Source organism: Thiopseudomonas alkaliphila (genome assembly GCF_001267175.1).
GTDB lineage: Bacteria > Pseudomonadota > Gammaproteobacteria > Pseudomonadales > Pseudomonadaceae > Oblitimonas > Oblitimonas alkaliphila.
On record NZ_CP012358.1, the window covers coordinates 2,331,005 to 2,388,675 of the forward strand.

51 protein-coding genes and 2 pseudogenes (1 of these 53 cut by a window edge) are annotated in these 57,671 nt (G+C 46.7%); 46 read left to right on the top strand and 7 right to left on the bottom strand.

Annotated features, from left to right (window positions below):
• Both AKN87_RS11255 and chrA read right to left on the bottom strand, forming a co-directional pair.
• A protein-coding gene (locus tag AKN87_RS11255) for a hypothetical protein (protein ID WP_053103489.1) crosses the window boundary here: on the bottom strand, positions 1-374 show its 5' portion. 19 nt of this gene lie to the left of the window's left edge; only the first 374 of its 393 coding nucleotides appear in the window; the start codon lies at positions 372-374; its stop codon lies off the left edge, out of view.
• Between the two features lie 32 nt (positions 375-406).
• Positions 407-1,660: a chromate efflux transporter gene (gene chrA, locus AKN87_RS11260; RefSeq protein WP_053103490.1), complete on the bottom strand. Its 1,254-nt coding sequence runs from the start codon at positions 1,658-1,660 to the stop codon at positions 407-409.
• A 138-nt stretch (positions 1,661-1,798) separates the two neighbouring features.
• Here chrA and AKN87_RS11265 point away from each other — a divergent pair, with 138 nt between their 5' ends.
• The 18 genes from AKN87_RS11265 to AKN87_RS11350 all read left to right on the top strand — a co-directional run bounded on the left by AKN87_RS11265 (position 1,799) and on the right by AKN87_RS11350 (position 24,492).
• Positions 1,799-2,563 carry a helix-turn-helix transcriptional regulator gene (locus AKN87_RS11265; protein WP_053103491.1) on the top strand — a complete coding sequence of 255 codons (765 nt, stop codon included), beginning with the start codon at positions 1,799-1,801 and terminating at the stop codon, positions 2,561-2,563.
• Positions 2,564-2,699: 136 nt separating this feature from the next.
• Complete coding sequence (gene putA / locus AKN87_RS11270) at positions 2,700-5,855, top strand: bifunctional proline dehydrogenase/L-glutamate gamma-semialdehyde dehydrogenase PutA (RefSeq protein ID WP_053103492.1); 3,156 nt, start codon at positions 2,700-2,702, stop codon at positions 5,853-5,855.
• An 87-nt stretch (positions 5,856-5,942) separates the two neighbouring features.
• Complete coding sequence (gene putP, locus AKN87_RS11275; protein ID WP_053103493.1) at positions 5,943-7,427, top strand: sodium/proline symporter PutP; 1,485 nt, start codon at positions 5,943-5,945, stop codon at positions 7,425-7,427.
• A gap of 134 nt (positions 7,428-7,561) precedes the next feature.
• On the top strand, positions 7,562-9,466 hold the full coding sequence (locus AKN87_RS11280) for a PhoX family protein (protein ID WP_053103494.1): 1,905 nt from the start codon (positions 7,562-7,564) through the stop codon (positions 9,464-9,466).
• Between the two features lie 286 nt (positions 9,467-9,752).
• Positions 9,753-10,799, top strand: a complete 1,047-nt coding sequence (gene waaF / locus AKN87_RS11285) for a lipopolysaccharide heptosyltransferase II (protein WP_053103495.1) — start codon at positions 9,753-9,755, stop codon at positions 10,797-10,799.
• Positions 10,799-11,815 carry a lipopolysaccharide heptosyltransferase I gene (gene waaC, locus AKN87_RS11290; protein WP_053103496.1) on the top strand — a complete coding sequence of 339 codons (1,017 nt, stop codon included), beginning with the start codon at positions 10,799-10,801 and terminating at the stop codon, positions 11,813-11,815. The genes waaF and waaC overlap by 1 nt, the downstream gene beginning before the upstream one ends.
• 3 nt (positions 11,816-11,818) lie before the next feature.
• Positions 11,819-12,940 carry a glycosyltransferase family 4 protein gene (locus tag AKN87_RS11295; protein ID WP_053103497.1) on the top strand — a complete coding sequence of 374 codons (1,122 nt, stop codon included), beginning with the start codon at positions 11,819-11,821 and terminating at the stop codon, positions 12,938-12,940.
• Complete coding sequence (rfaP, locus tag AKN87_RS11300) at positions 12,937-13,743, top strand: lipopolysaccharide core heptose(I) kinase RfaP (protein ID WP_053103498.1); 807 nt, start codon at positions 12,937-12,939, stop codon at positions 13,741-13,743. The genes AKN87_RS11295 and rfaP overlap by 4 nt, the downstream gene beginning before the upstream one ends.
• Entirely contained in the window at positions 13,743-14,474 is a 732-nt protein-coding gene (locus AKN87_RS11305; RefSeq protein ID WP_053103499.1) for a lipopolysaccharide kinase InaA family protein, read from the top strand. The genes rfaP and AKN87_RS11305 overlap by 1 nt, the downstream gene beginning before the upstream one ends.
• Positions 14,471-15,220 carry a lipopolysaccharide kinase InaA family protein gene (locus AKN87_RS11310; RefSeq protein ID WP_053103500.1) on the top strand — a complete coding sequence of 250 codons (750 nt, stop codon included), beginning with the start codon at positions 14,471-14,473 and terminating at the stop codon, positions 15,218-15,220. Before AKN87_RS11305 ends, AKN87_RS11310 begins: the two co-directional genes overlap by 4 nt.
• Entirely contained in the window at positions 15,217-16,686 is a 1,470-nt protein-coding gene (locus AKN87_RS11315; RefSeq protein WP_053103501.1) for a lipopolysaccharide kinase InaA family protein, read from the top strand. Before AKN87_RS11310 ends, AKN87_RS11315 begins: the two co-directional genes overlap by 4 nt.
• An 11-nt stretch (positions 16,687-16,697) precedes the next feature.
• Entirely contained in the window at positions 16,698-18,482 is a 1,785-nt protein-coding gene (locus tag AKN87_RS11320) for a carbamoyltransferase family protein (RefSeq protein ID WP_053103502.1), read from the top strand.
• Positions 18,466-19,563 carry a glycosyltransferase gene (locus tag AKN87_RS11325; RefSeq protein WP_053103503.1) on the top strand — a complete coding sequence of 366 codons (1,098 nt, stop codon included), beginning with the start codon at positions 18,466-18,468 and terminating at the stop codon, positions 19,561-19,563. Before AKN87_RS11320 ends, AKN87_RS11325 begins: the two co-directional genes overlap by 17 nt.
• Positions 19,553-20,323: a glycosyltransferase family 2 protein gene (locus tag AKN87_RS11330; protein ID WP_053103504.1), complete on the top strand. Its 771-nt coding sequence runs from the start codon at positions 19,553-19,555 to the stop codon at positions 20,321-20,323. Before AKN87_RS11325 ends, AKN87_RS11330 begins: the two co-directional genes overlap by 11 nt.
• A 10-nt stretch (positions 20,324-20,333) precedes the next feature.
• Positions 20,334-21,290, top strand: coding sequence for a glycosyltransferase family protein (locus AKN87_RS11335; RefSeq protein ID WP_053103505.1), 957 nt, complete (start codon positions 20,334-20,336; stop codon positions 21,288-21,290).
• Position 21,291: 1 nt separating this feature from the next.
• Positions 21,292-22,155 (top strand): DUF6625 family protein, encoded by an 864-nt coding sequence (locus AKN87_RS11340; RefSeq protein WP_053103506.1) that lies wholly within the window; start codon positions 21,292-21,294, stop codon positions 22,153-22,155.
• A gap of 1 nt (position 22,156) precedes the next feature.
• On the top strand, positions 22,157-23,293 hold the full coding sequence (locus tag AKN87_RS11345; protein WP_053103507.1) for a glycosyltransferase: 1,137 nt from the start codon (positions 22,157-22,159) through the stop codon (positions 23,291-23,293).
• A 125-nt stretch (positions 23,294-23,418) separates the two neighbouring features.
• Positions 23,419-24,492, top strand: a complete 1,074-nt coding sequence (locus AKN87_RS11350; RefSeq protein WP_148561507.1) for an O-antigen ligase family protein — start codon at positions 23,419-23,421, stop codon at positions 24,490-24,492.
• Between the two features lie 65 nt (positions 24,493-24,557).
• Here the strand turns inward: AKN87_RS11350 and AKN87_RS11355 are convergent, their stop codons facing one another.
• Entirely contained in the window at positions 24,558-26,027 is a 1,470-nt protein-coding gene (locus AKN87_RS11355; RefSeq protein WP_080995560.1) for an MBL fold metallo-hydrolase RNA specificity domain-containing protein, read from the bottom strand.
• Positions 26,028-26,261: 234 nt separating this feature from the next.
• Between AKN87_RS11355 and AKN87_RS11360 the strand changes: the two genes are divergently transcribed.
• From AKN87_RS11360 to AKN87_RS12330, 23 genes and pseudogenes are all read left to right on the top strand, one after another.
• Positions 26,262-27,533 carry a Wzz/FepE/Etk N-terminal domain-containing protein gene (locus tag AKN87_RS11360; RefSeq protein ID WP_053103509.1) on the top strand — a complete coding sequence of 424 codons (1,272 nt, stop codon included), beginning with the start codon at positions 26,262-26,264 and terminating at the stop codon, positions 27,531-27,533.
• 8 nt (positions 27,534-27,541) lie between these two features.
• Positions 27,542-27,976: a hypothetical protein gene (locus tag AKN87_RS11365; RefSeq protein WP_053103510.1), complete on the top strand. Its 435-nt coding sequence runs from the start codon at positions 27,542-27,544 to the stop codon at positions 27,974-27,976.
• Entirely contained in the window at positions 27,961-29,247 is a 1,287-nt protein-coding gene (gene tviB / locus AKN87_RS11370; RefSeq protein ID WP_408033267.1) for a Vi polysaccharide biosynthesis UDP-N-acetylglucosamine C-6 dehydrogenase TviB, read from the top strand. The genes AKN87_RS11365 and tviB overlap by 16 nt, the downstream gene beginning before the upstream one ends.
• Before the next feature lie 78 nt (positions 29,248-29,325).
• Positions 29,326-30,372 (top strand): NAD-dependent epimerase/dehydratase family protein, encoded by a 1,047-nt coding sequence (locus AKN87_RS11375; protein WP_053103511.1) that lies wholly within the window; start codon positions 29,326-29,328, stop codon positions 30,370-30,372.
• Complete coding sequence (locus AKN87_RS11380) at positions 30,369-31,631, top strand: flippase (RefSeq protein ID WP_053103512.1); 1,263 nt, start codon at positions 30,369-30,371, stop codon at positions 31,629-31,631. The genes AKN87_RS11375 and AKN87_RS11380 overlap by 4 nt, the downstream gene beginning before the upstream one ends.
• On the top strand, positions 31,628-32,653 hold the full coding sequence (locus AKN87_RS11385; protein ID WP_053103513.1) for an ATP-grasp domain-containing protein: 1,026 nt from the start codon (positions 31,628-31,630) through the stop codon (positions 32,651-32,653). The genes AKN87_RS11380 and AKN87_RS11385 overlap by 4 nt, the downstream gene beginning before the upstream one ends.
• A gap of 72 nt (positions 32,654-32,725) precedes the next feature.
• Positions 32,726-34,042, top strand: coding sequence for an oligosaccharide repeat unit polymerase (locus AKN87_RS11390; protein ID WP_053103514.1), 1,317 nt, complete (start codon positions 32,726-32,728; stop codon positions 34,040-34,042).
• Complete coding sequence (locus AKN87_RS11395) at positions 34,039-35,136, top strand: glycosyltransferase (RefSeq protein WP_053103515.1); 1,098 nt, start codon at positions 34,039-34,041, stop codon at positions 35,134-35,136. Before AKN87_RS11390 ends, AKN87_RS11395 begins: the two co-directional genes overlap by 4 nt.
• On the top strand, positions 35,136-36,272 hold the full coding sequence (locus AKN87_RS11400) for a glycosyltransferase family 4 protein (RefSeq protein ID WP_053103516.1): 1,137 nt from the start codon (positions 35,136-35,138) through the stop codon (positions 36,270-36,272). Before AKN87_RS11395 ends, AKN87_RS11400 begins: the two co-directional genes overlap by 1 nt.
• Positions 36,263-37,405 carry a glycosyltransferase family 4 protein gene (locus tag AKN87_RS11405; protein ID WP_053103517.1) on the top strand — a complete coding sequence of 381 codons (1,143 nt, stop codon included), beginning with the start codon at positions 36,263-36,265 and terminating at the stop codon, positions 37,403-37,405. Before AKN87_RS11400 ends, AKN87_RS11405 begins: the two co-directional genes overlap by 10 nt.
• Before the next feature lie 41 nt (positions 37,406-37,446).
• On the top strand, positions 37,447-37,683 hold the full coding sequence (locus AKN87_RS11410; RefSeq protein ID WP_053103518.1) for a glycosyltransferase: 237 nt from the start codon (positions 37,447-37,449) through the stop codon (positions 37,681-37,683).
• 122 nt (positions 37,684-37,805) lie between these two features.
• On the top strand, positions 37,806-38,792 hold the full coding sequence (locus AKN87_RS11415) for an NAD-dependent epimerase (RefSeq protein ID WP_053103519.1): 987 nt from the start codon (positions 37,806-37,808) through the stop codon (positions 38,790-38,792).
• The gene (locus AKN87_RS11420; RefSeq protein WP_053103520.1) at positions 38,792-39,985 is read left to right on the top strand and encodes a nucleotide sugar dehydrogenase; all 1,194 of its coding nucleotides are present in this window, start codon (positions 38,792-38,794) and stop codon (positions 39,983-39,985) included. Before AKN87_RS11415 ends, AKN87_RS11420 begins: the two co-directional genes overlap by 1 nt.
• A gap of 64 nt (positions 39,986-40,049) precedes the next feature.
• Positions 40,050-40,643, top strand: a pseudogene (locus AKN87_RS12465) (sugar transferase); the annotation flags it as partial.
• Between the two features lie 18 nt (positions 40,644-40,661).
• Positions 40,662-41,264, top strand: a pseudogene (locus AKN87_RS12470) (acetyltransferase); the annotation flags it as partial.
• Between the two features lie 380 nt (positions 41,265-41,644).
• Positions 41,645-42,820 carry a DegT/DnrJ/EryC1/StrS family aminotransferase gene (locus tag AKN87_RS11430; RefSeq protein WP_053103522.1) on the top strand — a complete coding sequence of 392 codons (1,176 nt, stop codon included), beginning with the start codon at positions 41,645-41,647 and terminating at the stop codon, positions 42,818-42,820.
• 69 nt (positions 42,821-42,889) lie between these two features.
• A complete protein-coding gene (locus AKN87_RS11435) occupies positions 42,890-44,884 on the top strand; it encodes a polysaccharide biosynthesis protein (protein WP_408033268.1) in 1,995 nt (664 codons plus the stop codon).
• Between the two features lie 273 nt (positions 44,885-45,157).
• Entirely contained in the window at positions 45,158-45,439 is a 282-nt protein-coding gene (locus tag AKN87_RS11440; protein ID WP_053105144.1) for a hypothetical protein, read from the top strand.
• A 74-nt stretch (positions 45,440-45,513) separates the two neighbouring features.
• Complete coding sequence (locus AKN87_RS11445; RefSeq protein ID WP_053103525.1) at positions 45,514-46,020, top strand: hypothetical protein; 507 nt, start codon at positions 45,514-45,516, stop codon at positions 46,018-46,020.
• Positions 46,021-46,121: 101 nt separating this feature from the next.
• Positions 46,122-46,604 (top strand): hypothetical protein, encoded by a 483-nt coding sequence (locus AKN87_RS11450; protein WP_148561508.1) that lies wholly within the window; start codon positions 46,122-46,124, stop codon positions 46,602-46,604.
• A 52-nt stretch (positions 46,605-46,656) separates the two neighbouring features.
• On the top strand, positions 46,657-47,847 hold the full coding sequence (locus AKN87_RS11455) for an NAD(P)/FAD-dependent oxidoreductase (RefSeq protein WP_053103527.1): 1,191 nt from the start codon (positions 46,657-46,659) through the stop codon (positions 47,845-47,847).
• A gap of 10 nt (positions 47,848-47,857) precedes the next feature.
• Positions 47,858-48,295, top strand: coding sequence for a DUF1641 domain-containing protein (locus AKN87_RS11460; RefSeq protein WP_053103528.1), 438 nt, complete (start codon positions 47,858-47,860; stop codon positions 48,293-48,295).
• A 572-nt stretch (positions 48,296-48,867) separates the two neighbouring features.
• Complete coding sequence (locus AKN87_RS12330; protein ID WP_158487683.1) at positions 48,868-49,026, top strand: hypothetical protein; 159 nt, start codon at positions 48,868-48,870, stop codon at positions 49,024-49,026.
• Between the two features lie 17 nt (positions 49,027-49,043).
• Here the strand turns inward: AKN87_RS12330 and AKN87_RS11470 are convergent, their stop codons facing one another.
• The 4 genes from AKN87_RS11470 to gatC form a co-directional block, all read right to left on the bottom strand.
• Entirely contained in the window at positions 49,044-49,397 is a 354-nt protein-coding gene (locus AKN87_RS11470) for a septal ring lytic transglycosylase RlpA family protein (protein ID WP_064503187.1), read from the bottom strand.
• A 70-nt stretch (positions 49,398-49,467) separates the two neighbouring features.
• Positions 49,468-50,913, bottom strand: coding sequence for an Asp-tRNA(Asn)/Glu-tRNA(Gln) amidotransferase subunit GatB (gene gatB, locus AKN87_RS11475; protein WP_053101312.1), 1,446 nt, complete (start codon positions 50,911-50,913; stop codon positions 49,468-49,470).
• 12 nt (positions 50,914-50,925) lie between these two features.
• Positions 50,926-52,377: an Asp-tRNA(Asn)/Glu-tRNA(Gln) amidotransferase subunit GatA gene (gatA, locus tag AKN87_RS11480; protein WP_053101314.1), complete on the bottom strand. Its 1,452-nt coding sequence runs from the start codon at positions 52,375-52,377 to the stop codon at positions 50,926-50,928.
• A 12-nt stretch (positions 52,378-52,389) separates the two neighbouring features.
• A complete protein-coding gene (gatC, locus tag AKN87_RS11485) occupies positions 52,390-52,677 on the bottom strand; it encodes an Asp-tRNA(Asn)/Glu-tRNA(Gln) amidotransferase subunit GatC (protein ID WP_053103530.1) in 288 nt (95 codons plus the stop codon).
• A gap of 241 nt (positions 52,678-52,918) precedes the next feature.
• Between gatC and AKN87_RS11490 the strand changes: the two genes are divergently transcribed.
• The 5 genes from AKN87_RS11490 (at position 52,919) to rng (ending at position 57,634) form a co-directional block, all read left to right on the top strand.
• The gene (locus AKN87_RS11490; protein ID WP_053101318.1) at positions 52,919-53,962 is read left to right on the top strand and encodes a rod shape-determining protein; all 1,044 of its coding nucleotides are present in this window, start codon (positions 52,919-52,921) and stop codon (positions 53,960-53,962) included.
• 107 nt (positions 53,963-54,069) lie between these two features.
• Positions 54,070-54,981, top strand: coding sequence for a rod shape-determining protein MreC (mreC, locus tag AKN87_RS11495; RefSeq protein WP_053103531.1), 912 nt, complete (start codon positions 54,070-54,072; stop codon positions 54,979-54,981).
• On the top strand, positions 54,971-55,441 hold the full coding sequence (mreD, locus tag AKN87_RS11500) for a rod shape-determining protein MreD (RefSeq protein WP_053103532.1): 471 nt from the start codon (positions 54,971-54,973) through the stop codon (positions 55,439-55,441). Before mreC ends, mreD begins: the two co-directional genes overlap by 11 nt.
• Before the next feature lie 80 nt (positions 55,442-55,521).
• The gene (locus tag AKN87_RS11505) at positions 55,522-56,112 is read left to right on the top strand and encodes a Maf family protein (RefSeq protein ID WP_053103533.1); all 591 of its coding nucleotides are present in this window, start codon (positions 55,522-55,524) and stop codon (positions 56,110-56,112) included.
• A 64-nt stretch (positions 56,113-56,176) separates the two neighbouring features.
• Positions 56,177-57,634 carry a ribonuclease G gene (gene rng, locus AKN87_RS11510; RefSeq protein WP_053103534.1) on the top strand — a complete coding sequence of 486 codons (1,458 nt, stop codon included), beginning with the start codon at positions 56,177-56,179 and terminating at the stop codon, positions 57,632-57,634.
• Positions 57,635-57,671: the final 37 nt, after the last annotated feature.

Below are 57,671 nucleotides of genomic sequence, written 5' to 3' on the forward strand. Positions count from 1 at the left end.
TCCCGGCGATGGGGATGCTCAATCCACTGCAGCTGGAGTTTAGGGCCTAACGCGGCGAATAAATAATCGGCTAAATGGTTAGCGTAATAGTGAATAGAATCAAAGGCATCTTGCCCCGCTGAATGGATATAAAACTGTAATGAATCAGTGGCAGGCCAATGAAACCACGCACCCCCTGCATAGAAAATCGTTGCGGTTTGTTGATCTAACACTTGCTGATCGCGCTGTTTCGAGTGCAACCAGTGCTCAAGCAGTGGGGCTATTTGTGCGGGCGATACACCGCTGAATTGTGCTTCTAGCATGACATCGCGGTCTTCATTCCAGTGTTTAATATCCCACGCGTAGTTCAGTAAATAATGCTCAGTGTTTGACATCAAAGTGGCCTAAATAAGAAAAACAGGCGCCATTATAAAGCTAAGCCCAGCGCCGTAATAGATTGCAACCAGGTATAGCCTAGGCCACACAAGGGGACTAGCAACCAGGCGGGTAATTGCCACACCGCCAATGCTAGCCAAGCGAGCAAGGCCAGCGCTAAGTCAGTGGGTTGATAAATACTGCTCAGCCACAGTGGCTGATAGAGCGCGGCTAACAGTAGGCCGACCACCGCCGCATTGGCTCCGGCTAAGGCGCGGCGAACTGCAGCTTGTTGTTTTAATTGCTGCCAAACGGGTAACACTGCTAACACCAGTAAACCTGAGGGTAGAAAAATCGCCACTAAACAGAGCAGGCCGCTGAGCCAAGGCCAAGGATGCGAGGGTAATAACGTACCCAAGAAAGCCGCAAAGCTAAACAGTGGTCCAGGTAAGACTTGGGCCGCGGCATAACCAGCGAGAAACTGCTCGCTGCTGATTAATCCCGGCGTTACCATCTGGGCCTCTAACATGGGCAACACCACATGACCGCCGCCAAAGACTAAAGCACCGGCCTGATAAAAGCCGGCGATTGCTTGTAGTAATGGCCATTGGCTGAGGTGGGCTAAGAGGGGCAGTAAAAGCAATAACAGTAAAAAAATCGTTAGCCAATACTTGGCCTTGCGCCGCTGGATACGGGTTGTGGTGGGCTGAGGCGTACTCTGAGCTAAGGCGGCGCTAGCTAAGGGTGAGCTTGGGCTAGGCGTGAGCCAGCGCCAACCAATTAGCGCACTGCCGGCAATGACAACTATTTGAGTGCTAGCGCCAGGCCAGCATAACAGGATGCAGCAACTGAGCAGCATCAGACTGAGTTGTGCACGAGTGCGACAGAGCTGTTGACCTAGGCTCCAAACCGCGTGGGCGACAATCGCCAGTACCGCCAGTTTAATCCCAGCTAAAAAATCACTGGGTAGCCGGTTGCGGTAATGACTAAAGCCCAAGGCCAGCATCAACAGCGCAGACGGCAGGGTAAAACCCAGCCAAGCTGCCAGCGCCCCCTTATTGCCGTGGCGCAGCCAACCCAAAGCAAAACCTACTTGGCTGCTGGCTGGCCCGGGTAAAAACTGACACAACGCCACTAAATCACCGTACTCGGCCGCACTGAGCCAGCGCCGCCGCTGGACAAACTCGTGCTGAAAATAAGCCAGATGAGCACTAGGCCCGCCAAAGGAGGTCAGCCCTAAGCGCAGGAAAATCAGAAAAATAGCGTAGGTTTTAGCCCAGCCCTTAGCACTCGAAGCACTATGCATAGTGGTGATTAGTTGCCAATTAAGAGAAAAGTCACACTAATGCACTATAGGGGGGAATTATGACGCTGTGGTGAAATCAATCGGTTATTGCTTGGGTGGTGACGTCTCACCACTTAGATCGACCGCTAGGATATGCCTATGTTAACCGCCCGTTTAACGCCACTTGCTCCCACTAAGCAGCAGCACACCCATGTGCATCATCAATTAGTCTTTGCGCTACAAGGCGTAGCCGAGTTTGAGGTTGCTGGCCAAGGCGGGGTAGTGGCCGCTGAACAAGCCTGTTTAGTGCCCAGTGATGCCAGTCATGAATTTGCTGGGGTAGGTGATAACCGCATGTTGATTCTGGATTTGGCAGCGCTGGCTGATCCGGCGGATCGGCGTAGCTCGTGGCAACGTTTGTTTGATCAACCCCGTTACCTCAGAATCGATCCAAAGCTGCATCAACTGTTGCATTATGTTCAGCTTGAGTTACCCCAAGCCACTGCTAATCCATTGCTGATGCAGGCCTTAGGGCAGGTGGTGGTGCAGGCGTTACATCACCGTGTATTTGCCGATCAAAGCGTGCAGCAGATGTGGCAACGGCTGGATATGCAGCAGTTACAAACCTACGTCGCGCAGCATTTAGAACGGCGGATTGCCGTGGCTGAGTTGGCTGCGTTAATGCATCTGAGTGTTGGCCATTTTTATGCTTTGTTTAAACAGCAAACCGGCATGACCCCCCAGCGTTTTTTATTGCAACAACGCTTAGAAAAAGCCTTATTTTTATTGCGGGAAACCCAGCAACCCTTAGCAGTGGTGGCAGAAAATTGCGGCTTCTCCAGCCAAAGTGCGCTGACTAGTTGGCTGCGCAAGCACTATGGCATTACTCCTAGGGCCTTGCGACTATGCAGTCAGCCTCGGTAACACTTTAGTGGTAAATCAGAGAACCGGAGTAAAAAATCAGAGAATCCTGTAACGGTCGCCGTTAATAAATTGCTTACAGTGAAAATCATTCACGCTTGTCATGGCTTTCTGTGATGACTCACTGTAGGAGATGGATATGTTTCAGGCCCAAAGGCTGCTTAAGGGGTTACCCGAGTTATCAGCCGCTGCTTTTTTTCCGCAAATTAGTGCCAATTATGCCCCCGATGAGACTGCCTATTTAGAACAGCTGATCCAGCTGCTCAATACTCAAGAATCAGAAATCCAAGGGATTCAACAGCACACTCAACAGCTGATAGAGCAGGTGCGTGGGCAACAGCAAAAGGTCTCCTTATTAGATCAGTTGCTGCGGGAATATAGTTTAGATACCCAAGAAGGCTTAATGCTGATGTGCTTAGCTGAAGCACTGTTGCGGGTGCCGGATAAGTACAGCATGGATGCCTTAATCAGTGATCGCTTCAGTGCTGCGCAGTGGCAACAGCAGCTGGGGCAAAGTGACAGTTGGTTGGTTAATTTTGCAGCTTGGAGCTTGCGTCTAACCGGCAAACTGGTGCAGCCAACCCGCGCTTTAAGCGATCCACCCAGCATGATGCATCGGTTGTTAAGTCGCAGCGCCGAGCCGGTGATTCGTCAAGCCCTGCGTAAAGCGATGAAAATTATGGGTGAGCAATTTGTGCTAGGGCAAACCATGGCACAAGCGCTGCATAAGGGTAAACGCTGGGTAGCCAAAGGCTATGATTATTCCTTTGATATGTTGGGTGAGGCGGCGTTAACCGCAGCCGACGCCGCAGCCTACTGGGAAGATTACCGCGCAGCCATTGAGGCGGTGGGTCGCGCACAGTTAGCGACCAGCCATAATTATCCGTCGATTTCGATTAAGTTATCGGCGTTACATCCACGCTATGAAGTGGCGCAACAGCAGCGGGTGCTGAGCGAGCTGTTTACTCAGGTGCGGCGCCTTGCACTACAGGCAAAGCAGCAAGGGGTGGCAATCACCATTGATGCCGAAGAAGCTGATCGGTTAGAGCTGTCGCTGTTGTTATTTGAGCAATTAATTAAAGACCCTGAACTGAGCGGCTGGGGCCAGCTAGGAATAGTGGTGCAAGCTTACTCTAAGCGTTGTTTGCCGGTGTTGGTGTGGCTGACGTTACTGACTAAAGAGCAGGCCACGAGCATTCCTGTACGTTTGGTCAAGGGCGCCTACTGGGACACTGAGATTAAGCATAGTCAGGTCCAAGGTTTGGCTGGCTATCCGGTGTTTACGCGCAAAGAAGGCACCGATGTCTCGTATTTAGCCGCCGCACGCTTTTTGCTATCAGCGGCCACTGAAGGCGCACTCTACCCACAATTTGCTACCCATAATGCCCACACCGTTTGCAGTATTTTGCAGTTTGCCGGTCACCGTGCCTTTGAATTTCAGCGCCTGCATGGCATGGGCGATGCGCTCTATGATCAGCTGTTACAGCAACATCCCGGACAAGCGGTGCGGATTTATGCCCCGGTCGGTGCGCACCAAGAGCTATTGCCATACTTAGTGCGGCGCTTGCTGGAAAACGGCGCCAACTCTTCATTTGTGCATCAGTTGCAAGATCCACGAATTCCGATTGCTCAGCTGACTCAGCATCCGCTAACGCGCTTAAGCGCTTATCCCGCCTTGTATAACGACAAGATTGTATTACCGAGCCAAATTTTTTACGGCTTACGCACTAACTCCCAAGGAATCAATATGAACATTCAAGCACAGTGGTCGGCATTGGAGGCTGAGTTTAAACCGCAGCTCACTCGGCAGTGGCAAGCTGCACCGATGATTAATGGTGAGCCTTTAGTGGGGGAGCCACATACCGTGGTGTGTCCGTTTAATACTCAACAAGTGGTCGGGCAAGTACAGCTTGCTACGGCCAGTCAAGCGGCACAAGCCATGGCCGCTTTAGAGCAGGCTTGGCCGGCTTGGAATGCCACTGCCGTTGAGCAGCGAGCAGCTATTTTGCTGCGCTGCGCAGACTTACTGGAACAGCATCGGGCTGAGTTGATGGCTTTATGTTGTTTAGAAGCGGGTAAAAGTTTGCAAGATGGCATTGATGAAGTGCGCGAAGCCGTGGATTTTTGTCGCTATTACGCGCAACAAGCAGAGCAGCGTTTGCAGTCGAGTGAGTTATTAGGCCCCACCGGAGAGCGTAATACCTTGTTTTATCAGGGACGAGGAGTCTTTGCCTGTATTAGCCCGTGGAACTTTCCTTTGGCGATCTTCTTGGGGCAGATTAGCGCCGCCTTAGTGGCAGGCAATACCGTGTTAGCTAAGCCCGCCGAGCAAACCAGCTTAGTGGCCCAGCGTGCCATAGAGTTATTGTTTGAAGCGGGCTTACCCACTACAGCGCTGGCCTTTTTACCAGGCAGTGGCAATCAGTTGGGGGCAGTGTTTTGCCATGATGCTCGCTTAGCGGGGGTGTGCTTTACCGGTTCGACCCAAACCGCACGGCAAATCAATCAGCGCCTTGCGGATAAGCCTGGAATGATTGCCCGCTTAGTGGCTGAAACCGGTGGGCAAAATGCGATGATTGTTGACTCGACCGCCTTACCTGAACAAGTGGTGCAGGATGTGCTGGCCTCAGCCTTCACCAGTGCAGGGCAGCGTTGTTCAGCGCTACGGGTGCTGTATCTACAAGAAGAGATTGCTGACACAATTTTGCGTTTATTGACCGGGGCCTTACAAGAGTTAAGCCTTGGCCCAAGTTGTTTGCGTGAGACTGATGTCGGTCCGGTGATTGATCGCGCTGCCCAGCAACGCTTACTGCAACATATCGAGTTATTTCAACAGCAAGGTCGCCTGTTAGCTCAAGCCCCCTTGCCCAAAGGACTGCTCGATAGCGGCTATTTTGTCCAGCCGAGTGTGTTGCAGTTGGCGCATCTGTCAGAACTCAGTGAAGAGCACTTTGGCCCCATTTTGCATGTGCGCCGTTATCCCGCCCAGCAGTTAGCCGAAGTGCTGGAAGAGATTAACAGCAGTGGCTTTGGCTTGACCTTAGGCGTGCATAGCCGTAATCAGCAGACCGCTGACTTTATTGAGCAGCGGGCCAAAGTGGGCAATCTGTACGTTAATCGCAACCAAATTGGTGCTGCGGTAGGGGTGCAGCCGTTTGGTGGCCAAGGCCTATCTGGTACTGGGCCCAAAGCCGGTGGCCCAAACTACTTGTTCAGCTTTATTACCGAGCGGGTAACCACCACTAATACTGCCGCCATTGGTGGCAATGCCTCGTTGTTATCGTTACAGGGCTGAGCTTGATACAGCCAGCCCTAGGAGTGCAACCCAGCGACCGCCACCTGTGAGTCGGTCGCTGCATAACAATAAAATAAGGTGATCATAATGAATGTTTCTACACCGACGTTAGTGACCTTTGCCCTCTATATTGGGCTGATGTTATTTATTGGCTTTTGGGCTTGGCGCTCAACTAAAAACTTTTCCGACTACATTTTAGGTGGCCGCAGCTTAGGCAGTTTTGTTACGGCCATGTCGGCTGGCGCCTCGGATATGAGCGGTTGGCTATTGATGGGCTTACCTGGGGCCATCTTTGTGGCTGGCTTATCGCAAAGCTGGATTGCCATCGGCTTGGTCACTGGCGCTTGGCTTAATTGGCTATTTGTTGCCGGACGGTTACGGGTGCACACCGAGTTTAATCACAACGCCTTAACCTTGCCCGACTACTTTACTCACCGTTTTGAAGATCACAGCCATGTGTTGCGGATTCTATCGGCCACCGTAATTTTGCTGTTTTTCACCCTGTACTGCGCCTCAGGCGTGGTGGCCGCAGCCCGCTTATTTGAAAGTACCTTTGGCCTAGATTACAGCGTGGCAATCTGGCTAGGCGCAGCTGCGACGGTAATTTATGTGTTTATTGGCGGTTTTTTAGCCGTTAGTTGGACTGATACGGTACAAGCGATGTTGATGATTTTTGCATTGCTGATTACGCCGATTTTTGTGTTATTAGCCTTGGGCGATTTACCCAGCACCCTGCTCAGTATTGAACAGGTTAATCCCAGCCATTTTGATATGTTCCATGGGCTGAGTGCGGTGGCGATTATTTCATTATTGGGCTGGGGTTTGGGCTACTTTGGCCAGCCGCATATCTTAGTGCGCTTTATGGCCGCCGAATCGGTTAGCACCATTCCTAATGCACGGCGGATTAGTATTAGCTGGATGCTGCTGACCTTAGCGGGTGCGGTGGCCGTAGGCTTTTTTGGCACTGCCTATTTTGCCCAGCATCCCGAGCAAGCAGGACTGGTGAGCGGTAACAGTGAGCGGGTGTTTTTAGAGTTGGCCAAAATTTTATTTAATCCGTGGGTAGCTGGCGTTATTTTAGCTGGGGTATTGGCCGCCGTAATGAGCACCTTAAGCTGCCAGCTGCTGGTGAGTTCCAGTGCCATCACTGAGGACTTTTATAAAGCTTTTTTGCGCAAAAATGCCTCCCAGCGTGAATTAGTTTGGGTGGGACGGTTAATGGTCTTGGGGGTGGCATTACTGGCAATTTATTTGGCGGCTGATCCCAACAGTAAAGTGCTGGATATTGTGTCTTACGCTTGGGCTGGGTTTGGCGCGGCCTTTGGTCCGGTAATTTTACTGTCGGTTACTTGGCCACGGATGACGCGCAATGGTGCGGTGGCCGGTATTTTGGTCGGGGCTTTAACCGTGGTGCTGTGGAAGCAGTTCATTGATCTAGGCCTGTATGAAATTATTCCTGGCTTTGCCTTGGCTAGTGTGGCGATCATTGTTGTCAGCTTGCTCGGTAAGCCGCCGGCTGCCAGTATTCAGCAACGCTTTGCCCAAGCTGATCAGGTGTTTAAGCAAGGCTAAATCAATAGCGCCCAAGCACTCATTGGCTTGGGCGTTGCGGGTTACTGAGTCGGCGCTTGAGTTGTCATATCGCTGTAACTTCAACCACCTAAGCTGTGGCTCATTCCAAGAACCTATTGAGCTAGGAACCCTGTATGAGCCAGTTTGAATTGCAAGATGAGCGTAATCATCCACGTCCCGAAACCCCAGAATTTACCCAGATGGTTGAACGGGGTTTATCCCGTCGCCGCTTTTTAGGTGGGGCAGGTGCTGCTTTAGGTGCTGCGGCCTTTTTTAGTATGACCCCGGTCACCAAAGCGGTTGCGGCAGCCCTAGCGCCTAGCGGCAGCCCGTTATTAGGTTTTAAAGCAGTGGCCGCCAGTACTGCCGATACCGTGACCGTGCCAGAAGGTTACCAAGTGAAACGTTTGATTTCTTGGGGCGATCCACTGTTTTCTAAGGTGGCCGCTTTTAGTGATCAGGTGAAAAATAATACCGCTGCCGATCAAGCAGGCCAGTTTGGTGATAACACCGATGGCATGAGCTTATTTCCGTTAACCGCTGACAGCGCTATTTTGGCGGTGAATAACGAGTACACCAACTATGAGTTGATGTTTGAGCACCAAGGGAAAAATATGAGCGCCGCCGATGTGCGCTATGCTCAAGCGGCCCATGGGGTTTCAGTGCTGACCTTAGTTAAGCAAGCAGGCGGCTGGCGGGTACAGCAAGACGGTAAATACAATCGCCGGATTGATGCCAACACGCCGATGCGCATCAGTGGGCCAGCCAAAGGCCATGCCTTATTGCAAACCCATGCTGACCCTAAAGGCGAGTTAGTTCTAGGCACCTTTAATAACTGCGCCAATGGGCAAACCCCTTGGGGCACTTATCTGACCTGTGAAGAAAACTTTAATGGCTATTTTGGCAGTGATCAGCCGCTAGAACTTTCCGAGAGTTTTAAACGTTATGGAATTGCCGCCGAAGATGCCGGTTACAGCTGGTATAAGTTTGATCAGCGGTTTGATTTAGCTAAAGAACCCAACGAGCCCAATCGTTTTGGCTGGGTAGTGGAGATTGATCCCCATAACCCCGAATCACAGCCGGTTAAGCGCACGGCTTTAGGCCGCTTTAAGCACGAAAATGCTGAGTTAGTTATCGCCGAAGATGGCCATGTGGTGGTTTATCTAGGGGATGACGAGCGTGGTGAGCATATTTACCGCTTTGTTAGCCGCGATAAATACAATCCCCAGGATCAGGCCGCCAACCGTGACTTGTTAGATGCCGGTACTTTATCGGTGGCTAAATTTAACGAAGATGGCAGTGGTCAATGGATTAGCCTAGAGCATGGGCAAAATGGTTTAACCGCAGCTAATGGTTTTGCTAGCCAAGCCGACATCTTAATTAATACCCGTTTAGCCGCTACCCAAGTGGGAGCTACCACCATGGATCGTCCGGAGTGGGTTGCAGCGCACCCCCACGAGCCGATGGTGTTCTGTACTCTGACCAACAATAAAAACCGTGGCCTGAAAGACAATCAGCCAGTGGATGGCCCTAATCCACGTGCCGAAAACCACTACGGGCAAATTGTGCGTTGGGTGCCACGTGCAGGGCAACATACGGCCGAGCAGTTTGACTGGGATTTATTCTTAATTGCGGGTAACCCGACCGTGCATGCGGGCACGCCCTATGCTGGGTCGAGCAATATTACCGCCGACAACATGTTTAACAGCCCCGATGGCATTACCTTTGATGAGGGTGGGCGGCTGTGGATCCAGTCCGATGGGAACTATTCCAACGAAGGCGATTTTGCTGGTCAAGGCAATAACCAAATGCTCTGTGCGGATCCTAAAACCGGAGAGGTGCGCCGTTTCTTAACTGGACCGGTTGCCTGTGAAATTACTGGATTGGCCTTTAGCCCTGATCAAAAAACGATGTTTGTTGGGGTGCAACATCCGGGTGAGGAATTAGCGCCTTCGCATTTCCCCTTCGGCGGCAATAGCGTGCCGCGCTCGAGCATTATGCTGGTGACCCGTAAGGATGGCGGGGTGATTGGTGCTTAATTTGGATTGCATAGGGAATTAAGCGCAGGGAATAAGCATTAGGGAAATAACCTAAGGGTATAGGTAGTGGCATCGGTTAGGGAAGAAGGATGCAAGCGGGCAAGGAAGCCCGCTTTTTTGTGCCTGGGTAAAACTAAATGAGTGTACTTTCCTCCCTTTGGGCTGCTTGAGTCCTGTTGCCCTTGGCTGTGGTTTAGAAACATTGAAAACAAGAAAAAAACCAGATTCAGTGGCATAATCGAGCCTTTCTTTGGATTACTACCCTTTGAGTACAGACAAGCGGCCGATGAATATTCTTATTGTTGGACCAAGCTGGGTTGGCGATATGGTCATGGCGCAAACCCTATTCATAGCCTTAAAACAGCAGCATCCAGACTGTCAGATCGATGTGTTAGCGCCTAATTGGAGCCGTCCGCTGCTAGAGCGGATGCCCGAAGTGCGTCAAGCCCTTAGTTTTCCTTTAGGGCATGGGGTGTTGGACTTGAAAACCCGGCGCCAATTGGGACAGCAGCTGAAAAATCAATACGATCAGGCGATTTTGCTGCCTAACTCGTTAAAGTCTGCGCTGACGCCATTTTTTGCTCGTATTCCTAAGCGCACTGGCTGGAAGGGTGAAATGCGCTACGGTTTATTGAATGACCTGCGCCATCTGGATAAAGACCGCTACCCCTTAATGATTGAGCGCTTTATGGCGCTGGCTTACGCACCAGGTACCGAGCTACCTAAACCTTATCCGCGTCCGAGCTTACATATTGATCCGGCCCAGCGGCAGCAGGCATTAACAGAACTTAACCTAGTACTGGATCGTCCCGTGCTGGCGCTGTGTCCTGGGGCCGAGTTTGGTGAGGCCAAGCGTTGGCCTGCGTCAGCCTATGCGGAAGTGGCCGAGGCTAAAATTCGCCAAGGCTGGCAGGTGTGGATCTTTGGTTCAGAAAAAGATCACCTCAGTGGTGAGCATATTCAACAGCTGTTGATTCCTGGGTTACGTGAAGAAGTGACGAATATTGCCGGTCAAACCTCCCTCGCCCAAGCGATTGATTTAATGTCCTGCGCTGAGGCAGTGGTAAGTAATGACTCGGGATTAATGCACGTGGCCGCGGCCCTGAACCGACCTTTGGTGGCGGTATACGGCTCAACTTCACCGGACTTTACTCCGCCCTTAGCCGATCAAGTCGAAATTGTTCGTTTAGGCTTAGATTGCAGTCCTTGTTTTCAGCGTACCTGTCGCTTTGGTCATTATGACTGCTTGAAAAATCTACCAGCGAGTTTGGTGATTGCTGCTTTAGAGCGTTTAACAGTGACGCCGATTCAATTGCAAGAGAGCGAACTGTAGTGCGTGTGTTATTAATTAAAACCTCGTCGTTGGGCGATGTAATTCATACCTTGCCTGCATTAACCGATGCCCAGCGAGCCATACCTGGCATTCAGTTTGATTGGGTAGTGGAAGAAGGCTTTGCCGAAATCCCCAGTTGGCACCCCGCAGTGGCAGAAGTGATTCCCGTAGCGATTCGACGCTGGCGCAAACAGCTGTGGCAAACCTACAAAAGTGGTGAGTGGCGGGCCCTAAAGCAGCGGATTAAACAGCAGTCTTATGATTTAACCATTGATGCCCAAGGGTTACTCAAAAGTGCTTGGCTGACGCGTTTTAACTTAGCGCCAGTGGCCGGCTTTGATAAACAGTCGGCGCGCGAATCTGTGGCCAGTTATTTTTATGATGCCAAATATCAGGTGGCAACGGATCTCCACGCAGTTGAGCGAACCCGGCGTCTATTTGCTTTGGCACTGGGTTATTCGATTACCGGCAAGGCCGCCGAGTATGGGTTGCAAACGCGGCATAAAGCGCTTGCCCAGCCTTACGTGATGTTCTTACATGGCACCACTTGGCCAAGCAAGCACTGGCCAGAGCAGTATTGGCGACACCTAGCTGAGCAGCTTAATAGCCAAGGGATCGCCGTGCACCTCGCTTGGGGGAATGCTGCCGAGCAGCAGCGGGCCGAGCGGATTGCCCATGAACTGGAGCAGGTTACTGTGTTACCGCAGTTAAACTTGGCCGGGGTGGCCGATGAAATTGCCAATGCTACCGCCTGTGTAGCCGTTGATACCGGACTTGGGCATTTAGCCGCAGCGTTAGATGTACCAACCATCTCATTGTATGGTCCCACCTTACCGGGGCGAGTTGGCGCCTATGGCAAGGGGCAAATTCATTTATGTGCCGAGCATCCGTTAGCCGGTAAAGGTGATCGCCAATTACCGTGCTTTGATGACCTTACCCCCGATAAGGTGCTGCAGCATTTACAGCCCTTACTCCAGCCCACCACCGGGAGCGCTGCTCCCACCGCTAGTGAGTAATTCATGCAGCTCGCCTTTATTTTATATAAGTACTTTCCCTTTGGTGGTTTGCAGCGCGATTTTATGCGCATCGCCTTAGAGTGCCAGCGCCGCGGCCATCACATACGGGTCTATACCTTAATTTGGGAAGGCGAAATTCCTCCAGGGTTTGATGTGCGGATTCCGCAAGTTAAAGCGTGGGCTAATCATCGGCGTAATCAGAAGTTTTATCAGTGGCTGCAGGCCGATATGGCTCAGTCGCCAGTGGATCGGGTGATAGGTTTTAACAAAATGCCCGGACTCGATTGGTATTACGCTGCCGATGGCTGCTATGAAGACAAAGCCCAAACTCTGCGTAACCCTTGGTACAAATACAGCGGCCGTTATAAGCACTTTGCCGCCTATGAGCGGGCGGTATTTGCCCCAGAGCACGCCACCGAGATCTTAATGATTTCTGAAGTGCAGCAGCCGTTATTTATCAAGCATTATCAAACCCAAGCTGAGCGCTTTCATCTATTGCCACCGGGGATTGCCACCGATCGTCAGGCTCCCGCCAATGCTGCCGAGCTACGTGCAGCTTTTCGCCAAGAGTTTCAGCTGGCCGATGATCAGTTATTACTCCTGCAGGTAGGTTCTGGCTTTAAAACCAAAGGCTTGGACCGCAGTTTAAAGGCCTTGGCCAGTTTGCCAGCAGCGCTTAAGGCTAAAACTCGGTTTATTGTGATTGGGCAAGATGACCCCAAACCTTTTTTATTGCAGATTAAGGCGCTGGGATTATCCCAGCAGGTGCAGATTTTAAAAGGGCGCAGCGATATTCCGCGGTTTTTATTGGGTGCTGATTTATTGATTCACCCAGCCTATAACGAAAATACCGGTACCGTGTTATTAGAAGCCTTGGTCGCCGGGCTGCCGGTATTGGTCACCGATATTTGTGGCTATGCCCACTACATTAGCGAAGCCGATGCTGGACGGGTATTGCCTAGCCCATTTCAGCAGGTGGCGCTGAATCAGGCTCTAGCTGAAATATTGGAAAATGACTCGGCGCGGCTGCGTTGGTCACAGAATGGGGTAAACTACGGGCAAACGGCTGACTTATATTCGATGCCCGAATACGCAGCTGACCTTATTCTTGCGGAGCCAGCATGAGTTTATTGTTACAGGCACCTTTTAACCAATTATGGCAGGGACAAGATCCTTTTACTGCGGTTGAGCAGCTGCAAGGTGAGGTGTACCGTGAACTAGAAGGGCGGCGAACCCTACGTACCGAAGTGGCGGGTGCCGGTTACTTTGTTAAAATTCACCGCGGTATTGGCTGGGGTGAAATTATTAAAAACTTGCTAACGGCTAAGTTACCGGTCTTAGGTGCCGAGCAAGAATTGCAAGCAATCAAGCGCCTGACCCAAGCCCAAGTGCCGACCATGACCGCCGTGGCCTATGGTAAGCGCGGGCTTAATCCAGCCCGCCAGCACTCATTTATCATTACCGAAGAGTTAGCGCCAACCATTAGTTTGGAAGACTACTCCCTTAACTGGCAGAACCAGCCACCGGAGCCTGCATTAAAGCGTGCGCTGATTCAGCGAGTCGCTGAGATGGTGGGGGCGATGCACCGGGCCGGAGTGAATCACCGCGATTGCTATATTTGCCATTTTTTATTGCATACCGATCAGCCAATTCGTGCCGAGCAGTTTCGCTTATCGGTGATTGATTTGCATCGCGCGCAAACCCGTGCGCGCACTCCGGTGCGCTGGCGCAACAAAGACCTTGCCGCGCTGTATTTTTCGGCCTTAGAAATTGGCTTAACCGAGCGCGATAAATTGCGCTTTTTGCGCCATTATTTTCAGCAGCCATTACGTCAGGTCTTGGCTCAAGAAGCTAAGCTGTTGGCTTGGTTACAAGTAAAGGCCGATAAACTGTATCAGCGTAAACAGCGTTATGGAGATGCGCTCTAATGCTGTGGCAGTTAAGCGCGGAGTATCAGTCGCTGGCAGCAGAGTTTGGCAGCTTAGAGGCGGTGTTTGCTCTTGAGGGTGAGCGCATTACCCATGATCCTATTTCTGAGCTAATAAAAGTCACTCGCCAAGGGGTGGATTTTTATGTCAAACGCTACCGCAATAATGGCAAAGGGCTAAGGGCTTGGTTGCCGACCACGCGGATTCAGGCCGAGTGGCAGAACTTACAACGCTTTAAACAGTGGGGCATTGCCACGGCCGAGGTGATTGCCTATGGCCAAGAACGGCGTTATGGCAAGTTTATCCGCGGCGCGATGATTACCCGCGGATTGCCTGGCACTGCAGATTTAGCGCATTTGGCCAATCAGCAAGATCCACGCTTACAAGACCCGCAGTGGGTAGCACAGGTCAGTCAGCAGGTAGCTGAAATGACCCGCATTTTGCATCAACACCGTTTTGCCCACAATGATTTAAAGTGGCGTAACTTATTGGTTAATCAACAGGGCAAAGTGTTTTTAATTGATTGTCCCACTGGACGTTTTTGGTGCTGGCCATTTTTACAGCGGCGGTTGATTAAAGATTTAGCCTGCCTTGATAAAGTGGCCAGTGAGCAATTATCTCGCACCCAGCGTTTGCGCTTTTATTTGGCCTACCGCCAGCAATCACGGTTAACGCGGCAAGATAAAGGCTACATTAGACAAATTGTGCATTATTTTAAGGGGCGCGAATGAACGCTTATATCAATCCCAGCGCACAGCCGTTATTGGCTAAGCATCAGTTAGATAGTTTTGAGGCGCTGTGGAACCTTGAACTCGAGCCAGTAGACGAGCCCAACGTATTACGCGGTGGTTACAGTATTGTGTGCCGCTTAGAGTTAGATGGCCAAGTGTTTTACCTTAAGCGTCAGCGTAATCATTTAACCCGCAGTTGGTGCCATCCCTTAGGCGAGCCGACCTTTGCCCGTGAGCTGCGTAATATTCAACGCTATCAAGCCTTGGGTATTCCAACCATAGAGCCGGCCTTTTTTGCTCAGCGTAAGGTATCAGGGGAAAAACAAGCTATTTTACTGACCTATGCCTTAACCGACTGGCAGGATCTAGATCACTGGCTGAGCCGTTATCCTGAGTTACCCGTTGAGCAACAAGTTGCCATGGTAGAAGCATGTGCCGATTTAATTGCCCGTTTGCATCAGGGGCGTTTAATGCATAGCTGCTTATACCCCAAGCATGTGTTTTTACAGCAGCAGGGGGCGGGTTTTAAAGCCTGTTTAATTGATTTAGAGAAAACCAGAGCTTTTCGTTTAGCCCAGCAAGACCGAGTAAAAGATTTAGATACGTTGTTTCGCCGTGTCGGGCAACGTTGGGGCGAAACGGAGATGCGTACGTTTTTGCAGCGTTATTTAACCAAGCCCTACAACTTAGAGCAGTGGATGTTGCGTTTAGCTAAGCGCCGAGTTGAGAAGGAAAGTCGCCGATGAGTTTTGCTTTGCTCAAAGGTCGAGCCCCCCAGTTACCTTTGGCATTACCCTTAGCTGATCAGTCGCAGTTAAGCATTCAGCGCTGGTTGCGGGTGTTACCTAACCGCCGTTATGTGGGGCTAGCGAAGTGGCAAGGGCAAGCGGTGGTCATCAAAATTTTTACTGGCCGTAAAGCCGCGGCTGCTTATCAAGCTGAGATTGCCGGCTTCAGTGCCTTACAGGCTCAAGCCATTAACTGCCCCGAGGTATTACAGCATCACCAAGCCGGGCCAGAGTTAGCCTGGGTTATCAGTGCTTACCTGGATCAAACCCAAAGCTTAGCCGAGGCTTGGCAACAGGTGGCCAGCGAAGCCTACTTAACAGAGGCTCAAGAGTGTGTGCTGGGCCGCGCCTTAGTGACCATCGCCGAGATGCACCTTAAGGGCCTGTGGCAGGCAGACTTACATCTGGATAACTTTTTAACCAATGGTCGGCAGTTATGGGTGGTGGATGCAGGTAGCATTCAGCAGCAAGAATTAGGTGAGCCGATCACCCGTGAGGCTGCGCTGGCTAATCTGGCGGTGTTTTTTGCCCAGTTACCCAATGGCTTAGCGCCCTATTTAGAGCAATTGCTGGTGCACTATATTTTAGTTAATAGCACCCATGCTTTGCCGATTGAGCGCCTAGAAGCGGAAATTGCCAAAATTAAGCGGTGGCGGTTAAAGGATTATTTACATAAAACCGCCCGCGATTGCAGCCTGTTCAGTGTCCAGCGTTCGTTATGTAAGCTGCAGGCAGTGTGGCGTCAGGCCTTGCCTGAGTTACAGCCGGTGTTGGCCAATCCTGATCAGTTGATTGCCCAAGGCCATATTTATAAAACCGGTGGCGCGGCGACCGTGGCTAAGGTTGAGTATTCTGCCGGTGGGCGGGTAACGCCACTGGTGATTAAGCGTTACAACATTAAGCACTTAGCCCATTGGTTAAAACGTTTTTGGCGGCCGAGTCGTGCTTGGCATAGTTGGCAGGCGGCCAATCGCTTAGAGTTTTTAGGTATTCCCACGCCAAAAGCATTGGCGGTGATTGAGCAGCGTTGGCTGGGGTTACGTGGGCCGGCGTGGTTTATTACTGAATATTGCGCCGGACAGGATATAATCGCCCACTTTGCGCCTTATCTGCAGCCAGCGGCAGGGGCAGAAAAAATGCCGCCAGAAGCGATGTTACAGGCGCTAGATCAACTGTTTGCGCTGTTAATCCGTGAGAGAATTAGTCACGGAGATTTAAAAGGGCACAATATTTTTTGGCAGCACAATCAATGGTGTTTGATTGATTTAGACGCCATGCAGCAGCATCAGCGTTTGGCCAGTTTTCAACGGGCGTATGCCAAAGATCGGGCGCGCTTCTTACGCAACTGGCCGGCAGAGAGTACACTTTACCAATTATTAGATCAGCGTTTGCCGCAGGCAGAAACGCTTAGCGAAGAACACTAAGAGGCAATTTCATGGCACTAACTATTCTCGGCTTATCCGGTGCATTGAGCCACGACCCATCAGCAGCACTTTATATCGACGGTAAATTAATTGCCGCGGTGGAAGAAGAGCGCTTGGTGCGGGATAAACACGCGAAAAATCGTATGCCCTATGAGTCTGCCAAGTTCTGCTTAGAGCAAGCAGGTATCAAACCGGCTGATGTGGATGTAGTGGCGATTCCCTTTGCCCCAATCAGTATTACTGAAAAAGCCCGTTGGCATTATGCCAAGCGTTACTGGTATGCCCCTGATCGTGCGTTAGATGCGATTTTAATGGGGAATCGTCGGTTTAAGCGTTATTACAAGAAAATTCAGTGGTGTTTAGAGCAGCTGGGTTTTGATTTAAAGAAAATTAAAATCGAACCGGTCGAGCACCACCTCGCCCATGCCGCCAGTGCTTATTTGTGCTCGGGGTTTAAAGAAAAAACTGCGATTTTAGGGATTGATGGTAAGGGTGAATACGCCACCACCTTCTTTGGTTACGGCGAAAACGGCAAGATTCATAAAATTAAAGAGTTTTATGATCCCGATTCCCTCGGTGGCTTATACGGTGCCATGACCGAGTTTCTTGGCTTTGAAATGCTCGATGGCGAGTTCAAAGTGATGGGCATGGCGCCTTACGGTAATCCGGATCTGTATGATTTATCGCGTTTAGCCAAGTTTGAAAATGGCGAGCTGGTAATTAACACCGAGTACGCCAACGTGATTGGACTGCGCCGTTATAAAGAAAAAGGTAAAGGTTTTTACTTTTCACCCAAACTTATTGAATGGCTTGGGCCTAAGCGCGAAGGCGATATTGCCGATGATCCGTATATTCATTACGCCGCCAGTGTGCAGGCGTTATTTGAAAAGCTGGCGCTGGAGATGATGGATTATTACCTGGGCGATATTATTAAAGAAACCGGTAAGTTAGCCTTTGCCGGCGGCAGTGCGTTGAACGTTAAGCTCAACCAAAAAATTATTGCCCGCGAAGAAGTTAAAGAGTTGTTTGTGCAGCCAGCGGCCGGTGATGCCGGTACCGCGGTGGGCGCTGCGGCGTTTATTTCGCAAAAGCGTGGGGTGCCGGTAGAGAAGATGGAGCATGTGTATTTAGGCCCGTCTTACACCAACGAAGAAATTATTGCGGCCTGCGCCAAGCACCCTAGCCAACCCCAGTGGCAACAAATCACTGAGGTGCCAGCAAAAATTGCCCAGTTGATGGTAGAAGGTAACCCCGTGGCTTGGTTTCAAGGCCGCATGGAGTTTGGTCCGCGGGCGTTGGGTGGCCGTTCGATTATTGGTTGCCCAAGTATTCCGGGAGTGGCGGATCGAATTAACGAGCAAATTAAATTCCGTGAGCGCTGGCGTCCATTTTGCCCGTCAATGATTGATAGCGTGGCGCCACAAATGCTGAAAGTGGATCATCCGTCACCTTTTATGACCTTCACCTTCGAAGTGAATGATGAGTGGAAGAGTCGCGTGCCTGAAGTAGTGCACGAAGACGGTACTTCACGGGCCCAGGTGCTAGAGCGGCAATATAATCCGCGCTGGTATGACTTAATGCTGGAGTTAGAAAAACTTACCGGCAATGGGGTGTCGTTAAACACCTCCCTTAATCGCCGCGGTGAGGCGATGGTCTGCTCACCGAAAGATGCCTTAGATATGTTTTTTGGCTCGGACTTACAGTATTTAATTATGGAAGATATTTTAGTGGTGAAGCAGGGGGCAGCGCCTCTTGAGTCTGCACCAAGTGAGTCAGCTGATGCACAGTCAGTCTAAGGTTAATTCTGCAGCGCCTTGGGTTTTGCAGTTTTGCCATGGCTATGATGGCCCTTTTTTAGATTGTGCGCGGCAGTATGCGGTGTTGTTTAAAGACACGCCGTATAAAGTGTGTACGGTATATTTAACCGGTGAGCCAAGTGCTGAAGTGGTGGCGGGTAGCGCCTCGGATGAGGTGCTGTTTTTTAACTTTAGCAGTAAGCAAGTGCGCGGCTTAAAACTGGCGGCGATTAAGCAGTTTAAGCAGTTGGTGGCCAGCCGTAATTTTGCTTTTTGTATCGCCCATCGCTTTAAGCCAATTTATATTGCGTTATTGGGTTCTAAGTTGCCGGTGATTGGTGTGCACCATGCTTTTGGTGATTATCAGCGCCGTTCGCGGCAGTTGATGGCGAATGTTTTTCATCGTCGTTTACGCCTGTTGGGAGTCTCCAATGCGGTGCGAGATGACATGCGTAGCTGTTTGCCAAAGTTTGCCGAGTCCGAAATTCAAACCCTGTATAACCGTATTGATGTGGCTGCGGTGCAGTCCGAGCAGGTTAGCCGTGCTGATGCCCGTTTAGCTTTGCAGTTACCACAGGATGCCTATGTGGTGGGTAATGTGGGGCGCTTGCACCCGGATAAAGACCAAGCCACGTTAATTAAAGGCTTTGCCCAAGCCTTGCCGCAGTTACCTAAAGGCAGTTTGCTAGCGATTATGGGCAGTGGCCGTTTAGAGCAATCCCTTAAAACCTTGGCCCACGAGTTGGGGATAGCAAGCAGCGTGCGCTTTTTAGGCCAAGTGCCTAATGGCCGGCGTTATTTTAAAGCTTTTGATTTGTTTGCCTTAAGTTCTGATCACGAGCCCTTTGGCATGGTGCTACTAGAGGCGATGGCCGCTGGGGTACCGGTAATTGCTACCAACTGTGGTGGAGCCAAAGAAGTGGTCGAGAATCCTGACTATTTATTTGAGTTAGGGGATGTAGCGGGGCTGGCGCAGTTGTTAGCGCAACGGCCTAGTGCTGAGGCTAGTAACTTAGAGCGGTTTACGGATCAGTATGTGCTGAAGGAATTTGAAAGGATTTTTAAGCAATATGCAGTTTAGCCATCAAAGTGATGTCACCATTGTTATCACCAGTTGTGGTCGCTTTGAGTTACTCAAGCGCACATTAGCTTCTCTTGAGCAGTTTAATACCTATCCAGTTAAGCAGGTATTTATTACTGAAGATTCAGGTTCTGAGCTAGTAAAAGCGGCTGTTCCTAAACATTGGTTAGAACATACAGTATTTATTATTAATAACCCAAAGCTAGGTCAGCTAAAGTCAATTGATGCAGCTTACAGTCAAGTAGCCACACCTTGGATCTTTCATTGTGAGGATGATTGGGAGTTTTATCGCTCAGGGTTTATTGAAGACTCTATGGCTTTATTAAAAGAAAAGCCAGAAGCCTTACAAGTTTGGTTGCGTAGTTATTATCATGATTTACGCATACATAGCCCTTATGTTTATCTATCAGAACTTAGAGTTTTAGATAGTATTAAATACTATGAAGTGCTTTCCTCTAAAGAAGACTGGCAAGGGTTTTCATTTAACCCAGGCCTTAGACGCTTAACAGACTACCTGCAGTATGCTCCTTATGCCCAATACAGCGGAGAAAAAGAATTATCACGCTTATATGCAGCTGATAACCGCCCAGCACTTATTTTAGAAAATGATGCTGTGTTACATACTGGCTTTGGTGCCCACGTAGAGGTTTCTGAGGAAAAAATTAAAAAAGTCCAGCGCAAAAAGCGTGAGAAAATAAAAAATATCTTGTTTTTTATTGTTGGATTTGTAATGGCTGCTGTACTCAAGATTTTTATCTGATGGAATATGAATGAAGGTATTATTTTTAGTACAAAAAGAGCAGCGAGCGATTTTAGATCGTCTATATGATGGAGTGGCTGCTAATTGTGACTGTGATACTCGTTGGTTAAGCAGTGATGAGCAGGGAAACTTGCGTCGTTACTTTAAGCAGCATGTACAGGTTGATCAGTATCAGCGAATTATTCTATTTCTAAGGTTTAAAAAAGAGCTTAAACAAGTAGCCTTTATTAAGCGTATTCCTAATTTAGTGATTTTAGAGCACGATGCCTACCAAAACTATATTCCCTGTAAATATACGGGCAAGTTCTCCAAGCACTATCGTCACTTACCTTGGGCCCGGGTTATTAGCTCGGGGGCAGTGGTTACTAGGCGTCTGCAAGCAGAAGGAGTAGACGCTGTATTTGTGCCTAAAGGCTATGATCAGGCGTTGCTGTCTAATCTGCAGCAACCACGTGATATTGAGCTGGGTTTTATTGGCAGTACTAAAAGTGTGGCTTATTCGCAACGTAAAGAGTTGCTTGAGCAATTAGCTAAAACCGAAAATCTATTAGTGACCCGTACTAATTCAGGCCAAGACTACCTAAATACCCTTAATCGTATTCGTTTTTTTGTCAGTGCGGATATTGGTATGGGGGAATACATGATTAAAAATTTTGAGGCCATGGCCTGTGGCTGTGTGCTGTTGGCCTATGATCATGGCTCTGAAGAAAGCCAAGCCTTAGGTTTACTTGATATGCAGAATGTGGTGCTGTACCGAAATTTAGAAGAGTTACAGCAAAAACTACAACTGTTACGTACTAATACAGTCTTAGCTGATCAAATTGCCGCAGCTGGGCAGCGGTTAGCAGAGCAGCAGTTTAGCTTTGCCAATATCGGTAAAAAAATCGTGCAGGCGTTACAACCACCATTACGGCCACAGCCTGCTCCGTCAATGTGGAGCCGCCTATGTTCGGTGTTAGGGTATTAACATGCAGCAGCCTTCCATTATTTTATTAATTCCTTATTTTGGCCAATGGCCTGCATGGTTTGAGTTCTTTTTACAAAGCTGTCGTTTTAACCCAAGCATTGATTGGCTGTTTTTTACTGATTGCCCGGTACCCTCAGATGCCCCAGAAAATGTGCGCTTTATTAGCATGAGTTTTACCGAGTATAAGCAGTTAGTGAGCGAGCGCTTAGGAATCCCATTTAATCCCGATAGCCCCTATAAATTATGTGACCTTAAGCCCGCCTTGGGGTATGTGCACCAAGCGCATGTGGATGGGTATGACTTTTGGGGCTTTAGCGATATTGATTTAGTCTACGGTGATTTGCGTGGTTACTTTACTGCCGAGCGTTTAAGTAAATATGATCTTTACTCCACCCATGCTAGACGCGTATCCGGCCATTTTTGTTTAATGCGTAATACCGCCAAAATGGGTGCAGCTTTTAAGTTAATGAAAAACTGGCAGCAACGCTTAGCCGATCCAACTCATCACGCCTTAGATGAGGGAGCGTTTAGCCGGATTTTTATTCGGCATAAAAACTTCCCTAAGCCTTTATTTAATTTGCTGGCCAAGCTTAATCCATGGCGGCGTAACAGTGAATTTATTGAGGCTTACAGTACGCCCAACGCTGGTGTGCCTTGGATAGATGGAAGCTATAACTTTCCTACTGAGTGGTATTGGCAAGCAGGTAAGCTAACTAATGATTTAACGGCAGAAAGAGAATACCCATACTTTCACTTTTTTGGTTGGAAAAGTAATTGGTCTCAAGACTCATTTAATCGTTGTACAAAAAGTACTAGTGCTTGGCTAGTCAATAGCAATGGATTTAATAGCAAGCTAGGTGTGTAATGTGGAAAAAATTAAAGTTTTACAGTTACATCCTGATTTTAATGTTCGGCGCTTAGATATATCTGATCTTGGTGAGCAAATTTTTAAGGCATTACCTAAAGAAAATTATGAAACTACCAATGGGTTTCTTACAGGTAAGCCTAAGCCGGGTGATAAAGAAAGCGTAGCAGACCGTTCAATTTATTTTCAGTTTAAATCTAAGCAGCTTAAAGGTTTACGCCTTAAAGCAATGTGGCAGCTCTATCAGCACATTAAACAAGAACAGTACGATGTGGTGATTTGTAATCGGTTTAAGCCTGTCATCATGCTGCTATTTATTAGTCGCTTCTTATCTATCCCCCTGTGTATTGGGGTAGCCCATGGTTTTGGTGACTATGATCGCAGTTATCGGCGTAAACAAGTCAAGCGCTGGGTGCGTGATAACTGGCGTTTTGTAGGTGTTTCTCCAGCTGTCAAGCAGTACTTATTAGACTTGAATAGTGGCTTTACCGAGAACAACACGGTAGCTATTACTAATGCAATTGATGTTGAGCAAGCAGTGGCTATACAACTTAGTAAAGAGAACGCACGTACTCAGCTAGGTTTACCTTTAAAACAGCGATTAATTGGTGCATTAGGGCGTTTGGTACCAGTAAAAGGCCACACTTATTTAATTGCTGCCTTTGCAGAGATTGCTGCAGATTTTCCTGATACTGATTTAGTACTAGTAGGTGAAGGTCGTGAGCGCGAGCATTTAGAGCGGCAAATTAAAGCGTTGGGGTTATCAGAGCGTGTGCATTTAACTGGTTTTGTAGAAAATGCCTTAGCCTATGTGCAAGCATTTGATATTTGGACTATGCCTTCATTAGCTGAAGGGTTAGGCTTGGCCTTATTAGAAGGCATGACCGGAAGCTTACCCATTATTGCCAGTGATGTACCCGCTATGCGCCCTTTAATTGAAGGCGCGGGGGGCATTGCAGTGCCGCCAGCTAAGGTGCCTGAATTAAAGCAAGCGCTGGTATCCTATTTACGTTTACCAGAGGCGGAGCTACAGCAGTTAGGGGCACAAGCCTATCGCTATGTGGTGCAACACCATAGTTTGCTTGATTTTCAACAGGCCTATCGGCAGCTAATCGAAACTAATTTACCTAATTGTTAAAGGATTACTCAGTGACAGTGCTATCTAGGCTAACTAAACAGCATTTTTTGTATCTGCTATCGCTTTGTTTCAGTGTGTATTTGCTATCGCACTATATGGGGCTCAGCTCTAAAGCAGTAAATAATGTGTTTTATCTTGGTTTAGCGGTGCCTTGCCTCATTTTTTCGCTGATTAACTATCGAGCGACTGCTGAGTTAATCAAGCAGTTTTACTGGCTATTTGCTTTGGTTGCAGTGGTTTCACTGCTGGATATGCAGCAAGCAAAAGAGATTAAGCGTGGTCTTTATTTGCTGCTATTTTTTATTAGCTGTGTATTGGTAGATCAGGGGAAGGGGCGATTAAAGTATTGGCTGTTGCCCTTTAGCTTAACCTGCCTGTTAATGCTGTTTTATATAACAGCTGACTGGATCTGGATTTGGAGCCATAGCGCGCGCTGGATTCGTTATTCTTACTGGTTGAATGTGTACTTTCACCCCAGTTTTTTTGCCATGCTGATGTGTTTTGGCCTACTCATTGGCTGGATGTTGTTTTTAGGACCTTGGCTAGAGCAGCGTTATCAAAAAACTGGCTATATCTTAGGGCTAGCCGTTTTTTCACTGGTGATTTTACTCTGCACTACGATTTTCCAGTCACGCACGGCTTTGGTCGGATACGGTCTGTTTTTTATTGGATTAATTATCTATAAGCGCTTTTATCTGATTGGTTTAGTACTGGCTGTTGCCATGGTGGCAGTGGTATTTGGCTTAGGCTTTGATGAGCAGTTAGCTAATCGTGGTTTTAGTTATCGGTTGGTTATTTGGCAAGAAGTATGGCGGCAATTGTTACATGAGTGCAATCCAATACTCGGCTGTAATATTCCTCAAGGCTACAAAATTTTAGGTGAGTTTGATCACCCCCATAACGTGTATTTAGCCATGTTTTATCGTAATGGCTTACTGGGTGGGGGCTTGTTTTGTTTGTTTGTAGCGTACTTTTTTTACCGTGGAATCAAGGCTAAATCAGTTTGGCTGGTAGTTTCTTTGTTTGGCTGGGGCGCGCTAATTACTGAAAATAATAGCTTGTTTACCTCTCCACAGCCGTTTTGGATTTATTTTTGGTTGCCGGTTTTTATGACTATTTTAGATAGCCATAAATCCCAGGTGCAGGGGTATTGGCGGCAGTTAACAGCTAGAACGGATGCTGCTACCAGTCAGCAATAAGCTAGTGGCCTGCTAAGTAGCGCTATCAGTTCTTATTAGGTTGCATAGCACTACTTAAATATCACTTATCCCAGCCAAATATTTGCCGTTTGCCCCCGTTCTGCATATTTTTGTTCTAGCTGTTGTTTTAATGCGAGCTTAGCGGCTGGGGTGCCATGCACCAAGCGGATATTACTTGGCCAAATACGCATGCCGGTGATAAAGCGCACTAAGCCCGCTTGGTCGGCATGGGCCGAGTAGCCGCCTAGGGTTTCTATTACGGCTTTAATTTCAATCCGCTGTTGATCAATAGTTACGTAACCTTGTTTGGGGCCGTATTGTTGTATTTGACGCCCTAAGGTGCCTTCCGCTTGGTAACCAACAAACAGCACGTTGTGCTCTGGGCTATCCAACATAGCTTTTAAGTAATCCACAATGCGGCCGCCACTACACATACCGCTGGCCGCAATGACAATAGCGGGGCGTTTAGTTTGTTGTAGGTGTTGCACCATTTGTAGGTGATCGTGGTGCGAATCAATGCTAATCAGTTGTTCAAAAGCTAAGGGTTTGCGCCCTGCTTTTAGTCGTTGCTGGGCTTCTTGGTCCCAAAAGGGTTGTAGTTGACGATAGGTTTCACTAAAGCGGCTGGCTAAGGGCGAGTCTAAAATAATGGGTAGCTGCGCCCAGCGTATCGGGCACTGGGATTGGCTTAGGGATGGCGGTTGGCTGGTTGTTAAGGGGTGTGGCTGTTTTTTGCAGTGGTAAATAATGTCTTCTAGTTCATACAGCAGTTCTTGGGTGCGGCCAATGCTAAAGGCTGGAATGAGCACGGTGCCACCATCAGCTAGGGCTTGTTCAATCACTTGTTGTAGGCGCTGCCGTCGGTTTTTGCGTGAATCATGTAGGCGATCACCGTAGGTGCTTTCTATCACTACCGTATCGGCGCGATTAGTAGGCTTGGGCGCGGTTAAGATGGGGGCATAGGGCGCCCCTAAGTCGCCGCTAAAAATGACCCGTTGCTTGTTTTGTGTTTTAGGGTAGTGGATATCTAGCTCTACATAGGCTGAGCCTAGAATATGGCCGGCACGCTGTAAGCGAATTTTAACCTGTAAATCATCTCGATTAAGCATGGGTAACCAACGGTTGTAGGGCAGGGCAATAATACGTTTTTCGATCAGTTTTAAATATTGCTCAACGGTGGCTTGATCGCGGCTTACCCCTAGTTTAAAGGCATCTTCTAGTACTAGGGGTAGTAGTTTGGCTGAGGGTTCGCTGCAAATAATCGGGCCTTGGTAGCCGGCAGCTAATAAATAGGGAAGCCGCCCCACATGATCAATATGCACATGGGTAACAATCAGTGCTTGTACGTTGTCAATAGCAAAGTTAATTGCTAGCTGTTGGGCGCTGGCTTGTTGATCTGGGCTAAGTTCAGCGCCCTGAAATAAGCCACAATCAACTAATAAGCTGGTATTGCTGTCTAGCAGTAGCTGATGGCACGAGCCAGTTACACCATCTTTTGCGCCGTGGTGCATAAATTGAGGGAATTTATTGGGCATAGCAGACTCCTTGTCTGGTATTAGTTAGCCTACAGAGCTAATGCTAGCAGACTTAAAATCAAAGTAATGCTTAAAACACCTTATAAAACATAGGGTTGTTGTGGACTTTGATTAAAGTTAGTAGGGCTTAAGTGTGGGCCGCTACCTATTTGTATTAATTTGTAGCAAAATGGTGCCTTTTTTATAGATTGATTAGCCTAAAGGCTGAGTTAATAAATGGAGTAGTAACCTGTTATGCAAAGCTCTGCTGAAAATTCGCGTTACGCTGATGATGAAATTGATTTATTTGAGCTGGCTCAGTCGATCTGGCAAGAAAAAATAACAGTAATGCTGGTAGCCTTTGTGGTGACTGCGTTGGCGTTAGCCTATGCCGTAGTTGCAACCCCAGTGTATGAGGTTAAAGCCATTGTTAAGCCTGCCCCGAAAAAAGATCTTGATGAGTTAAATGCTGCTGGCCTGTATAAATTAACGCCTGAAGAAGCATTAACCGCAGTGGGGGCTAGCCTAGAATCTTACGATACTCGTTTAGGCTTTTTTCGACAAAATCGTGATTTATTTAAAGAGCTAGACCGTGAAGGACGCACCTTAGAGCAAACCTTTGAGGCTTTTAATGAAAACAGCATTAAACTGCTTAAGCCAGACGCGAAAAAAGATGAGAGCTTTGCCAAGTATGCCGGTGTCAGCCTGCAGTACCCTAAAGGTATTGATGGGGTAACTATTGCTAACGGTTTGGTGGAGTATGCCATCGCCTTAGAAAAAGAGCGTATTTCACAAAGTATGGCGACTTTAACTAATAACAGGGTAGAGCAGTTAAACCGTAAACTACAAAATATGCGAGCAGCCTATGACATCAGCAAAGAGGCTGAAATTGCAAAGCTAGTAGAAAAAGATCAGCTTAAAAAAGCCCGCTTGGAAGATGAGTTAGCAGCTATTAAGGTGGAGCTGAAAACCCGCCGTAAAAACCGTATTCAGCAGCTTGATGAAGCCATTGTAATTGCTAAGCAACTAGGCATTCAAAAGCCTGCCACACGGGCTAGCTTAGCCAGTTTAAGTGCTCGCAGTAACGTAAGTCTTACTGAAGTAAATAATGATCAAACCCCGTTATATTTTTTAGGGGTGGAGGCATTAACCGCTGAGAAAACAGCTTTAGAGCAACGTGAAAATGATGACTTTACTAGCAGTCGTATTGTTGAAATTAACAAAGAACTCAAGTTACTAGAAAATAACCGCAAAGTAGAAAGCTTATTAGCCCGGGAAAATGATGAGCTGTTTTTAGCCGATTTAGCTGCTATTCATGCAGAGTTAGCTAAGTTAAAAAGTATTGAAATTAATTGGGATAATGTAAAATTAGCGCGTTTTGACCAATTAGCAGTTACTCCCCGCAGTGCAATTAAACCTAAAAAGTCTTTAATAGTAGCTATGGGTGCGCTGCTGGGTGGAATGCTAGGTGTATTTATTGCACTAATTAAAGCAGCTATTCGTAAACGTAAATTGCAGTTAGCTTAGGTTTTAAAATGAACTTTAAATTTTTATTAGTATTTTTTAGTGCCGTAATGCTTGTTGCCTGTGGTAAGCCTGATACGGACCTAGATGACGTACAGCCAGCAGTAGCGCCTAAGGCCAGTTCGACTGCGATTTTTTTGCCAGGTGGTGAGGGGATTGATTTCGGAAAAGCTCCAATTTTAGTTAGGGAGGGAGTGGATAATGGTGGTACTCCTTATAAACTAGTTACTTTTGAGTTCGTAGAACAAGCTGTAGATGTTGATTTAGCAATTAATAAATTATTGAAAAGTTATGGTTATGAAAGAAGAGAAATACCTGATGATAAACTAACTTTGAGAGTTATATATAGTAAAAATAATTCTAGGATCCTGTTTAGATACTCTAATTTATTTAAAGAGGGTTTTACTCGAAAAACCAGTTTAGTAATATCATGGGCAGTAAAGTAATGAGTAATATTAGTCGGTTAGCTGTTATAGGTTTGGGATATGTAGGCTTACCCTTAGCAGTTGAGTTTGGTAAAAAGCGTTCAGTTGTTGGGTTTGATATTAACCAAGCAAGAATCAACGAGTTAATTGCGGGACATGATGCAACGCTAGAAGTAAGTGATACAGAACTAGCAGATGCTAAGCAACTTTGCTTTACCGCAAAGCTGGATGACCTAGCGGATTGCAATGTATTTATAGTTACTGTACCTACCCCTATCAATGAACATAAGCAGCCTGATTTAACCCCCTTAATTAAAGCCTCTGAAACCATCGGTAAGGTTTTGAAAAAAGGCGATATCGTAATTTACGAATCAACGGTCTACCCAGGCGCTACTGAAGATGATTGCGTGCCGGTATTAGAGCGCGTTTCTGGCCTAACATTTAACCAAGACTTTTACGCCGGCTACAGCCCCGAGCGGATTAATCCAGGTGATAAAGAACACCGCGTTACTAACATTAAAAAAGTAACCGCCGGCTCTACTCCGGAAGTAGCTGATTTGGTAGATGCGCTGTATAACGAAATTATTACCGTGGGCACCCACAAAGCCAGCAGCATTAAAGTGGCCGAAGCCGCCAAAGTAATTGAAAACACTCAGCGCGATGTGAACATTGCATTAATTAATGAGCTGGCGATTATCTTTAATAAGTTGGGCATTGATACCGAGGCGGTATTGCAAGCAGCCGGTACTAAGTGGAACTTCTTGCCGTTTCGTCCGGGCTTAGTTGGCGGCCACTGTATTGGTGTGGATCCCTATTACTTAACCCATAAAGCGCAAAGCATTGGTTATCAGCCCGAAATTATTTTATCGGGTCGCCGTTTAAATGATGGCATGGGTGCTTATGTGGTAGGCCAACTGGTGAAAGCCATGCTGAAAAAGCGCATCCATGTGCAGGGCGCGCGAATTTTAATTATGGGATTAACCTTTAAAGAAAACTGCCCAGATTTACGCAATACCCGAGTAATAGATATTGTTAAAGAGTTAAATGACTACGGCATTCAGGTGGATGTGTTTGATCCTTGGGTAAACCCAGAAGAAGCCCAGCGCGAATACGGTATTTCGCCAGTAGCTAGCCCAGAGCAGGGCGCCTATGATGCGATGGTGTTAGCCGTAAGTCATGATGAGTTTAAGCAAATGGGCGCGGCGGCTATTCGTGCCTTAGGTAAGCCTGAGCATATTTTATATGACCTTAAATATTTGCTAGCAGCAGATGAGGCAGATTTACGCCTGTAATTACAGCTAATGCCCCCCTTGCTTGGTTGCCTGTGTCTGGGTAACCAAGCGTTGATTCACTGAGTATTGGATAACGACATGACAACTAACGCTTCATCTACTAGCGCTTATGCCCAGTTACAGGTGGCTCTTAAGCAGGCACCTAAAACCTGGTTGGTCACTGGGGTAGCGGGTTTTATAGGTTCTAATCTATTAGAAACCTTGCTTAAGCTTGATCAAACGGTGGTTGGTTTAGATAACTTTGCTACCGGGCATCAGCATAATTTAGATGAGGTGCAGGGCTTAGTCTCGGCCGAGCAGTGGGCGCGTTTTTCTTTTATTGAAGGGGATATTCGTAATCTTGCTGATTGCCAGCAGGCCTGCGCTGGGGTGGATTATGTGTTGCATCAAGCAGCATTGGGGTCGGTGCCGCGTTCAATTAATGATCCTATTTTGACTAACAGCGCCAATATCACAGGATTTTTAAATGTGTTGGTGGCGGCGCGCGATGCCAAGGTGCAAAGCTTTACCTATGCTGCCAGTAGTTCAACCTATGGCGATCATCCGGCGTTGCCTAAGCTAGAAGCCAATATTGGTAATCCGTTATCGCCTTATGCAGTAACTAAGTATGTAAATGAGCTGTATGCCGATGTGTTTGCTCGCACTTATGGCTTTAATTGCATTGGGCTGCGTTATTTTAATGTGTTTGGCCAACGGCAAGATCCTAATGGTGCTTATGCGGCGGTGATTCCGAAGTGGACGGCGGCGATGATTCAGGGCGAGCCAGTGCTGATTAATGGTGATGGCGAAACCAGCCGTGATTTTTGTTTTATTGAAAATACAGTGCAGGCTAATTTATTAGCGGCAACTACGGATAATCCTGCAGCTAAAAATCAGGTGTATAACGTGGCGGTGGGTGATCGTACTACGCTGAATGATTTATTTAACGCCATACAAAGTGCACTAACAGAAAACGGCGTGAACTATGCAAAACAGGCGGTTTACCGCGATTTTAGGCCAGGCGATGTGCGCCACAGCCAAGCCGATGTGAACAAGGCAGAAACGCTTTTAGGCTACGCGCCGGAATACCGAATTATGGAAGGGATTGCGAAGGCGATGCCTTGGTATGTGCGGTTTTTGAAATGAGAAGCCAGTTAGACGCGCTATTAGCACGCTTCAAAAAAAGCAAAGATGGCAAAGTGCTCGCCAGCAACTTTGGCTATTTAATGCTGCTGCAAATAGCAGGATATGTATTCCCACTAATTACTATTCCTTACCTAGCAAGGGTAATTGGCGTAGACGGTTTCGGAAAAATTGCGTTTGCGGCTGCAGTGATGGTGTGGTTTCAAACCGTTTCGGATTGGGGCTTTAACTACACCGCCACCCGAGATGTGGCGCGAAATAGGGATAACTTAGAAAAAGTATCTGAAATTTTCTCAAACGTATTTTGGGCAAGAATATTTCTTGCGGTGGTCTCTTTTGCTTTGCTTTACCTGTTGATTGCCACGGTGCCTTACTTCAACGAAAACAAAGATATTTTGCTCGTAACCTTCTTGCTTGTGCCAGGCCACATTCTGTTTCCAGATTGGTTCTTCCAAGCGATGGAGCGCATGAAATTCATTACTTTCTTCAGCCTGCTAACCAAAGCATTGTTTACCGTGCTAGTTTTTGTATTTGTGACGGAGAAAGAGCACTACATTATCCCGCCTTTACTAACCTCGCTTGGCTTTTTGTTGAGCGGCGCTGGAGCGATGTACTTAATTTTGGGAAAGTGGGGGGTAAAGCTAAAGCGCCCACAATTTAAAGCCATGTTAGCCACCATCAAAGGCAGTACCGATGTGTTTATTAATAATATCATGCCCAACCTGTATAACAGCTTTTCAGTAGTACTGTTAGGCTTCATGGGTGGCAGCGTAGCTAATGGTTTATTAGATGCTGGTAGCAAGTTCATCAATATTGCCCAGCAATTTATGAATATAATATCTCGGGTGTTTTTTCCGTTTTTGTCTAGAAAAATAGACCAACACCATTTATATGCAAGAGGTAGCTTAGCTTTGGCGGCTATAGGGAGCCTAGTTCTTTTCATGTCGGCACCCTTAGTTATAAAGCTATTTTTTACCGAAGAGTTTTATGAATCTATTTTGGTGATGCAAATAATGTCTGCATCACTCATCTTCCTGGCATTAAGCACAGTGTACGGCACAAACTATCTTATTTTAAAAGGAAAAGAAAAAGAGCTAAGAAACATTACTTTTATATGCTCCGTTTTGGGCTTTGCGGCCGCCTTTCCTTTAATCTACTTCTTTGGCTTTTTAGGCACAGCCATCAACATTGTTCTAACAAGGGCTGTACTAGGATTAAGCATTCGACATGCGGCAATTAACTTTATGAGATTACAACCATGAAACTCGCCATCCACCACCGCCCAGGTAGTTTTTCAGACCGCTGGATTGCTTACTGTGAAAAGAAAGGCATTGATTACAAAATCGTAGATGCCTTTGATAGCGACATTATCCAGCAAGTTAGCGATTGCGATGCCTTTATGTGGCACCATCACCATGAACAATTTAAAGATGTGCTAACCGCCAAGCGCATTTTATTTGCCCTCGAACATGCTGGTGTAAAAGTGTTTCCTGATTTCAAAACGGGTTGGCACTTTGATGACAAGGTTGCGCAAAAGTATTTGCTAGAAGCAATAGGAGCTCCTTTAGTGCCTAGTTATGTGTTTTACGATAAGCAGGAAGCGTTAGACTGGGCAAGCACAACCAGTTACCCAAAGGTGTTTAAGCTTAAGGGCGGGTCGGGCTCAGCAAACGTTAAGTTGGTGAAAACACAAGAAGAATGCAACAAGCTTATTCAGCGTGCATTTGGGCGTGGTTTTTCGCAATTTGATCGTTTCGCAGGGCTCAAGGAAAGAATAAGAAAGTTCAAAGAAGGCAAAGCAGGCTTTATCGATATTTTAAAAGGGATTGGACGACTGTTTATTACTACTGAATTTGCTAAACAGCAAGCACCTGAAAAGGGCTATGTGTATTTTCAAGAGTTTATGCCGAATAACGATAGTGATATACGTGTGATAATAATTGATGGCAAAGCGTTCGCTGTAAAACGCCTAGTTAGAGAAAACGATTTCAGAGCTTCTGGTAGCGGTAATGTTGTTTTTGAACCTGCTGAGATTGATGAGCGCTGCATACAAATTGCTTTTGAAGTGAACAAAAAAATAGGTGCACAATCTATAGGCTTTGATTTTGTATTTGATGAAGCTAACGAGCCTAAGCTTGTTGAGTTTTGCTATGGATTTTCAGTTGAGTTTTATGATCCATGTCCAGGTTATTGGGATGTAGAATTAAACTGGCACGAAGGTAAGTTTAATCCGCAAGAGTGGATGGTTGAAGATTTGATAAATTCATTTAGTGTAAAAAATTGAAATGAAACTAAAGATACATAACGCTTATGTTGCTACGGACACTAACCGTCTATTCAGTAATGAGCAGAAGCAATGATTTTGATTAGCTATGTTTTCACTTTTTTAGTCTTTGCTGTTTCGGTATACATGGCTTTTGCCTTTAATAATAAAAAGCAATTAGGCTACATATCCCTAGCATCATGGTTTTTTTTGGCAATTGGAATGGCTCATGGATTAGGGGCTTTTTATATCTTTAGCTACTTAGATAGTGGTGGATCCTTTAATAATTCATATATTGTTTATAATAACTCAAATTATTGGTGGATTCATAGTTTTTTGACTCTTTGCTTAATTTTTTCTTTTGTATTTGGGTGGAAGTTAAAAATAGGAAGAGCCTCTTCGTATGTCAGATTAGCAAATAGAACGTATAATTTAAGTGTTAAGCAAATATTTTATTTTGCTATCTTTATCATGATATTGTCCTTCGCACTAAGATATTTATATGTAAGTGCTTTTGGTGGGTTCGCTAAATATTTGGAGTACAATAGGCAAATTAGATCTGGTTTGTTTGAAATAAATAATAAGTTCTCTTTTTTACAACCATTTGGTGCACTATCTTACTTTGCTTCATATATGTTCTTTTCTTTAATTCTGAGGAGGTATAGAGTCTTTTCTGTAAGTATATTGTTTTTTATTTCTCTTATTTTTTCTTTATATTTATCCTATAGTTATGCTGGGAGAGTTGGTTTTTTAATTTTTTTAGGCGTTTTTGTTATAACGTTTCTATATGGTAAAAAGATAAATTTAAACTTTTTGCTAATGATGGTTTTAGTTTCTGTACCGTTGTCTTTATTTTTTATTTTTAGCCTTAGTAATGTTTTTAATATAAAAGGCGGTGATTCTTTAAGTTATTTTATAATAAAAGAGATAGGTCATTTGTTTAGTGGCTTTTATATTCAACTTAATGAAGGTTATTTATACAGAGGTTTTTTAGATTTTTTGATGGCTCCTATGCATTTGCTGCCTTCTTCTTGGACATCTGGAATTTATGAAACAGCTAGTCAAGCTAATACTCGATTACTTCAGGGTGCTATTAAGGGAGAAGATGGTGTAACAGGCGGTATTCCTGTTGATATATTAACTTTAGGTATAATGCAATTTAATGTATTTGGGGTTGTTTTCGTTGGTATGTTATTTGGCTGGTTTTTAAAACGTTTAGATTATTTTTTATCATTGATTAAAGTTATCGAGCTCAGGAATGTTTTTTTGGTATATGCCTCCCTGAGAATTTCTTTTATGGGTGCGCTTTATGCTCAACCACCTCATTTGATGAATGGTCTATTTGTTCTTATTTTTATGTTTTTTGTTCTTTATTTTTTTAATGTATTAAGCAGGGTTGCATATAGGTGAAAAAAACTACTTTTTTCGTTAGCACCATCTCCAACGGCGGAGCCGAGGCCGTTTGCGTAAACATCGCCAATGGCTTAGCTGAACGTGGCTGGCAGGTGGACTTGCTTGTGCTACATACTAAGGATAAAAGCTATATTGACCGCCTAAGCCCAAAAGTAAACCTTGTGGATTTAAACGCCGGGCGTGCTCGTTATGCGGCTCCTGCTTTGCTTTGGTACATTCTTAAAAACAAACCAAAGCAATTAGTAATTTTTAAATATGAGCTAATTGATTTGGTTGTGATATTAAAAAAGCTATTTAGGTTGCGGCTAAAACTAATTGGCCGAAATATCAGTATATTTAGCGAAGCCAGCCAAAAGAAAATTTCGTTGTTCACAAAAGTAAAGTCTTTGCTTGTAGGTGGCCATCCGATAGAACAGCTTGATTGCATAGTTAACCAATCTTACGAAATGCAAAAGGATTTATTGTCTGTTTTTCCTGCTTTAAAAGAAAAAAGCACTGTGATTCACAACCCAGTGGCTTCTCATATTGAACACTTCGCCAATGAAAACAAGCCGCGCTTAAATCAAGAACCACGTGATTATATTTTGTGTGTTGGGCGGTTGGCCGAAGTAAAGGCTTTTCATCACGCCATTAGTGCGTTTGCACTGCTCCCTGAAAAGCACCCAACATTACGCCTAAAGTTTGTTGGCCAAGGCCCCCTAGAAGAGAATTTAAAAAAACAAGCTGAAGAGTTGGGGCTGAAAGGCAGAGTGGATTTTGAAGGCTTTCAAACCGATGTTATCCCTTACTACCGCAATGCGGCAGTTACGCTATTAACCTCAAATTATGAAGGTTTCCCCAATGTTTTGATTGAATCCATTGTGCTAGGCACACCCGTAGTGAGTTTTGATTGCCCCAGCGGCCCACGGGAAATTTTGGATTACGGCAAGTATGGCAAACTTGTGCCCCCTGTAAATATAGAGGGTTTAGCCACTGCAATTGAAGATGTTCTATTAAACCCAAACCAGTTTAGTTTGGCTGAACGGGCAGGATTTTTTAGCTTTGATAAAGCCATCAATAAATATGAACACGTTTTGGAAAGATTTAATTAATGCAGATAACTCACATCATCACTGGCCTTAACAACGGCGGCGCCGAAGCCGTGCTTTATCGGTTAGTAACTAACGACACCCACCATAAGCACGTGGTTGTTTCGCTAATGGGTATGGGCAAATACGGCCCATTACTTGAAGAAAAAGGCATAGAGGTGGTCTGCCTTAACATGCCTCAAGGCAGGCTTACAATGGGTGGTGTGTTAACACTCTGGAAAACCTTGCGAAAGCATAAGGCAAATGTGGTGCAAACCTGGATGTACCATGCCGATTTTATTGGTGGTTTGGTTGCTAAGCTTGCTGGCATCAAAAATGTATTTTGGAATATTCGCAATACTGATTTGGTACCTGGCGAATCAAGCAAGGCCACTATTGTCATAGCACGCCTGTGTGCAAAAATTTCAGCTATTGTGCCCACAAAAATAGTCTGCTGCGCCGAGCGTGCAGCGCAGGTGCATGCCGAGTTAGGCTACAAAAAAGAAAAGATGGTAGTCATTGGTAATGGTTATGAGCTGTCTCACTTCCGAGTAAATGAAGCCTTAGGCGCTGAAACACGACAAACATTAGGTATAGAGGCTGATATGCCACTGCTAGGTAAGGTGGGGCGATTTAATGCACAAAAAGATCATAAGAATTTACTGCAAGCTCTCACCATATTAAAAAATAAAGACGTGGATTTTCGCGCTTTGTTGATTGGCCCGAATATGGATGAGCACAATGCTGAACTCATGGGCTGGATAGAGCAAAACCAGTTGCAAGATAACCTGCTTTTACTGAGCCAACGTACCGATATACCCGCTTTGATGAATGCTATGGATGTACATATTTTATCAAGTTCCTTTGGTGAGGCTTTTCCTAATGTGGTTGCTGAGGCAATGGCCTGTGGCACCCCATGTGTTGCAACGGATGTAGGCGATGCGGGGTTGATTGTGGGCGATACCGGCTGGGTTGTACCGCTGCGCAATGCAGAAGACCTGGCCGATGCAATTGAACAAGCTTTGTTAGAAAAGCAGAACAACCCAGAGACTTGGCAGCAGCGTAAGCTAGCTTGCCGCCAGCGCATAGAAGAAAACTTTAGTATTGGAACTATGATCGAAAAGTATCATGCGGTTTGGGGAGACAAAGAATGCAGGTAAAAATTATTATCATCGGCACCGTGTCCTCTTCCATTTTTGGCTTCAGGTACCACCTTTTAAAAGAGCTTAAGAATAGAAACTGCAAAGTAATTTTTTATTTAAGCGATGTTGATGAAGAGGTTGTGCAAAGAGCAAAAGATGAATTAGCCGTTGAGTGCCGAACCTACCCGCTTTCACGCTCCAGCACTAATCCTTTTCATGACTTACAAACTTTGAAGTTCCTCTATAAAGAGTTTCAAAAAGAGCAGCCCGATGCTGTATTTTCTTTTTTTAGTAAGCCGGTTATTTGGGGCACCTTGGCGGCATGGCTTGCAAAAGTACCACGCCGCATTGCTATGCTTGAGGGATTAGGATATAGCTTTACTAACCAACCAACTGGCTTTTCAAAAAAACAAAAATTAATTCAATTTGTACAGGTTTTTTTATACCGAATAGCCTTGCCAAGAACTACAAATTTGATATTTCTTAATCCCGATGATCCTAAAGACTTATTAGAAAAGCACTCAATAAAAGCACAAAAATTAAGTTTGCTTGGTGGTATAGGTGTTGATCTAGAAAGGTTTTCAGCTTATGAAAACCTAAATATGCCAGAAGGTGCTTTGCGCTTTCTCTTCATTGGCCGTTTATTAGCCGAAAAGGGAATTAATGAATACGTTGAGGCAGCAGCATTAGTAAAAAACAAATACCCTAATGCAACTTTTACCGTGCTTGGAAAAATTGATGAGGAAAACCCAGGTGGTTTGAAACCCAAGGAGCTTGAAGTGCTTAAAAGTAAAGGAGTTATCGAGTATCCAGGCCATGTAAGCAACGTTGATGAGTGGCTTCGCCAACATGATGTCTATGTCCTGCCTTCTTATCGTGAAGGAGTGCCTGCTAGTACACAGGAGGCTATGGCTTGTGGCAAAGCTATTATTACAACCAATGTTCCTGGCTGTCGAGAAACAGTGGTCGAAGGTTTGAACGGATTGTTTGTGCCACCTTGGGATGCGCAAAAACTTGCTGACAAAATGGTTTGGATGATTGAAAACCCTAGGCGTGTGCAAGAAATGGGGATTGAAAGTAGGAAATTAGCTGAAGAACGCTTTGATGCCGTAAAGCAAAGCAATCAACTAGCTGATTGGATTTTGATGTAGCCTAACTATAATCACGCTTCAGCGTGCTCGAAGCCATGTCCATGGGCCGCGCCATCATCACCACCGATGCCCCCGGTTGCCGCGGAACCGTGGTGCACGGCGAAAACGGCTTTTTAGTGCCGGTTAAAGATGCAGCCGCACTGGCTAACGCCATGGTCAAGTTCATTGAGCAGCCAGAGCTTATCGCCACCATGGGCAAGCGCTCACGTGAGATTGCCGAGCAGAAATACTATGTGGGAATAGTGAACAAGCAGATGCTTGATGGCATGGGCTTGTAGGGAAGTTTCCCTATGTGTCAGCCTAGTTGTAGCTTGAGTATTTCAGAGGACAACTACCATTGAGAAAATTATTTAACAGCAATTAGATATTTATCAAAATTTATTTAGAGGGTTAGATTTTAATGTTAAGCGAATCAAAGCTAAAGTATCTGGTAACTGGCGCTGCTGGTTTTATCGGCATGTACACCGCCAAGCGTTTACTAGAGCAAGGCCATAAGGTCATCGGCTTAGACAACCTAAACGATTACTACGAGCCAGAACTTAAACAGCATCGTCTTGCTCAGTTGTTGCCTTTTAAAAACTTTACTTTTGTTGAGTTAGATTTAGCTAACCGTGAAGGTATGGCTGCATTATTTAAAGCTGAACAGTTTGATCGTGTGATTCACCTCGCAGCCCAAGCCGGCGTGCGCTATTCCATTGAGAGCCCTTTTGCCTATGTTGACAGCAACTTGGTGGGCATGATGACCATTCTGGAAGGATGTCGTCACAATAAGGTACAGCACTTGGTCTATGCTTCGTCCAGCTCAGTGTATGGCATGAATGATAAAATCCCTTTTAGTGAAGAAGACCAAGTCGATAACCCCGTCTCGCTGTACGCAGCCACTAAAAAATCCAATGAATTAATGGCTCATAGCTATTCCAAACTTTATCAAATACCCGTAACAGGGCTGCGCTTTTTTACTGTGTACGGCCCAGCCGGGCGGCCTGATATGGCACCTTGGTTATTTACCGAAGCCATTTTGCAAGATAAACCCATTAAAGTATTTAACCACGGCAAAATGATGCGCGACTTCACTTACATTGACGACATTGTTGAAGGCATAATACGTATTCAAAATGTTGTACCTGCAAGTACTGTTCCTTATGAGTTATTTAATATTGGTAACAATCAGCCTATTGAGCTTATGCGTTTTATTAATGCTATAGAAAGTGCATGTGGTCGAGTTGCGCAAAAGATATATTTAGATATGCAGCCAGGCGATGTGCCTCGTACTTATGCTGATACTTCTAGGCTGGAATCTACAGTGGGTTATAAGCCAGCAATGGAAATTGAACAGGGCATTGCAGAGTTTGTATGCTGGTATAAAACATATAAAGGGTTGAAGTAATGAATATAGTAATTGCTGGTACAGGTTATGTGGGGTTATCTAATGCAGTACTGCTGGCGCAAAATAATCAAGTCATAGCAGTCGATATTATTCCTGAAAAGGTAGCTCAACTTAATGAGGGAATATCTCCGATAGAAGATGTGGATATTCAGAGATTTTTAGATAAAGGCGGCTTGAATTTTAGAGCTACTTTAAATGCAAGTGAAGCTTATGCTAATGCTGATCTCGTAATTATTGCTACTCCTACTGATTATGATTCTAAAACTAATTACTTCAACACTAGTAATGTAGAGGTGGTTATTGAAGCAGTCATGGCAGTTAACACTACAGCCCTAATGATTATAAAATCAACAGTTCCAGTGGGTTACACTGAGGATGTTAAGCAACGTTTTAACACTCAAAATATAATATTCTCTCCTGAGTTCTTGCGAGAGGGTAAGGCACTGCACGATAATCTCTACCCATCACGAATCATTGTTGGAGAACGCTCAACTAGAGCAAAACAGTTTGCTGAACTATTATTACAGGGGGCTGTTAAAAAGGATGTGCCAATTGTATTAATAGATAACACTGAAGCTGAAGCAGTTAAGTTGTTTTCCAATACTTATCTAGCTATGCGTGTTGCTTATTTTAATGAGCTGGATAGTTATGCGGAAGCTTTAGGGCTAGATAGCCGCCAAATTATCGAGGGGGTAGGTTTAGACCCACGTATTGGTAGTCATTACAATAATCCAAGTTTTGGATATGGCGGCTATTGCTTACCTAAAGATACTAAGCAATTGCTCGCTAATTATGATCAGGTGCCAAATAATATTATACAAGCAATTGTTGATGCAAACCGTACTCGCAAGGACTTTATAGCTGATAATATCCTCAAAAAATTAAACTCTCTGCAAAAAACTGATACTGCTCCTGTGGTTGGGGTTTATCGATTAGTAATGAAAGAAGGTTCTGATAACTTTAGAGCTTCTGCAATTCAAGGAGTTATGAAGCGTTTAAAAGCTAAAGGTGTAGAGGTGGTGGTTTATGAGCCTGTTTTACAAGAAGAACACTTTTATCACTCGAGAGTAATTACCGACTTAGATGAATTTAAAATTGTTAGTAAAGTGATTGTGGCTAATCGGCTAGATGATAATTTACAGGATGTAAAAGATAAAGTTTACACGAGAGACTTATTCGGTTCAGACTCATAGTTTTAGTAAAACTAAGCTAAGAGTCTTCATTTAAATTAGCACTTAAAATAAGTGAAATTAAATAATGATTAAACGCATCTTTGATATTGTTGCTTCTGCTTGTGGTTTAATTATTCTTAGCCCAGTCATTGCTATTGTGGCCTGGCTGATTAAGAAAAAACTCGGCTCGCCTGTATTGTTTCGTCAGGTGCGTCCAGGTTTAAATGGCAAGCCCTTTGAAATGGTTAAATTTCGTACCATGCGCGATGCCATAGATGCCAACGGTAATCCATTACCTGACTCAGAGCGTATGACGCCTTTTGGCAGTTTTTTACGCTCCAGCAGCCTAGATGAGTTGCCAGAGCTATGGAACGTACTTAAAGGCGATATGAGCTTAGTAGGGCCACGGCCATTACTGATGGAGTACCTACCGCTCTATAACGACGAACAAAAGCGCCGCCACCAAGCCAGACCTGGGGTTACTGGCTGGGCGCAAATCAATGGCCGCAACGCCATTAGCTGGGAAGAAAAGTTTAAGCTAGATACCTGGTACGTCGATAATCAAAACCTGTGGCTAGATATTAAAATCATCTTCCTCACTATTAAAAAAGTCTTTATCCGCGATGGGATTAGTGCCGAAGGTGAGGCGACCATGAGCAAGTTTACCGGTACGCCAAAACTAACCTTAGCCATTTTAGGGGCCAGCGGGCACGGCAAAGTGGTAGCAGAAACTGCAGAACTCTTGGGTTACCAGTGTGTGTTTTTTGATGATGCCTATCCAAGCGTGAAAAACAATGAAGACTGGCCAGTGATTGGCATCACCGATAACTTATTAGAGCAAGCGGCAAACTTTGCAGCAGTGACCGTAGCAATAGGCAATAACGCAATACGCCTTGCAAAAATACAGCAGCTACAAGATGCAGGGGCTAAGTTAGTAACCTTAGTTCACCCTCGGGCTATCGTTAGTAGTTACGCCAACTTGCAACCTGCAAGCGTAGTATTTGCAGGTGCAGTGATTAATCCCTTTGCGCAAATAGGACGTGGCTGCATCATTAATACCGCTGCCAGCATTGATCATGATTGCGTAATTGCCGATGGCGTGCATATCAGCCCAGGTACGCATCTAGCAGGTAATGTTTCTGTTGGTAAAGAGGCGTGGGTAGGAATTGGGGCAGCAGTAAAGCAAGGCATTAATATTGCAGCCAATTGCACAGTAGGTGCAGGGGCAGTAGTGGTAAAAGATGTTGCGGGAAGTATGACAGTAGTGGGTAATCCTGCTAAGCCTTTATTCAAAAGCTGATTACTTCTATATCGTGCCTGATTTACTCCGGCCACCTAATAAACCAAGGCACGGTATTTATCAAGCTAAAATATAGGGCCTAGGTCAAGCCCAGGACGACGAGTTAGAAAGGAAGTACGTGAGGAAAGGGTGAGTAAAGCTTCAGTGCAAGCCCTACATTGCTAATGTGCATTCGTTCAGTGCACATATCACATCACCTCAATCGTTGTGCCGGACTTGATCCTCCATCTAATGAGCCAAAATCTGTGTATAAAAAACAATAGCGTGCGTGGGCTTGTCGCGATAGCTGTAATAGCTAAATAAAACGAGTAAACTTAAACTCCATTCATGTAAGCTACGGCTTAGCTTATTTTATTGCCTGTCAAGCATAGGAAATCACAGTGCTCAATACACCTTTTTCGCCTTGGCCATCCTTCACCGAAGAAGAGGCCAATGCCGTTCGCGATGTTTTACTCTCAAACAAAGTTAACTACTGGACTGGCCAAGAAGGTCGTCAGTTTGAACAAGAGTTTGCCGAATTTGCCGGCACTAAACATGCGATTGCTTTAGCTAACGGCACCGTAGCCCTTGATGTGGCTTTAATTGCCATGGGGATTGGAGCAGGTGATGAGGTTGTCGTTACCTCACGCACCTTTTTAGCCTCGGCTTCTAGTATCGTTAATACTGGTGCAGTGCCGGTATTTGCCGATGTTGACCTAGACAGCCAAAACATCACTCCTGACAGCATTGCCAAGATGATAACCGATAAAACCAAAGCCATTATTTGCGTGCATTTAGCAGGTTGGCCTTGTGAGATGGACGGCATTATGCAATTAGCCGAACAGCACAAGCTGTGGGTAATTGAAGATTGTGCCCAAGCCCATGGTGCGCTCTATAACGGCCAGCCAGTTGGCTCGATTGGCCATGTGGGTGCTTGGTCGTTTTGCCAAGACAAAATTATGACCACCGGTGGCGAAGGCGGTATGGTTACCACCAACGATACCGCGCTGTGGAAAAAAATGTGGTCAATCAAAGATCACGGCAAAAGTTGGGATGCAGTCTACGAGCGTGAACACGCACCAGGCTTTAGATGGCTCCACGAAAGCTTTGGTACCAACTGGCGAATGACTGAGTTATCGGCGGTGATTGGCCGTTTGCAACTAAAGCAAATGCCACAGTGGCAACAACAGCGCCAAACCAATGCCCAGCAGATTTGGAGCACCGCTAGCCAGCTTAAAGGTCTGCGTGTGCCAGCGATTCCAGCTCATATTCGCCACGCAGCTTATAAGTGCTATGTTTTTGTTGAGCCTGAGCAATTAGCTGAAGGCTGGGATCGGGATCGTATTCTAAACGCCATAACCGAGCGGGGCGTACCTTGTTACAGCGGCTCGTGCTCAGAAGTGTATTTAGAAAAAGCCTTTGATAACACCGGCTGGCGGCCAGCGGAGCGTTTAGCCAATGCCAAGCAACTGGGTGAGACCAGCTTAATGTTTTTAGTTCATCCAACCTTGACCGCAGCAGAGCTAGATAAGACCTGTGAGGTGCTGCAACAGGTAATGACCTTAGCTATTGGTTAATTCCATTTGAGCGTGGTGTACTGGTAGGTATGATTTAGGTAGGCAGATTGGAGTAAAAGAGGGATGGGCATGCGCCAATGGTTGTTAGGGCTGAGACGTCGCAATAAAAGAATCTTACAGGTTGTTGCCGATATTGGTTTAATCTGTTTTTCGCTGTGGTTAGCTTTTGTTGTGCGCTTAGGCTTTGACGAAACCCAAATTGTAATCAAAAAGCATCTTTGGTTATTTTGGGCGGTTCCCTTGGCCACTTTACCGGTATTTATTCGTTTTGGTATGTACCGCGCTGTGATGCGTTACCTAGGCCAAGAAGTGCTGATCAGCATTGCCAAAGCCGTATCAATAGCAGCGTTATTAGTCGCGTTGGTGATTTACTGGCGCGGCGATGCGATTGCGCCTATCCCACGCTCTTTTGTTTTTAACTATTGGTGGATCAGCTTACTGGTGATTGGTGGCTCGCGCTTAGTGCTGCGCGAATACTTTTCTGGTGAGTTATTTAGCCGTCGCTCCCTATCATTACTAAGTAATAACAAAGCCTCTTTATCAAGGGTTGCCATCTATGGCGCTGGTTCGGCGGGTAATCAGTTGGCCCATGCTTTGCGTATGGACAAACGCATGCAGCCAGTTGCCTTTATTGATGACGACGACAATATTGCCACCCGCACCATTGCCGGGTTAAAAGTTTATAAACCCAAGCATATCGAGCAAATGCTTAATGACACCGGCGCAACCCAAGTATTACTGGCGATGCCATCGTCCCCCCGCGCTCGCCGCCGAGAAATCTTAGCTGACTTAGAGCAGTACCCAGTGCATGTATTATCTATTCCTGGCTTTATGGATTTAGCTAGCGGCAAGGTTAAGGTGCAGGATTTACAAGAAGTTGATATTGCCGATCTGCTAGGGCGAGATGCGGTAGAGCCAAATACTGAGTTATTTAAGCGTTGCATTGCAGACCAAGTGGTGTTGGTTACTGGGGCGGGCGGCTCAATTGGCTCAGAGCTGTGCCGGCAAATTGTAACTGCGGGGGTTAAGGCCCTGATTTTATACGAACACGCAGAATACAATTTATATCGAATCCACCACGAGCTAGAACAGGTCATCAAGCAGCAGGCTCTTGATATTAGACTGCTGCCTATTATGGGTTCGATTCGGGAGCCTGAACATCTATTAGAAGTGATGCAGCGCTGGCAAGTAAATACGGTGTACCATGCCGCCGCTTATAAGCATGTGCCTTTGGTTGAGCACAATAGTGCGGAGGGGGTGTTTAATAACGTATTTGGCACCTTGAATACCGCCGAAGCAGCCATTGCTGCAGGAGTAGAAAACTTTGTTTTAATCTCAACCGATAAAGCGGTACGGCCAACCAACGTAATGGGCGGTACTAAGCGTTTAGCCGAAATGGTGCTGCAGGCACTTAGTCAAGAAAAGGGGCCGCTTACAAGCTTTAGCCAATTTACTTTAGCTAGTAATCGCACTCGCTTTACCATGGTCCGCTTTGGTAATGTACTGGGCTCGTCTGGTTCTGTTATCCCGTTATTTCGCCAACAAATTGCCCAAGGTGGCCCAGTAACGGTGACCCATCCTAATATCACTCGTTACTTTATGACTATTCCTGAAGCATCCCAGCTGGTGATTCAAGCAGGCTCTATGGGACAAGGGGGGGATGTCTTTGTTTTAGATATGGGCGAGCCGGTACGTATTGCAGAGCTGGCTGAAAAAATGATTAATCTCACCGGCCTTACCGTACGCAATGAGAAAAATCCTAATGGTGAAATTGAAGTTAAATTTACCGGTCTACGCCCCGGCGAGAAGCTCTACGAAGAGCTATTGATTGGTGACAATGTTGCTTCAACTTCGCACCCCATGATTATGCGCGCCAATGAGACATACCTTGCCTGGCCTGAGTTTTTTAAAGTGTTAGAAGAGCTTTGGCAAGCCAGCGAGCAGGGCGACTGTGCAAAGATTCGCCGCTTATTAGTTAAGTATGTGGATGGCTATAACCCACAAGGTGAGATTGTCGATTTAATGTATTTGCAACAGCGTCAAGAAGCAGTACTGAATAGCTAGGCTAGTTAAGAGTGCTTTTTACTGTGGGTAGTTTGAACAGCTTTATGCTGTAGATTAATGGCCAGCGAGTGCCAACTGTATTCAAAAACAAGCAAATCTACTGGCTTAATAGAGAGCAGTTAAGTTAAATGGCTTGAACAATAAGAAAGAGTATGCTATCTCCAGTTCGTGACAAAAATAATAAATTGAACTGATGAGTGGCTATAAGCAATAGCAACACTGGGTAAGATTTAAAGGGCTGTAGCTGCTAAGGCTAAGAGAGAGGTAGTTCTCATGGATAGAAATGAAACGCCTAACCCCCCAACACCACCCTCGATGAGTAATCAGCATAAAAAACTAGAAAGACAATGCTTAAAATTACTTGAGCAACGCAGTAAACAACGTCATCAACAACACCTTATGCGCATGGGCGCCGTACTTATCGTCTCTTTAGCGTTAATCAGTTTAGGTTGGTATCTACTGAGTAACACTGCACTGGATTGGCAAGGCGCCACAGCCATTGTGCTGGGCATTATTGGGCTGATTAAATCTATTTTTACAGCCTACCACTCTTAATCTTAGATAAGGCTTATAGCACTGGCTGTACGGCTGAGTGCTATGGGCTACCGGATAGGGATGGAGAGATTGCGATGCGTTTACTTCAGCACATTACTCAGCAAGCAATATTACCGGCGCTAACGCACTTGCCAAGCAAAATGCACAGTAGCAATGCACTAGTAATGCTACTAGCTATAGGCTTGCATGAATCGGCATTTATTCACCGGCAACAACTACAAGGCCCCGCCAAAGGATTTTGGCAGTTTGAAAAAAATGGGGGCGTGTACGGTGTGCTTAATCATCGCAGCACCCAACGCCATGCTTTAGCTTTGTGTTATCAGCAACAGGTATTTGATCAGGGGGTAACTTGGGTTGATCGTACCGGAGTTCACCTAAGCTATATGCAGTTAGCCAAAGATGATATTTTAGCTGCAGGCTTTGCTAGATTATTACTTTGGAGTGATCCTCAGCCTTTACCGGCAATGGGCGATCAACAAGCAGCTTGGCAGCTGTACCTCCGCACCTGGCGTCCAGGTAAGCCCAGAGCCGCCGCTTGGCCTTTAAGTTATCAACAGGCGCTTAGTTACCTCAGTACTTGAGCAGTTTTCTAAACTTATGACTTAAGTCTAGCGCTGGCGGGTGTCTTATAACCATTTTCCTGTGCTAGGGTGAAAGCAAATGAAAACCCATGGGTCACGCTATGCCAACCCCAACAACGATCAATGCACTGCAGTTAACTAAGCACTACGCAGCACAAGTGCGGCGGGATAAAACATTAACCCTAGAACCGCCAAACAGCTTGCTGCGAACAGAACTGCAAGTACCCGACGTACCTGGGACCCAGCTCACCCTTGAAGCACACATAGTAAAAGGCAAACTACAAGCACTGGGTTATCGCATTCGCAGCTGTAGTCTAGGTCAAGCCGCATTAGGCATTTTACTGCAATACCATCAAGGCTTAACCCTAGCGCAACTGACCCAAGCCCAGCAGCAACTGACGGATGTCTTAGCGGGCACGCTGACTGACGTTAGCCAACTGATTTGGCCAGAGTTAGCGCTGTTTGCCGATGCCGTCACCTTAACAGAGCGTCACACGGTAGCTTTGCTGCCTTTTAATGGATTAATCCAACTCTTTACCCAAGCTCAAACACAGGAGTTATCAGCCAACCCATTACTTACTTAATCCTTGCGCCAATCAATAACAACAAAAATAGCCCTTATCTAGGAGCGCCCACATGAAACAACATATTATCGTCGTCGGTGGCGGAATTGGTGGCACCATGACTGCCAACAGTTTGGTCAACAAACTCTACCCAGAGGTTGTATCCGGCAAAGTACGCATTAGCTTGGTCTCCAATAGCCCCTGGCATTACTACAAGCCAGCATTTATGTATGTTGCCTTTGGTGCCTTTTATAAAAATGAACTGCGTCGTCCCCAGGCCTCGCTGTTACGCCCCGAAATTAACTTTATCCTAGATGAAGTAGAAAACTTTGAATTTAGCCATAGTCGATTACGGATGAAATCGGGCAAGCACCAAGACTACGATTACTTAGTGGTTTCAACGGGCTGTATTCCTGCACCAGAACGGATTGAAGGCCTGAAGGAAGCGGGTGATCATTTCTATCAACATGCCCCAGCACGCCAACTCTATGAAAAACTGTGCACCATTGAAAAAGGCCGAATTTTTATTGGCGTAACCTTCCCCGAAACCCCGAACGTACCCCACCAGTGCGGCATTGCCCCGATTGAAACTACTCTCATGCTGGATGAGTTTTTACGTAATCGCGGGGTGCGCGATCAAATTGAATTGGTGTATACCTATCCCACTGTGTCGCAGCTGATCCGTAATTGCTTGTTTTTACAGAAAGACACCTGCGAAATTCTACCGACGATTTTTGATTCCAAAGGCATTAAATATCAACGGGGCTTTACTCTGGCTAAAGTCGATCCTGAGCGTAAAGTAGCAATCTCTGCCGAAGGGGATGAACAAGACTTTGATATTTTAATGCAAACCCCACCGATTCGAGCAGTGGATGCAGTATTAAACTCCGGCGTTTCCCAGGCTCCCAACAACGAAGGCTGGTTGCCGACCGATCGTCACAGCTTGCAATTAGAAGGCTTTGAAAATGTTTTTGTGATGGGCGATACCGTTGATTTACCGATCAGTAAAGCCGGAGGCAGTTGCCATAACCAATCGCCTGTGGTGTGCAACAATATCGCGGGACTGATTCGTTTAGGGCAAACCGTGGCCGAGTACGACGGTAAGGTTCAAGCCATTGCCCAGATGGGCCTCGAGGCAGGAATGCCGCTGTGGTATGACTACGATGAGGACGTTAAACCCACGCCACCAACCAAAATTGGTGGGTTGATGCGTAAAGCCTTTAACCGAGGCGTGTATTGGTCTGTAGCCCGTGGGCTGGTATAAGGAGTCTGCTATGTCTGAAGTTGATCGTCATCATCCGTTAGAAAGCTTGCTGTGCAATGCGCCTGAGCTACAAGATCCCGCTACGTTGGCCGGCTTAGCTGAATTGATTGGCAAGTTAACGCCGTTAATTCAGGGTAACCGCTTACATAATATTGTGGATTTAGTTGCTGCCACCTCCGATGTGATTGAGATGAGCGATGATGCCATGGTGCAAAAGTTGATGGCTCTCTATGAGGAAAGCATCGGTAACCTATGGAATCTCAGCAACACCTTACGCTACGCTGCTGCCCAAGCCGCTGCAGAAGCTAATCCACCCAGCCTATGGCAAAGTGTGCGCCGTTTAAATGGCGATGCCGATGTGCGCCGCGGAATGGATCTGGTACTGAATGTACTCGCCCAGCTGGGCAAACAAGCATACAACCAACACCAACCCTTGCCCGAAGATTAATCCACTGTTTCTTGCTTAGGTGCCGGACTTGATCCGGCATCTCAGGAGCCAATGCACGGCCGCGAACCCAAACACAGCAAACCCCAAATCCAACCCCAACCCGTCGTGCCGGATTTAGTCCGGCATCTCAGGAGCCAGTGCACGGCGGTGAACCAAAGCACATCCAAGCCCTGCCACGAAGCTATCCATACTCTGCGGCCCGAGATGCTGAAACAAGTTCAGCAGGACGGGGATGTTTGGGCGTGAGGGGTATGGGGAGAAATGATATTTCCTTGAGCGTTTTGCCGTATATCGCGGATCAAACCAACTAAAAAACTTGTCGTGCCGGATTTAGTCCGGCATCTCAGGAGCCAACGCACAGCCGTGAACCCAAGCACATCCAAGCCCTGCCACGAACTTATTCAGACTGTGCGGCCTGAGATGCTGAAACAAGTTCAGCACGACGGGGTTGTTTGAGCGAGTGGAATGTGGGTGAAGCTGATATATCTTCGGCGATGGAGCAGGGTATCGCGGATCAAACCAACTAAAACTTCGTCGTGCCGGATTTAGTCCGGCATCTCGGGAGCCAATGCATGGCCATGAACAAAAGCACATCCAAGCGCTGCCACGAACTTATCTATACTCTGCGGCCTGAGATGCTGAAACAAGTTCAGCAAGACGGGGATGAAAGAAAAATTGAGGCCAGCTCAAGAGCTATAGGTTATCAAACGCAAAAAGAAAAGGTGGCATGAGCCACCCCAAATTCAACTTAACGTATCACCTGCACCTGAACCGGGGCTAAGCCGGCGCTGTGCAAGCCAATTTCTTTGGCCGCTTGTTTAGATACATCAATAATACGTCCTTTAGCATAAGGACCACGGTCATTAATACGTACCACCACACTCTTTTTAGTGCGTAAATTGGTGACCTTGACCTTAGTACCAAACGGCAGAGAAGGGTGCGCTGCAGTCAACGCATTTTGATTAAAGCGCTCACCACTGGCGGTAGGGTTGCCATGGAAGCGATCACCGTACCAAGAGGCGGTGCCTTTAAGGGAGTGATTAGAAGAGGCAAACGCCGATGTAGAAAGACAAACACACAATAATAAAATAAAGCGAGTCATGAATTATCCTGCGAACTTGAATAGGGCGATGCCAAGCCAACCCTTAGCGGGCGTGCTTGGCATCGTTTTTTCAGTCTTCGAGTTTTTTCTTGAGCAACTCGTTAACTTGCTGTGGGTTAGCCTTGCCTTTAGAGGCGCGCATCGCCTGACCCACGAAAAAGCCGAACATTTTTCCGCGGCGATTTTCGTCAGCGGAGCGGTATTGTTCCACTTGATCGGCATTGGCTGCAAGCATTTCATCAATTAAGGCATCAATTGCACCACTGTCGGTGACCTGTTTTAGCCCACGTTTTTCGATCACTTGGTCGGCATCACCTTCGCCGGCGGCCATAGCTTCGAGCACGGTTTTGGCGATTTTTCCGGAGATCGTATTATCTAGGATACGTCGCAGCATCCCCCCTAACTGCGCGGCTGAGACCGGTGACTCGGCAATTTCTAAATTGTCTTTATTCAGCAAACTTGAGAGCTCGCCCATCACCCAGTTGGCAGCCAATTTAGCGTCGCCACAGACCTGTTGAGTTTGTTCAAAATAATCGGCCATTTCCCGACTAGCGGCAAGCACATGGGCATCATATTCCGATAAACCAAACTCAGCTTGGAAGCGCTGGCGCTTTTCTTGAGGTAATTCAGGCAGTTGGGTTTTAAGTTCGGTTAAAAAATCTCGCTCAATCACTACCGGTAGCAAGTCTGGGCAGGGGAAGTAGCGGTAATCATTGGCTTCTTCTTTACTGCGCATAGAGCGGGTTTCGTTTTTGGCGGGATCATAGAGACGGGTTTCTTGGGTGATACTGCCACCGTCTTCTAAAATCTCAATTTGGCGCTGGATTTCAGTATTAATCGCACGCTCAATAAAACGGAACGAGTTAACGTTTTTAATCTCAGTGCGAGTACCAAACTCGGTCTGCCCCTTAGGACGAATAGATACGTTACAGTCGCAGCGCAGCGAACCTTCGGCCATGTTGCCATCGCAGATGCCCAGATAGCGCACTAAGGCGTGGATCGCGCGAACATAAGCCACTGCTTCCTTGGCGCTACGAATATCAGGCTCTGAGACAATCTCTAACAGCGGGGTACCGGCGCGGTTAAGGTCGATACCGGTCATGCCATTAAAGTCTTCGTGCAAGCTTTTACCGGCGTCCTCTTCGAGGTGAGCACGGGTAATGCCAATGCGCTTGACGGTGCCGTCGTCAAGGGTGATGTCCATGTGGCCTTTGCCGACAATGGGATCATCCATCTGACTGGTCTGATAGCCTTTGGGTAAATCTGGATAGAAGTAGTTTTTGCGGGCAAAAATATTACGCTCGGCAATTTCAGCATCAACCGCTAAACCAAACATGCAGGCCATGCGCACCGCTTCTTGGTTAAGCACCGGTAAGGTGCCAGGCATAGCGAGATCAATGAGGCTGGCTTGGGTATTAGGCTCGGCACCAAAGGTGGTATCGGAGCCTGAAAAAATCTTAGTTTTGGTGGCGAGCTGTGCGTGAATCTCCAGCCCGATTACGGTTTCCCATTGCATGTAACGTGCTCCTTAGAATCCCGCTGGCGCTTGTGTGTGCCAGTCAGTCGCTTGTTGGTATTGATGGGCGATATTTAACAGACGACCTTCTTGGAAGTACGGCGCCATTAGTTGCACGCCAACGGGTAAGCCATCAATAAAGCCCGCAGGCATAGAAAGAGCCGGAACGCCAGCTAAGTTGGCGGTGGCGGTGTAAATGTCTTCTAAGTAAGCCGAGACCGGATCATCGGTTTTGGCGCCCAGTTTCCACGCTAAGTTAGGCGTAGTTGGGCTTAAAATAACGTCTACTTGATTAAAGGCGGCCAACAAATCGTTTTTGATCAGACGACGCAGGCGCTGGGCTTTTACATAGTAGGCATCGTAGTAGCCGGTAGACAGCACATAGGTACCCACCATAATTCGGCGCTTCACTTCAGCACCAAAGGCCTCACCACGGGAGCGCTTATACAAATCTTCTAGGTTAGCGGGGTTGTCACAGCGATAGCCAAAACGCACACCGTCAAAACGCGCCAGGTTAGTTGAAGCCTCAGCCGGAGCGATCACATAGTAAGCTGCCACTGAATGCTCTACATGGGGTAACGAAATATCTTTAACTTCAGCCCCTTGCTGCTTTAACCACTCGACTACCGCTAGGGTTTGATCGGCGATTTGACTGTTGAGCTCGCTGCTAAAAAACTCTTTCGGTAGACCAACTCGTAAACCGGCTAATGGCTGATTAAGCGCTGCGCTGTAATCTTCGTTAGGTTGCTCGGCACTGGTTGAGTCGCGCTGATCAAAGCCAGCCATTGCCGTTAACAACAGGGCGCAGTCTTCAGCGGTGCGAGCCAGCGGGCCGGCCTGATCGAAACTAGAGGCATAAGCCACCATCCCCCAGCGCGACACACGGCCATAGGTAGGCTTGATCCCCGTTAAGTTATTAAAGGCTGCCGGTTGGCGAATAGAGCCGCCGCTGTCGCTGCCGGTAGCTGCTGGAATTAAGCGCGCAGCCACTGCGGCTGCACTGCCACCGGAAGAGCCACCAGGGACATGCTCAAGGTTCCACGGGTTTTTTACCGAGCCATAAAAGCTGGTCTCGTTGGATGAACCCATGGCGAACTCATCCATATTGAGCTTGCCTAGGCTGACAGTGCCGGCGGCATTGAGTTTTTCCACCACAGTGGCGTTATAGGGGGCAATAAAGTTATCCAGCATTTTGGAGGCGCAGCTGGTTTTTACCCCTTGGGTACAAAATAAATCTTTATGGGCTAAGGGCGCGCCCAATAAAGGGCCTTGCTCACCGGCGGCTAAACGCTGATCAGCTTGCTTGGCTTGAGCTAAGGCGCTGTCTTCCGACAGCGTAATAAAGCTATTTAATTGAGGATCCAGTTGCTTAATTCGCTGCAGTAGATGTTGAGTAATCTCAGTTGAGGAAAACTCTTTGGCAGCGAGGGCGCGAGTGATTTCGGCCAAAGTCAGTTGGTGCATTCTGCAGTCCTTTTATTCGATTACTTGGGGAACGAGGTACAGGCCTTCAGCAGTTGCTGGAGCGAGCTGCTGGTATTCATCGCGATGGTTATGTTCAGTAACAGTATCGGCACGCAGGCGTTGGGTTATTTCTAGAGGGTTAGCCAGCGGCTCGATACCGGTGGTGTCTACCCCTTGCATGGTTTTGAGTAAACCAATGATTTGATTAAGTGAGGCAGTGGCTGGAGCAATTTCAGAGTCGTCGAGTCCGAGTCTGGCTAAGTGGGCAATCGCTTCCACATTGGAGCGTTCAAGCGCCATGGAAATTCTCCTCAAAAGAAATAAAAATAATTTAAACAGGTTATATAATGAACGTGCTTAGGCAATAATAGTCATTTAAAACCGAAGTTTAATGGTTGCGTCTAGATTGCTACAATTTACCACATTGAGCGTCTTGCTCAAAAGAGTGATGGTTGCTAGAGTTTCCGATTCTTTGACGTTTGTTTTCTATCCCTTATTTTGTACGCGTTTTTGACTCGCGCGTTGTAGAGTTTTCTCAATCATGTTTAAAAAATTGCGTGGCTTGTTCTCCAGTGACTTGTCGATTGACTTGGGGACGGCTAACACCCTGATTTATATGCGCGATAAAGGTATCGTGCTCGATGAGCCGTCGGTGGTTGCGATTAAAACCGGCCGTGGTAATCAAAAAAGTGTCGTTGCGGTAGGTACTGATGCCAAGCGCATGCTGGGTCGTACCCCCGGTAATATTACGGCGATTCGCCCGATGAAAGATGGCGTGATTGCTGACTTTAGCGTGTGCGGTAAAATGCTTGAATACTTTATTAATAAAGTACATGAGAACAGTTTTCTATCGCCTAGCCCACGGGTATTGATTTGCGTACCTTGCAAATCCACTCAGGTGGAGCGTCGGGCAATTCGTGATTCAGCGCGCGATGCTGGCGCCCGCCAAGTCGTCTTAATTGAAGAGCCTATGGCGGCAGCCATTGGTGCTGGAATGCCGGTCGATGAAGCACGGGGCTCAATGGTGGTGGATATTGGTGGCGGTACCACTGAAATTGCGCTGCTATCGCTAAATGGTGTGGTGTACGCGGAGTCGGTGCGCGTTGGTGGCGATCGCTTTGATGAAGCGATTATTACCTATGTTCGTCGCAATTACGGAAGTTTAATTGGTGAGGCCACTGCTGAGCGAATTAAACAAGAAATTGGTTCGGCTTTTCCATCGAGCGAAGTGCTGGAGTTCGATGTGCGTGGCCGTAACTTGGCCGAAGGTGTGCCGCGCAGTTTTACCATTAACTCCAATGAAGTACTGGAAGCCTTACAAGATTCCTTAGCACAAATTGTGCAAGCGGTGAAAAGCGCTTTAGAGCAATCTCCCCCCGAATTGGCGTCAGATATTGCTGAGCGTGGCTTAGTGTTAACTGGCGGCGGTGCTTTGTTAAAAGGTATTGATCAGTTACTCTCCCAAGAAACGGGACTGCCGGTAATTGTCGCCGAAAACCCGAAAAACTGCGTGGCGATTGGTGGCGGCATTTATTTAGAAACTATGGGTAAAGATCTTGCTGATTTATTAGCCCAGGATGAGTAAGTGATTGGTGACGGTTAATTACGGGTTAATTAAGCAGCGCCACACAGACGGTAATTTAGCGTAATGGCCTCACTTACTTACACAGAAGTGGGGCAGGGGTGTGACTTATTCAGCATTTATTTAAAAAGAGACCTTCATTAGGTACCCGTTTTTCGGTGCTAGCGGTGCTCTCTATTTTAATCATTGCCGCTGATGCACGTTTTAAGGTGCTGACTCCCGTACGCAATAGTTTAGGGGTGGTGCTCACCCCTTTGTATCAAGTCGCTGAATGGCCACTGCAAGTGTGGCACGATTTAGATCAGCGCTTTAGCAGCCGTAGGCAGCTACTCGAAGAAAATCAGCAACTTAAAGCAGAAGCCTTACAAATGCAGCGGCGTTTGTTAAAGCAAGCCAATATTATTGAGCAAAACGTGCGCTTGCGTGAGTTGCTTAACTCCTCTGCGTTAATTGATGAAAAAGTGGTGGTCACCGAGTTGATTGGTGAAGACCCTAATCCCTATGCCCAGCGTATATTGATTAATAAAGGCAGTCGTGAGGGCGTTTTTTTAGGTCAGCCGGTATTAGATGCAACGGGCTTGATGGGGCAGGTGGTTGAAGTCATGCCCTATAGTTCCCGGGTGCTATTGATTACTGATGCAGCCCACAGCACACCAGTGCAAGTTAATCGTAATGGATTGCGCGCTATCGCTTCAGGCGTAGGGCAAAGTGATCTGTTGGAGCTGCGTTATGTGGCCGAAACCGCTGATATTAAAGAAGGTGACTTGCTAGTGACTTCAGGTATGGGACAGCGCTTTCCCGCAGGTTATCCGGTAGCGGTTGTGACGCAGGTTAATCGAGATGCTGGCCAGCCGTTTGCAGTGATTAAAGCGGTGCCTACCGCTGCACTAAAGCGCAGTCGTTACTTATTATTAGTATTTAATAACGAGGTTGGGTACTCCGCCAGTTTTGTCGGACCTTTACCCTTGGAAGCCGAGCCAAAGCCCGCCAAGTCTACTGAGGAATCAGTTAATGCCCCGTAGCCTGGTGATTTGGAGCAGTTTGCTGCTGGCCTTAGTGTTGGCCATTATGCCACTACCTAGCTTTATGCAAATAGGGCGGCCACTGTGGGTATTGTTAGTGTTCACTTTTTGGTTCTTGGAGGCGCCTAAGCAAGTAGGATTGGGGTTGGCTTGGTGCTTTGGATTAGCTCAAGATGTGTTGTATGGGGCGACTCTTGGTGAGCATGGGATTATTTTTGTTTTAGCATTAACCTTTATTAGTTTAATGCGATCCCAGTTTCAGTTGGCTCCTATGTGGCGACAGTCACTGGCATTAGTGATTATTTATGCCACAGTGCTACTGCTGCAGCTGTGGTTAAATGTATTAATTGAGCGACGACCACAAAGCTTAACGCTATTGTTGCCGGCATTGATTAGTAGCTTATTATGGCCATGGGTTAGGCTAGGACTTTCGAGCTTAGCTCGCTGGCGCATGGTGTAAAGAGTAAACGTATGACGATTGGGAATTGCCTCGGTAAATCCTCTGCTTTGTTAGGATTAATAGTAGTAGGTAGATAAAAGATGCGGCTTTATTTAGCTTCGATGTCGCCACGTCGACATGAATTACTGTCAAGAACCGGACTGACTTTTAGCGTGCTTAACCCTGGGCTAGACGAAACGGTGCGTGAGAATGAAGCCGCCGTAATGTATGTCGAGCGGATGGCCAAGGCTAAAGCGGAAGCAGGTTATGCGCTATTAAATGCACCCACTGAGCGGGATGTAGTGCTAGCAGCTGACACCATTGTGGTATTGGAAGACTGCATTTTAGGTAAGCCAAACGATCGAGACGAGGCGCGGCAAATGCTGCAGGCCTTATCCGGGCGTTCCCATGTGGTGATGACCGCCATTGGGGTTAAAGACAGTGAAAAGCTTCGGGTGCAGCGAGTGAATACCACGGTATTTTTTCGCAGTCTGAGTGCGGCTGAAATTGAATGGTATTTGGATACCCAAGAGCCGATGGATAAAGCCGGGGCTTATGGTATACAAGGCCAAGGTGGAATATTTGTTAGCTCTATTACAGGCAGTATTAGTTCGGTGGTGGGGTTGCCCTATGCCGAAACATTGCAATTACTGGCTAGTTTTGGCGTTGAGCACCCACCGTTTGCTGAATAACTGGATCGTTGCAGGGCAGCATAGCCATCGCCAGCAGCCAGTTTGGATAAGGAAGACGTGTTTCATGAGTGAAGAAATTTTAATCAATATCACCCCAATGGAATCACGTGTGGCCATTGTTGAAAATGGTGTGCTGCAAGAAGTGCATGTTGAACGCACGCAAAAACGCGGCATCGTGGGGAACATTTATAAAGGCAAAGTGGTGCGCGTGCTGCCTGGCATGCAGGCGGCTTTTGTGGATATTGGTTTATCGCGTGCAGCCTTTATTCATGCCGCAGAAATTGCCACCAGTAACGGTCAGCCAGCAGAAAGCATTTCTGGCTTGGTGCATGAAGGGCAGTCGCTGATTGTTCAGGTCACCAAAGACCCGATCGGCAGTAAAGGTGCGCGACTGACCACGGATCTGTCGATTCCTTCCCGCTATTTGGTGTATATGCCCCATAGTGAGCATGTGGGTGTGTCGCTAAAAATTGACAGTGAAGCCGAGCGCGAGCGTTTAAAGCAGTTAATGCAGCAAACCTTAGAAGAGCAGCAATTAGCCGATGAGGGTGGGTTTATTATCCGCACCGCGGCTGAGGGTGTGGGCGCCGATGAAATTCTGGCGGATATATTATATTTGCACCGACTATGGCAGCAGGTGGAGCAGCAAATTAAAACCTGTAGCACGCCGCATCTGATTTATGAAGATCTGTCGTTGGCTCTGCGTACTTTGCGTGATTTGGTAAATGAGCGCACTGAGAAAATTCGCATTGACTCCCGTGAAACACTGCAAAAAGCAGAGCTGTTTGTCGCTGAGTTAATGCCGGAAATTCGTGAACAACTTGAACACTATCCCGGTGAGCGCCCGATTTTTGACTTGTATGGCATTGAAGACGAATTGCAAAAAGCCTTAGAGCGCAAGGTGCCGTTAAAATCAGGTGGCTATTTGGTGGTCGATCCAACAGAAGCAATGACTACCATTGATGTTAATACTGGAGCCTTTGTTGGCCATCGCAACCTGGAAGAGACGATTTTTAAAACGAATCTTGAAGCCGCGTTAGCCATTGCTCGGCAGCTGCGTTTACGTAATTTGGGTGGCATTATCATTATCGATTTTATTGATATGGCCGATGAAGAGCACCAGCGTCAGGTGCTGCGTACCCTTGAGCGCCAGCTAGAGCGTGATCACGCCAAGAGTAATATTATTGGCATCACGGAGTTAGGGCTGGTGCAAATGACTCGTAAGCGCACCCGGGAAAGCCTATCGCAGATACTCTGCGAGCCTTGCTCAACCTGCCAGGGACGTGGGTTGTTGCGCACTGCTGAAACCATTTGCTATGAGATTTTTCGTGAAATTCTGCGTGAGGCGCGGGCGTTTCAAGCAGAGGCTTATATGGTACTGGCCAGTCAGAGTGTGATTGATCGGCTACTGGATGAAGAGTCAGGCAATGTGGCGGACCTTGAAACCTTTATTGAACGGCCGATTAAGTTCCAAGTCGAAACCATGTATTCCCAAGAGCAGTATGATGTGGTGTTACTGTAAATTCTAAGGGTTGTTGTTAGTTCAGCAATAACCCAAG

Coding starts and splice junctions, on each gene's coding strand:
- chrA (WP_053103490.1), bottom strand. CDS start 1,660: ATGCATAGTGCTTCGAGTGCTAAGGGCTGGGCTAAAACCTACGCTATT.
- AKN87_RS11265 (WP_053103491.1), top strand. CDS start 1,799: ATGTTAACCGCCCGTTTAACGCCACTTGCTCCCACTAAGCAGCAGCAC.
- putA (WP_053103492.1), top strand. CDS start 2,700: ATGTTTCAGGCCCAAAGGCTGCTTAAGGGGTTACCCGAGTTATCAGCC.
- putP (WP_053103493.1), top strand. CDS start 5,943: ATGAATGTTTCTACACCGACGTTAGTGACCTTTGCCCTCTATATTGGG.
- AKN87_RS11280 (WP_053103494.1), top strand. CDS start 7,562: ATGAGCCAGTTTGAATTGCAAGATGAGCGTAATCATCCACGTCCCGAA.
- waaF (WP_053103495.1), top strand. CDS start 9,753: ATGAATATTCTTATTGTTGGACCAAGCTGGGTTGGCGATATGGTCATG.
- AKN87_RS11295 (WP_053103497.1), top strand. CDS start 11,819: ATGCAGCTCGCCTTTATTTTATATAAGTACTTTCCCTTTGGTGGTTTG.
- rfaP (WP_053103498.1), top strand. CDS start 12,937: ATGAGTTTATTGTTACAGGCACCTTTTAACCAATTATGGCAGGGACAA.
- AKN87_RS11305 (WP_053103499.1), top strand. CDS start 13,743: ATGCTGTGGCAGTTAAGCGCGGAGTATCAGTCGCTGGCAGCAGAGTTT.
- AKN87_RS11310 (WP_053103500.1), top strand. CDS start 14,471: ATGAACGCTTATATCAATCCCAGCGCACAGCCGTTATTGGCTAAGCAT.
- AKN87_RS11315 (WP_053103501.1), top strand. CDS start 15,217: ATGAGTTTTGCTTTGCTCAAAGGTCGAGCCCCCCAGTTACCTTTGGCA.
- AKN87_RS11320 (WP_053103502.1), top strand. CDS start 16,698: ATGGCACTAACTATTCTCGGCTTATCCGGTGCATTGAGCCACGACCCA.
- AKN87_RS11325 (WP_053103503.1), top strand. CDS start 18,466: ATGCACAGTCAGTCTAAGGTTAATTCTGCAGCGCCTTGGGTTTTGCAG.
- AKN87_RS11330 (WP_053103504.1), top strand. CDS start 19,553: ATGCAGTTTAGCCATCAAAGTGATGTCACCATTGTTATCACCAGTTGT.
- AKN87_RS11335 (WP_053103505.1), top strand. CDS start 20,334: ATGAAGGTATTATTTTTAGTACAAAAAGAGCAGCGAGCGATTTTAGAT.
- AKN87_RS11340 (WP_053103506.1), top strand. CDS start 21,292: ATGCAGCAGCCTTCCATTATTTTATTAATTCCTTATTTTGGCCAATGG.
- AKN87_RS11355 (WP_080995560.1), bottom strand. CDS start 26,027: ATGCCCAATAAATTCCCTCAATTTATGCACCACGGCGCAAAAGATGGT.
- AKN87_RS11360 (WP_053103509.1), top strand. CDS start 26,262: ATGCAAAGCTCTGCTGAAAATTCGCGTTACGCTGATGATGAAATTGAT.
- AKN87_RS11365 (WP_053103510.1), top strand. CDS start 27,542: ATGAACTTTAAATTTTTATTAGTATTTTTTAGTGCCGTAATGCTTGTT.
- tviB (WP_408033267.1), top strand. CDS start 27,961: ATGGGCAGTAAAGTAATGAGTAATATTAGTCGGTTAGCTGTTATAGGT.
- AKN87_RS11375 (WP_053103511.1), top strand. CDS start 29,326: ATGACAACTAACGCTTCATCTACTAGCGCTTATGCCCAGTTACAGGTG.
- AKN87_RS11380 (WP_053103512.1), top strand. CDS start 30,369: ATGAGAAGCCAGTTAGACGCGCTATTAGCACGCTTCAAAAAAAGCAAA.
- AKN87_RS11385 (WP_053103513.1), top strand. CDS start 31,628: ATGAAACTCGCCATCCACCACCGCCCAGGTAGTTTTTCAGACCGCTGG.
- AKN87_RS11390 (WP_053103514.1), top strand. CDS start 32,726: ATGATTTTGATTAGCTATGTTTTCACTTTTTTAGTCTTTGCTGTTTCG.
- AKN87_RS11400 (WP_053103516.1), top strand. CDS start 35,136: ATGCAGATAACTCACATCATCACTGGCCTTAACAACGGCGGCGCCGAA.
- AKN87_RS11405 (WP_053103517.1), top strand. CDS start 36,263: ATGCAGGTAAAAATTATTATCATCGGCACCGTGTCCTCTTCCATTTTT.
- AKN87_RS11410 (WP_053103518.1), top strand. CDS start 37,447: ATGGGCCGCGCCATCATCACCACCGATGCCCCCGGTTGCCGCGGAACC.
- AKN87_RS11415 (WP_053103519.1), top strand. CDS start 37,806: ATGTTAAGCGAATCAAAGCTAAAGTATCTGGTAACTGGCGCTGCTGGT.
- AKN87_RS11420 (WP_053103520.1), top strand. CDS start 38,792: ATGAATATAGTAATTGCTGGTACAGGTTATGTGGGGTTATCTAATGCA.
- AKN87_RS11435 (WP_408033268.1), top strand. CDS start 42,890: ATGCGCCAATGGTTGTTAGGGCTGAGACGTCGCAATAAAAGAATCTTA.
- AKN87_RS11440 (WP_053105144.1), top strand. CDS start 45,158: ATGGATAGAAATGAAACGCCTAACCCCCCAACACCACCCTCGATGAGT.
- AKN87_RS11445 (WP_053103525.1), top strand. CDS start 45,514: ATGCGTTTACTTCAGCACATTACTCAGCAAGCAATATTACCGGCGCTA.
- AKN87_RS11450 (WP_148561508.1), top strand. CDS start 46,122: ATGCCAACCCCAACAACGATCAATGCACTGCAGTTAACTAAGCACTAC.
- AKN87_RS11455 (WP_053103527.1), top strand. CDS start 46,657: ATGAAACAACATATTATCGTCGTCGGTGGCGGAATTGGTGGCACCATG.
- AKN87_RS11460 (WP_053103528.1), top strand. CDS start 47,858: ATGTCTGAAGTTGATCGTCATCATCCGTTAGAAAGCTTGCTGTGCAAT.
- AKN87_RS12330 (WP_158487683.1), top strand. CDS start 48,868: ATGGCCATGAACAAAAGCACATCCAAGCGCTGCCACGAACTTATCTAT.
- AKN87_RS11470 (WP_064503187.1), bottom strand. CDS start 49,397: ATGACTCGCTTTATTTTATTATTGTGTGTTTGTCTTTCTACATCGGCG.
- gatB (WP_053101312.1), bottom strand. CDS start 50,913: ATGCAATGGGAAACCGTAATCGGGCTGGAGATTCACGCACAGCTCGCC.
- gatA (WP_053101314.1), bottom strand. CDS start 52,377: ATGCACCAACTGACTTTGGCCGAAATCACTCGCGCCCTCGCTGCCAAA.
- gatC (WP_053103530.1), bottom strand. CDS start 52,677: ATGGCGCTTGAACGCTCCAATGTGGAAGCGATTGCCCACTTAGCCAGA.
- AKN87_RS11490 (WP_053101318.1), top strand. CDS start 52,919: ATGTTTAAAAAATTGCGTGGCTTGTTCTCCAGTGACTTGTCGATTGAC.
- mreD (WP_053103532.1), top strand. CDS start 54,971: ATGCCCCGTAGCCTGGTGATTTGGAGCAGTTTGCTGCTGGCCTTAGTG.
- AKN87_RS11505 (WP_053103533.1), top strand. CDS start 55,522: ATGCGGCTTTATTTAGCTTCGATGTCGCCACGTCGACATGAATTACTG.
- rng (WP_053103534.1), top strand. CDS start 56,177: ATGAGTGAAGAAATTTTAATCAATATCACCCCAATGGAATCACGTGTG.